This is a genomic window from Shewanella abyssi, from assembly GCF_023284025.1.
GTDB classification, from domain to species: Bacteria; Pseudomonadota; Gammaproteobacteria; order Enterobacterales; family Shewanellaceae; genus Shewanella; species Shewanella abyssi.
In genome coordinates, this window is record NZ_JAKIKR010000004.1 from 1 (window position 1) to 57,671 (window position 57,671).

The 57,671-nt window shown below is 44.7% G+C and carries 50 protein-coding genes (1 of these 50 running past the window's edge); 23 read left to right on the forward strand and 27 right to left on the reverse strand.

Annotated features, from left to right (window positions below; all coding sequences use genetic code 11):
- Nucleotides 1-349: 349 nt before the first annotated feature.
- Complete coding sequence (gene rapA / locus L2755_RS02960) at nucleotides 350-3,256, reverse strand: RNA polymerase-associated protein RapA (RefSeq protein ID WP_248979271.1); 2,907 nt, start codon at nucleotides 3,254-3,256, stop codon at nucleotides 350-352.
- 329 nt (nucleotides 3,257-3,585) lie between these two features.
- Here rapA and L2755_RS02965 point away from each other — a divergent pair, with 329 nt between their 5' ends.
- The 5 genes from L2755_RS02965 to L2755_RS02985 all read left to right on the forward strand — a co-directional run bounded on the left by L2755_RS02965 (nucleotide 3,586) and on the right by L2755_RS02985 (nucleotide 12,502).
- Nucleotides 3,586-4,980 (forward strand): PhoH family protein, encoded by a 1,395-nt coding sequence (locus L2755_RS02965; protein WP_248979272.1) that lies wholly within the window; start codon nucleotides 3,586-3,588, stop codon nucleotides 4,978-4,980.
- A gap of 221 nt (nucleotides 4,981-5,201) precedes the next feature.
- Entirely contained in the window at nucleotides 5,202-8,906 is a 3,705-nt protein-coding gene (locus L2755_RS02970; RefSeq protein WP_248979273.1) for a response regulator, read from the forward strand.
- A gap of 153 nt (nucleotides 8,907-9,059) precedes the next feature.
- Nucleotides 9,060-11,462, forward strand: coding sequence for a zinc-dependent metalloprotease (locus L2755_RS02975; RefSeq protein ID WP_248979274.1), 2,403 nt, complete (start codon nucleotides 9,060-9,062; stop codon nucleotides 11,460-11,462).
- 143 nt (nucleotides 11,463-11,605) lie between these two features.
- Complete coding sequence (locus L2755_RS02980; protein ID WP_248979275.1) at nucleotides 11,606-12,052, forward strand: hypothetical protein; 447 nt, start codon at nucleotides 11,606-11,608, stop codon at nucleotides 12,050-12,052.
- Between the two features lie 135 nt (nucleotides 12,053-12,187).
- Nucleotides 12,188-12,502, forward strand: coding sequence for a hypothetical protein (locus tag L2755_RS02985; RefSeq protein ID WP_248979276.1), 315 nt, complete (start codon nucleotides 12,188-12,190; stop codon nucleotides 12,500-12,502).
- Nucleotides 12,503-12,579: 77 nt separating this feature from the next.
- Here L2755_RS02985 and L2755_RS02990 read toward each other — a convergent pair whose 3' ends face one another.
- From L2755_RS02990 to L2755_RS03005, 4 genes are all read right to left on the reverse strand, one after another.
- Nucleotides 12,580-12,924: a DUF6677 family protein gene (locus L2755_RS02990; RefSeq protein WP_248979277.1), complete on the reverse strand. Its 345-nt coding sequence runs from the start codon at nucleotides 12,922-12,924 to the stop codon at nucleotides 12,580-12,582.
- A 37-nt stretch (nucleotides 12,925-12,961) separates the two neighbouring features.
- Nucleotides 12,962-13,336, reverse strand: coding sequence for a hypothetical protein (locus L2755_RS02995; RefSeq protein WP_248979278.1), 375 nt, complete (start codon nucleotides 13,334-13,336; stop codon nucleotides 12,962-12,964).
- A gap of 218 nt (nucleotides 13,337-13,554) precedes the next feature.
- On the reverse strand, nucleotides 13,555-16,635 hold the full coding sequence (locus L2755_RS03000; protein ID WP_248979279.1) for an efflux RND transporter permease subunit: 3,081 nt from the start codon (nucleotides 16,633-16,635) through the stop codon (nucleotides 13,555-13,557).
- Between the two features lie 147 nt (nucleotides 16,636-16,782).
- Complete coding sequence (locus L2755_RS03005) at nucleotides 16,783-17,865, reverse strand: efflux RND transporter periplasmic adaptor subunit (protein WP_248979280.1); 1,083 nt, start codon at nucleotides 17,863-17,865, stop codon at nucleotides 16,783-16,785.
- Nucleotides 17,866-18,063: 198 nt separating this feature from the next.
- On the opposite strand from L2755_RS03005, the gene L2755_RS03010 reads away from it, so the two are divergent.
- Nucleotides 18,064-19,008, forward strand: a complete 945-nt coding sequence (locus L2755_RS03010; protein WP_248979281.1) for a LysR family transcriptional regulator — start codon at nucleotides 18,064-18,066, stop codon at nucleotides 19,006-19,008.
- 47 nt (nucleotides 19,009-19,055) lie between these two features.
- Here the strand turns inward: L2755_RS03010 and L2755_RS03015 are convergent, their stop codons facing one another.
- On the reverse strand, nucleotides 19,056-19,712 hold the full coding sequence (locus L2755_RS03015; protein ID WP_248979282.1) for a Qnr family pentapeptide repeat protein: 657 nt from the start codon (nucleotides 19,710-19,712) through the stop codon (nucleotides 19,056-19,058).
- Nucleotides 19,713-19,980: 268 nt separating this feature from the next.
- Complete coding sequence (locus L2755_RS03020; protein WP_248979283.1) at nucleotides 19,981-21,327, reverse strand: MATE family efflux transporter; 1,347 nt, start codon at nucleotides 21,325-21,327, stop codon at nucleotides 19,981-19,983.
- Between the two features lie 246 nt (nucleotides 21,328-21,573).
- Here L2755_RS03020 and L2755_RS03025 point away from each other — a divergent pair, with 246 nt between their 5' ends.
- The 3 genes from L2755_RS03025 (at nucleotide 21,574) to L2755_RS03035 (ending at nucleotide 24,843) form a co-directional block, all read left to right on the forward strand.
- A complete protein-coding gene (locus tag L2755_RS03025) occupies nucleotides 21,574-21,864 on the forward strand; it encodes a co-chaperone GroES (protein WP_248979284.1) in 291 nt (96 codons plus the stop codon).
- Nucleotides 21,865-21,928: 64 nt separating this feature from the next.
- On the forward strand, nucleotides 21,929-23,569 hold the full coding sequence (gene groL, locus L2755_RS03030; RefSeq protein WP_248979285.1) for a chaperonin GroEL: 1,641 nt from the start codon (nucleotides 21,929-21,931) through the stop codon (nucleotides 23,567-23,569).
- A gap of 416 nt (nucleotides 23,570-23,985) precedes the next feature.
- A complete protein-coding gene (locus L2755_RS03035) occupies nucleotides 23,986-24,843 on the forward strand; it encodes a hypothetical protein (protein ID WP_248979286.1) in 858 nt (285 codons plus the stop codon).
- A gap of 195 nt (nucleotides 24,844-25,038) precedes the next feature.
- On the opposite strand, the gene L2755_RS03040 is transcribed toward L2755_RS03035, so the two are convergent.
- The gene (locus tag L2755_RS03040; protein WP_248979287.1) at nucleotides 25,039-25,560 is read right to left on the reverse strand and encodes an AidA/PixA family protein; all 522 of its coding nucleotides are present in this window, start codon (nucleotides 25,558-25,560) and stop codon (nucleotides 25,039-25,041) included.
- 315 nt (nucleotides 25,561-25,875) lie between these two features.
- Here L2755_RS03040 and L2755_RS03045 point away from each other — a divergent pair, with 315 nt between their 5' ends.
- Both L2755_RS03045 and L2755_RS03050 read left to right on the forward strand, forming a co-directional pair.
- A complete protein-coding gene (locus L2755_RS03045; protein ID WP_248979288.1) occupies nucleotides 25,876-26,856 on the forward strand; it encodes a transposase in 981 nt (326 codons plus the stop codon).
- A gap of 222 nt (nucleotides 26,857-27,078) precedes the next feature.
- Entirely contained in the window at nucleotides 27,079-28,059 is a 981-nt protein-coding gene (locus L2755_RS03050) for a transposase (protein WP_248979288.1), read from the forward strand.
- A 418-nt stretch (nucleotides 28,060-28,477) separates the two neighbouring features.
- Here L2755_RS03050 and L2755_RS22265 read toward each other — a convergent pair whose 3' ends face one another.
- Nucleotides 28,478-29,707, reverse strand: a complete 1,230-nt coding sequence (locus tag L2755_RS22265) for an NAD/NADP octopine/nopaline dehydrogenase family protein (RefSeq protein ID WP_346348072.1) — start codon at nucleotides 29,705-29,707, stop codon at nucleotides 28,478-28,480.
- 387 nt (nucleotides 29,708-30,094) lie between these two features.
- Between L2755_RS22265 and L2755_RS03060 the strand changes: the two genes are divergently transcribed.
- The gene (locus L2755_RS03060; RefSeq protein WP_248979290.1) at nucleotides 30,095-30,400 is read left to right on the forward strand and encodes a hypothetical protein; all 306 of its coding nucleotides are present in this window, start codon (nucleotides 30,095-30,097) and stop codon (nucleotides 30,398-30,400) included.
- A gap of 54 nt (nucleotides 30,401-30,454) precedes the next feature.
- On the opposite strand, the gene L2755_RS03065 is transcribed toward L2755_RS03060, so the two are convergent.
- Together L2755_RS03065 and L2755_RS03070 are read right to left on the reverse strand one after the other, a co-directional pair.
- Nucleotides 30,455-31,024, reverse strand: a complete 570-nt coding sequence (locus L2755_RS03065; RefSeq protein WP_248979389.1) for an excalibur calcium-binding domain-containing protein — start codon at nucleotides 31,022-31,024, stop codon at nucleotides 30,455-30,457.
- A gap of 19 nt (nucleotides 31,025-31,043) precedes the next feature.
- On the reverse strand, nucleotides 31,044-32,030 hold the full coding sequence (locus L2755_RS03070) for a nuclease-related domain-containing protein (protein ID WP_248979291.1): 987 nt from the start codon (nucleotides 32,028-32,030) through the stop codon (nucleotides 31,044-31,046).
- A gap of 407 nt (nucleotides 32,031-32,437) precedes the next feature.
- Here L2755_RS03070 and L2755_RS03075 point away from each other — a divergent pair, with 407 nt between their 5' ends.
- The 4 genes from L2755_RS03075 to L2755_RS03090 all read left to right on the forward strand — a co-directional run bounded on the left by L2755_RS03075 (nucleotide 32,438) and on the right by L2755_RS03090 (nucleotide 36,360).
- Nucleotides 32,438-33,352, forward strand: coding sequence for a DnaJ C-terminal domain-containing protein (locus L2755_RS03075; RefSeq protein ID WP_248979292.1), 915 nt, complete (start codon nucleotides 32,438-32,440; stop codon nucleotides 33,350-33,352).
- A gap of 365 nt (nucleotides 33,353-33,717) precedes the next feature.
- A complete protein-coding gene (locus L2755_RS03080) occupies nucleotides 33,718-34,122 on the forward strand; it encodes a hypothetical protein (RefSeq protein ID WP_248979293.1) in 405 nt (134 codons plus the stop codon).
- Between the two features lie 313 nt (nucleotides 34,123-34,435).
- The gene (locus L2755_RS03085) at nucleotides 34,436-35,602 is read left to right on the forward strand and encodes a BamA/TamA family outer membrane protein (RefSeq protein WP_248979294.1); all 1,167 of its coding nucleotides are present in this window, start codon (nucleotides 34,436-34,438) and stop codon (nucleotides 35,600-35,602) included.
- A 26-nt stretch (nucleotides 35,603-35,628) separates the two neighbouring features.
- Complete coding sequence (locus L2755_RS03090) at nucleotides 35,629-36,360, forward strand: hypothetical protein (protein WP_248979295.1); 732 nt, start codon at nucleotides 35,629-35,631, stop codon at nucleotides 36,358-36,360.
- Between the two features lie 201 nt (nucleotides 36,361-36,561).
- On the opposite strand, the gene L2755_RS03095 is transcribed toward L2755_RS03090, so the two are convergent.
- Nucleotides 36,562-36,834, reverse strand: a complete 273-nt coding sequence (locus L2755_RS03095) for a DNA polymerase III subunit epsilon (RefSeq protein WP_248979296.1) — start codon at nucleotides 36,832-36,834, stop codon at nucleotides 36,562-36,564.
- Between the two features lie 302 nt (nucleotides 36,835-37,136).
- Here L2755_RS03095 and L2755_RS03100 point away from each other — a divergent pair, with 302 nt between their 5' ends.
- The gene (locus L2755_RS03100) at nucleotides 37,137-37,322 is read left to right on the forward strand and encodes a CCGSCS motif protein (RefSeq protein WP_248979297.1); all 186 of its coding nucleotides are present in this window, start codon (nucleotides 37,137-37,139) and stop codon (nucleotides 37,320-37,322) included.
- Nucleotides 37,323-37,475: 153 nt separating this feature from the next.
- Here the strand turns inward: L2755_RS03100 and L2755_RS03105 are convergent, their stop codons facing one another.
- The 7 genes from L2755_RS03105 to L2755_RS03135 form a co-directional block, all read right to left on the reverse strand.
- Nucleotides 37,476-39,800 (reverse strand): amidohydrolase family protein, encoded by a 2,325-nt coding sequence (locus L2755_RS03105; RefSeq protein WP_248979298.1) that lies wholly within the window; start codon nucleotides 39,798-39,800, stop codon nucleotides 37,476-37,478.
- 171 nt (nucleotides 39,801-39,971) lie between these two features.
- Complete coding sequence (locus tag L2755_RS03110; protein WP_248979299.1) at nucleotides 39,972-41,399, reverse strand: mannan-binding protein; 1,428 nt, start codon at nucleotides 41,397-41,399, stop codon at nucleotides 39,972-39,974.
- A 364-nt stretch (nucleotides 41,400-41,763) separates the two neighbouring features.
- Nucleotides 41,764-42,444, reverse strand: a complete 681-nt coding sequence (locus L2755_RS03115) for a helix-turn-helix transcriptional regulator (protein ID WP_248979300.1) — start codon at nucleotides 42,442-42,444, stop codon at nucleotides 41,764-41,766.
- A gap of 89 nt (nucleotides 42,445-42,533) precedes the next feature.
- Nucleotides 42,534-43,010: a GyrI-like domain-containing protein gene (locus tag L2755_RS03120; RefSeq protein ID WP_248979301.1), complete on the reverse strand. Its 477-nt coding sequence runs from the start codon at nucleotides 43,008-43,010 to the stop codon at nucleotides 42,534-42,536.
- A 44-nt stretch (nucleotides 43,011-43,054) separates the two neighbouring features.
- Nucleotides 43,055-43,438 carry a VOC family protein gene (locus L2755_RS03125; RefSeq protein WP_248979302.1) on the reverse strand — a complete coding sequence of 128 codons (384 nt, stop codon included), beginning with the start codon at nucleotides 43,436-43,438 and terminating at the stop codon, nucleotides 43,055-43,057.
- A 217-nt stretch (nucleotides 43,439-43,655) separates the two neighbouring features.
- Nucleotides 43,656-45,308: an ammonia-forming cytochrome c nitrite reductase subunit c552 gene (locus L2755_RS03130; protein WP_248979303.1), complete on the reverse strand. Its 1,653-nt coding sequence runs from the start codon at nucleotides 45,306-45,308 to the stop codon at nucleotides 43,656-43,658.
- Nucleotides 45,309-46,023: 715 nt separating this feature from the next.
- Nucleotides 46,024-46,704 carry a YoaK family protein gene (locus tag L2755_RS03135; RefSeq protein WP_248979304.1) on the reverse strand — a complete coding sequence of 227 codons (681 nt, stop codon included), beginning with the start codon at nucleotides 46,702-46,704 and terminating at the stop codon, nucleotides 46,024-46,026.
- Between the two features lie 487 nt (nucleotides 46,705-47,191).
- Between L2755_RS03135 and L2755_RS03140 the strand changes: the two genes are divergently transcribed.
- Both L2755_RS03140 and L2755_RS03145 read left to right on the forward strand, forming a co-directional pair.
- On the forward strand, nucleotides 47,192-47,494 hold the full coding sequence (locus tag L2755_RS03140) for a DUF134 domain-containing protein (protein WP_248979305.1): 303 nt from the start codon (nucleotides 47,192-47,194) through the stop codon (nucleotides 47,492-47,494).
- Nucleotides 47,491-47,868 (forward strand): NifB/NifX family molybdenum-iron cluster-binding protein, encoded by a 378-nt coding sequence (locus L2755_RS03145; protein ID WP_428847773.1) that lies wholly within the window; start codon nucleotides 47,491-47,493, stop codon nucleotides 47,866-47,868. The genes L2755_RS03140 and L2755_RS03145 overlap by 4 nt, the downstream gene beginning before the upstream one ends.
- 210 nt (nucleotides 47,869-48,078) lie before the next feature.
- Here the strand turns inward: L2755_RS03145 and L2755_RS03150 are convergent, their stop codons facing one another.
- Complete coding sequence (locus L2755_RS03150) at nucleotides 48,079-48,975, reverse strand: DMT family transporter (protein WP_248979306.1); 897 nt, start codon at nucleotides 48,973-48,975, stop codon at nucleotides 48,079-48,081.
- Between the two features lie 152 nt (nucleotides 48,976-49,127).
- Between L2755_RS03150 and L2755_RS03155 the strand changes: the two genes are divergently transcribed.
- The gene (locus L2755_RS03155) at nucleotides 49,128-49,619 is read left to right on the forward strand and encodes a MarR family winged helix-turn-helix transcriptional regulator (RefSeq protein ID WP_248979307.1); all 492 of its coding nucleotides are present in this window, start codon (nucleotides 49,128-49,130) and stop codon (nucleotides 49,617-49,619) included.
- Nucleotides 49,620-49,672: 53 nt separating this feature from the next.
- On the opposite strand, the gene L2755_RS03160 is transcribed toward L2755_RS03155, so the two are convergent.
- The 4 genes from L2755_RS03160 to L2755_RS03175 form a co-directional block, all read right to left on the reverse strand.
- On the reverse strand, nucleotides 49,673-50,680 hold the full coding sequence (locus L2755_RS03160) for a permease (RefSeq protein ID WP_248979308.1): 1,008 nt from the start codon (nucleotides 50,678-50,680) through the stop codon (nucleotides 49,673-49,675).
- A 72-nt stretch (nucleotides 50,681-50,752) separates the two neighbouring features.
- Nucleotides 50,753-51,001 (reverse strand): thioredoxin family protein, encoded by a 249-nt coding sequence (locus L2755_RS03165; RefSeq protein ID WP_248979309.1) that lies wholly within the window; start codon nucleotides 50,999-51,001, stop codon nucleotides 50,753-50,755.
- Nucleotides 51,002-51,060: 59 nt separating this feature from the next.
- On the reverse strand, nucleotides 51,061-51,387 hold the full coding sequence (locus L2755_RS03170; RefSeq protein WP_248979310.1) for an ArsR/SmtB family transcription factor: 327 nt from the start codon (nucleotides 51,385-51,387) through the stop codon (nucleotides 51,061-51,063).
- Between the two features lie 345 nt (nucleotides 51,388-51,732).
- Nucleotides 51,733-51,984 (reverse strand): DUF2999 family protein, encoded by a 252-nt coding sequence (locus L2755_RS03175; protein ID WP_202286539.1) that lies wholly within the window; start codon nucleotides 51,982-51,984, stop codon nucleotides 51,733-51,735.
- A 459-nt stretch (nucleotides 51,985-52,443) separates the two neighbouring features.
- Here L2755_RS03175 and L2755_RS03180 point away from each other — a divergent pair, with 459 nt between their 5' ends.
- Nucleotides 52,444-52,929: a hypothetical protein gene (locus L2755_RS03180; protein ID WP_248979311.1), complete on the forward strand. Its 486-nt coding sequence runs from the start codon at nucleotides 52,444-52,446 to the stop codon at nucleotides 52,927-52,929.
- A 92-nt stretch (nucleotides 52,930-53,021) separates the two neighbouring features.
- Here the strand turns inward: L2755_RS03180 and L2755_RS03185 are convergent, their stop codons facing one another.
- Complete coding sequence (locus tag L2755_RS03185) at nucleotides 53,022-53,399, reverse strand: hypothetical protein (RefSeq protein WP_248979312.1); 378 nt, start codon at nucleotides 53,397-53,399, stop codon at nucleotides 53,022-53,024.
- Nucleotides 53,399-54,991 (reverse strand): S41 family peptidase, encoded by a 1,593-nt coding sequence (locus tag L2755_RS03190; protein ID WP_248979313.1) that lies wholly within the window; start codon nucleotides 54,989-54,991, stop codon nucleotides 53,399-53,401. The genes L2755_RS03185 and L2755_RS03190 overlap by 1 nt, the downstream gene beginning before the upstream one ends.
- 518 nt (nucleotides 54,992-55,509) lie before the next feature.
- Between L2755_RS03190 and L2755_RS03195 the strand changes: the two genes are divergently transcribed.
- Both L2755_RS03195 and L2755_RS03200 read left to right on the forward strand, forming a co-directional pair.
- Nucleotides 55,510-56,565, forward strand: a complete 1,056-nt coding sequence (locus L2755_RS03195; RefSeq protein ID WP_248979314.1) for a cysteine synthase A — start codon at nucleotides 55,510-55,512, stop codon at nucleotides 56,563-56,565.
- A 104-nt stretch (nucleotides 56,566-56,669) separates the two neighbouring features.
- The gene (locus tag L2755_RS03200; RefSeq protein ID WP_248979315.1) at nucleotides 56,670-57,164 is read left to right on the forward strand and encodes a peptidylprolyl isomerase; all 495 of its coding nucleotides are present in this window, start codon (nucleotides 56,670-56,672) and stop codon (nucleotides 57,162-57,164) included.
- A gap of 38 nt (nucleotides 57,165-57,202) precedes the next feature.
- Here L2755_RS03200 and L2755_RS03205 read toward each other — a convergent pair whose 3' ends face one another.
- Nucleotides 57,203-57,671: the 3' portion of a hypothetical protein gene (locus tag L2755_RS03205; protein WP_248979316.1), read on the reverse strand. 155 nt of this gene lie beyond the right edge of the window; only the last 469 of its 624 coding nucleotides appear in the window; the start codon falls outside the window, past its right edge — the gene reads right to left on this strand; the stop codon is at nucleotides 57,203-57,205.

The window sequence follows — 57,671 nt, forward strand, 5'->3', positions numbered from 1 at the left end:
CTCGCTGGAAAGAATCGAATTATTGCGGCAATGAGGCAATCTAAAGATTCTCAGAAAGAGTACAAAAATAGACAATCGGGTTGGTAGTTGGGGCATTTGCTCAATTTGTGATCCGCTTCACAAATAGCCTATCTATTCGGGTAGGCTTAAATGATGAACCATACGTTAAGACAACCTTAGAGCACAATAGTCGTGGGGATGCTATATAACGGTGTGGCGAAGTATATGGTAAATACTCGCTGCAGTATAAACCGACCCCTTGGTTATATTAATTTTTTAAACAAAAAGCCCCGCTTTTAAAGCAGGGCTTTGCGCATTTTAAAGCTTTTATTCACCCGCTAGCATTCGGCTATGCGTGGCTAACTAACACCAAGCGAACTGCATCTAGCTGTAGCTGGCTACCATCCAAATAACGGTTGAGTTCACTCATTTGTCCACTGAGATGGGTTAACTCTTCCTCACGGATATTCGGGTTAACCGCTTTAAGGGCTTTTAGTCGCTCAAGCTCAGTTGATAGTTGTTGCGTCATCTTCTCACGAGCGCTTTCGGTTAGCGATTTAAGCTCTTTTGCTGCAAAGGCTTCACCTTTGGCAAACAACGGATGCAAAATGACTTGTGACGCGCTGACTAACTTACTGGCTATATGGCGATTAACCGCGCTCAGTTGTCGATCGAAGCTTTCGTAAGTCACTTTTTCAGACAAATTATTACCCGTCTTATCTAGCAAGATACGAATAGGGGTCGGCGGCAAATAACGATAAAGCTGGCTCGATTTTGGTGCCGAAGCATCGGCCATATAGATCAGTTCTAAAAATATAGTGCCAGCGGGTAAGGCTTTGTTCTTTAACACCGCAACACTGGTGGTGCCAGTTTCAGAAGAGGTAATTAAATCTAGCCCGGTCTGCACTAGCGGATGTTCCTGAGTGATTAAGGCTATATCGTCTCGAGACAGTGCAATATCACGGTCGAAGGTGACCGTAATGCCATCTTCTGGTAAACCAGGGTAAGTTGGGAACATCATATGTTCACTTGGACGCAGTACAATGGCATTTTCACCACTGTCTTCTTGCTCAACACCTATGATGTCCCATAGACGAATAACCGAGCCTATTAAGTGAGTATCTTGATCTCTTGCAGCCAGACTTTCGACCAACTTGTTGGCACGTTCGCCGCCATGAGAGTTAATCTCAAGCAGCTTATCGCGCCCTTGCTCCATCGCCACTTTTAGCTCTTGGTAACGCGCTTTGGTGTTATCGAGTAACGCCTCAAGGGTTGAGTCATCGCTGCTAACTAAGCTCTCAAGCAATTCGCCTGCAAATTCACCAAACAGAATGTGACCACTTGGACAAGTGCATTCAAAGGCATTTAGACCTTGGTGATACCACTGCATTAGTCGTTCTTGCGCGGTACCGGCTAAATAAGGTAGATGGATCTCAACATCATTCTTTTGCCCAATACGGTCGAGACGACCAATACGCTGCTCCAGCAGATCTGGATTTAGGGGTAGATCAAATAATACCAAGTTGCTGGCAAACTGGAAGTTACGCCCCTCAGAACCAATCTCACTACAGATCAACGCCTGCGCGCCACCGGTTTCTTGTGCGAAATATGCGCCCGCTTTATCACGCTCGATAATCGACATACCTTCGTGGAATACGGTGGCCTGAATACCTTCACGGGTACGCAACGCCTCCTCTAAACTCAGGGCTGTTTCAGCTTGGCTGGCGATAATAAGCACTTTCTTGCTGCGATTGGCCTTAAGGAACTCAATTAGCCAATCAACACGGGGATCAAACTTCCACCAACTGGCACTGCTGCTGTCAAAATCGTGGTAGATTTTTTCAGGGCTGAGTACTTGTCTCACCTTGGCGTCAGTGTTTAAGTGTTTGTTCATCATTGCGCTAACGCGAGAAGCGGTTACGTACTGCTCTGGCATCGCTTGGGGATGAATATGCAGGTTACGAGTTGGGAAACCTTTTACTGATGCACGACTGTTACGGTATAGCACGCGGCCAGTACCATGACGGTCTAGTAGTTCTTGTAGCATCTCTTCACGGGCCTGATGACGTTTATCATCGTCTGCGCTTTCGTCTTGAATGAGGTTAATGCTGCCACTGATATCTTTTTCCGATAACAGTTCAGTTAGGCTCGCAATAGCCTCACTTGAAAGCGAATCGCCGCTGGCTAGAACATCCGCAGCGGTGGCGACATCTTTATAACCCTCTTCCTCTTTTAAGAAAGCTGGGTAGTCATAAAAGCGGTCAGGATCGAGTAAACGCAGGCGGGCAAAATGACTCTGGTGACCTAATTGGTCGGGGGTTGCAGTCAATAGCAATACACCCGGAACCACTTTACTTAAGGCTTCAACAACTTTATAAGCACGGCTTGGTGCATCTTCAGACCACTCTAAATGATGCGCTTCATCAACGACCATTAAGTCCCAGTCTGCATCTAATGCTTGTTCTAAACGTTTTTTCTTACGTAATAGCTCAAGTGAACAGATAACCAATTGCTCAGTGTAGAAAGGGTTGTCGTTATCAGCATAAGCTTCAACGCAGCGGTCTTCGTCGAAAACAGAGAAGCGCAAGTTAAACCGGCGTAGCATCTCGACCAGCCATTGGTGGCGCAAGGTATCTGGCACAATGACCAAAATACGTTCCGCGCGGCCTGTAAGCAGTTGTTGATGAATGATCAAACCGGCTTCAATGGTTTTACCTAGACCCACTTCATCGGCCAGTAATACCCGCGGCGCAAAACGTTGCCCGACTTCATGAGCAATCCACTGCTGATGGGGGATCAATCCAACTCTTGGCCCTTGTAGTCCAAGTAGATCAGAGGTGGCCAGCTTATTTCTCAATAACTGGCACTGATAGCGCACACCGAAACGATCCATGCGATCTATTTGACCTGCAAATAGACGGTCTTGCGGTTTATTAAAACGAATATTGTGATTCAATAACGTTTCACGCAGGCTAACTTGTTCGCCTGTTTCGTTATGAGTGCCGTGGTAGATAATAAGGTTATCTTTTTCTTCAACTTCAGTGACGGTCAAGCTCCATTCGTCATGGCTCTCTACTTTGTCGCCTGGATTGAAGATAACGCGTGTTAGCGGGGCTTCTGCACGAGAAAATAATCTATTCTCGCCAGTCGCAGAAAAAAGCACAGTGACCATGCGGCCTTCCATAGCGACGACTGTACCCAAACCTAATTCAGATTCGGTATCGCTGATCCAACGTTGACCTAGGGAAAACGGCATTTAAAACTCTCATATACTGGGTGAATCACAAGGGGGGCGTATGTTATAACAATCTCACACATTTTGAAATTGAACCTACTAATATTAGCCTAATTCTGCGGACGATAGATTATAAATCATCCAGTTGAATGTGAGTATTTTTTTGTGTCATCAACTTGTCACGTTATCGCGATAATCATCAAACCTTGGCTTACGATTAAAAACCCTACTAGGTCATTGAAGCTCGGCTATATTGGTGGCAGTATAAAGTTAATGAAATGTAACCAATATCGGTCATAAAGGAGCTTAATTTATCTCGTAATCAAAACTAATGCACCATTGGAGGCGCCATGGAACAAGACGACAGAAAGTTGTTTGTACTGGATACCAACGTATTACTGCATGAACCTTTGGCTATTTATTCATTTAAGGAGCATGACGTAGTCGTACCAATGACAGTTCTAGAAGAACTGGATCTCATTAAGGATAGAAAGAGAGACGTCAGCCGCGATGCAAGGGTCGCGATTAGAGCATTAGAAGATATACTTGGCGGGCAAACGACCCCCGAGCAAATTGTGCAAGGCGTGCCATTGCCTAGGCGAGAAGATCACAGTGATGCCAACGGTACCTTGTCGATTTTCCCCGACCATCAAATCGAATTTACCATTGGCAGTATGCCAGGTGATAGTAACGATAATCGCATTATTAACACTGCATTACATCTACAAAAGACACATCATCCCCGCACCGTCGTTCTTGTGACCAAAGACATCAATATGCGCCTGAAGGCAAAAGGTGCCGGTATAGAACGCGTTGAAGACTACCGCACCGACCAATTAATCGATGACATCCGTTTTTTAACCAAAGGCTTCCATAAATTTGACGGTGACTTTTGGCAACATACCGACGATGTCACCACCGAGAGTAATGGTCGCCATACGGTGCATACGGTGCCAATCGATAAGCTCGGTGACGATATCTTTTACACCAATCAATACTTATTGGATGAGGGTAAGGAGTTCTGTGGTCGCATTATTGAGAAGACCGCGACCGAGCTTAAGTTTTTAGATCTCGGCCAAGAACGATTGATGAACCTCAATGCATGGGGCATTAGGCCGAAGAATATCTACCAAGGCATGGCATTGCAGGCGCTATTGGATCCGGCGATTGATCTGGTGATCCTAACTGGCCCTGCTGGCTGTGGTAAAACCTTACTGGCGATGGCGGCCGCACTGGAGATGGTGGTGGAGCGGGGTAAATATGAAAAAATTATCGTCACTCGAAACACCCCTGAAATTGCCGAGTCAATTGGTTTCTTACCCGGCACAGAAGAGGAGAAGATGACGCCTTGGTTAGCGGCGATTACCGATACACTGGAGGTGCTACATAAAAACGATGTTAACCCCAGTGGTAGCATGAACTACATCATGGACAAGGCCAATATCCAGTTTAAATCTATTAACTTTATGCGCGGTCGTTCTATTCAAAACTCGGTGGTGCTGCTTGATGAGTGTCAAAACTTAACCGCGTCGCAGATCAAAACCATGATCACCCGCATGGGAGAGGGAACGAAGCTGATTTGTAGCGGTAATTTGGCGCAGATAGATTCAAACTATTTAACTGCGGTAACTTCTGGCCTGACATACATTGTTGAGCGCTTTAAAGATTTTGACGGTAGCGCCAATGTCTATTTAAATGGCGTGGTTCGCTCACGTTTAGCGGAGTTTGCCGAAGAAAATCTATAAGCTCAATAAGTCGCTTTAACCTAGAACATCGTAAACTCAAAGGCCTCACTCATATTGCGGCCTTTTCTCCACTTACCCGTTAGATTTTAATCTAATATAGAGTATTCCAATAAGCTATCTTCCTGATAAGATACTATTAGCTAGCATACCAAGATAAGCATCTGCTTAGGCATTGGCACTAATGATCACGCATTGTGATTGAGTATTACCAAGGGTTGTAAATGAAACCGACTGATCCGGCTCCGCAGTTAAAGTCACCGATACAAAAAAACTATAGTAGAGCTGTTTTTTACACTTATATCGGTGTGATTATTATGGCCTTGCTGACAGCAGGGCTCTTTTTTGAAAGACAAAAAACCCAAGTCATGGAGCAGCGTGAAGAGCTCGTCGAGCGTCACGTTATGCAGATTGATTTGCTGCTTGAATCCAGTATTCGAGCGGTTAAAAGCTTGCGGAATGTTGCCATTGACCATCTAAAACTGGGTGAGTTGGTGCGTAAAGACCGCTTACCTCAGTATGAAAAGTTTGATGAAAGTGGCCAGTTTTTTACCCTTGAACCCAACTATGCCCATACCGGCGACCCATTCACCAGTATGGGGCGGATCACTGGAGCGGGCTCTCTCAATGGGCGCAGCGATAAATTTTACCAAGAACTGGAGATGCTATTTGAACTATCGCTGTCGTTTCCCGTCGCAAAAGAAGCCGCGCCAAAAGCATCATCGGTTTACTACATCTCCAAGCGCCGCATCATGTCCTATTATCCGTGGCCATCGGATGAGCAACGTTTTCGTGATGAACTGCTTAATAAGAAACAGTTTCAGCTAGCAACGCCTGCAATGAATCCGCAGCGCAGTATCTTTTGGAGTCCAGCGTATGTAGAGCCGACTAAAAAGGGCTTGCTGACAACATTAGGCGTTCCTATCTACCTAGAAGATGAGTTTATCGGCTCAATCAATTTAGACATGACACTCGCCGAACTGACTAAGCAGATCCGTCTCTATTTTAAAATGCCGGGTACCGTTATCTTGCTAGATCAAGACAACAATATTTTGTCTCACAGCGATATCGATACCTCAGACTTTAGTCGGGTCTACCATATTAGCCAGAAGATCCCTTCCGAGCTGCACTCAATTCCAGAGTCTGAATTGTTTGATGCCCATGAAGGTATCATTCGCAATGGTTACTACATTCACTCGGTCGCTCTCGCTAATCCACCTTGGCGCTTATTGTATCTGCAAGATGTGGATGATCTATTTAAGGACTCTTGGGAAAAACTAGAGCTGTCATTTGTATTAGTGGTGATGGCTTTATCTGTCTTGGTCACCATAGTGCATTGGCAGACCCGTCGCTCATTCGTTAATCCCGCGACGCGATTGTTAACTCATTTGGAAGAGTGCTCGGCTGAGCCGATTAAGCCCCCGGAGAAGATCACTGAGGGCTGGGCCCCCTGGTTCCAGTTGGTGAGTCGGATTTTTGAAGAGAATAAGCAATATACCCGACATCTAGCCGAACAAAATCGGCGACTTGATAAATTGGTTGCCCAGCGCACTGAACGCCTTAAAGACACCACTGAGCGGCGTGAGCAAGAGTATGCTTTGCTGCGTTCGCTACTCGATTCGATCCCCGAAGCCATTGTGTTTAAAGATAAAGATGGTCGTTATTTGGGTTGTAATAAATCAGCAGAGCGCATGCTTGGCTACACCGAGAATGAGCTTATCGGTAAGTACGCTGATGCACTGATACCGAGCGAGCAAGCGGTTCGTATTCGAGCGGAAGATGAAAGAGTCCTCACCAACCGAGTACCACTGCGTTACCAAGAGAAAGTGGAATTGGCGGGTAAGTCAGTACTGCTTGATACCCTGAAAATTCCATTTTATAACCGCCGTGACGAGCTATTAGGTTTGATTGCGGTATGGCGTGATGTCACTCGTGAGTATGAATCTGCAGAGCAGCTACGTTTGTCTGAAGAGCGTTATCATCTGGCAATGGATGCAGTAGAAGATGGTCTGTGGGATTGGTATTTAGATTCAGAGCAAATTATTTGTAATCCAGCTTATTACTCCATGTTGGGTTATAAGAGCAATGAGTTTCCTGCGTTAGTGTCAACAATCGATGAGCTTATTCATCCAGATGATCGTCTGCGAGTAGAGGAGCATCGTAACGAGTATTTGAGCGATCCCGTGGGTACCTACGATGTAGAATTTAGAATGCTGGGTAAAAGTGGCGAGTACCATTGGCTGCTGTCTCGTGGACGAGTGGTTGAGTATACCGCGACCAATCAACCTAAACGTATGGTGGGCACTCATAAAGATATTACTCGCCATAAACGTAACGAAGTCGCCATGCTTGAAGCTAAGCAAGACGCTGAAATGGCAAACCTTTATAAGAGTGAGTTCTTGGCCAATATGAGCCACGAGATCCGCACGCCGATGAACGCGATTATTGGTATGTTACAGCTGGCGCAGCGCACGTCGTTAACGGCGCAGCAAAAAGATTATCTCGAAAAAGCGGGTTTCTCTGCTCATTCATTACTGCGGATTATCAACGACATCCTCGATTTTTCTAAGATTGAAGCCGGTAAACTAGAGCTTGAACGAGTAGCATTTCCCCTCGATAAGGTGCTGGATCATGCACTGAATCTCAATGCCCTCAAAGCGCAAGAGAAGGGGGTTGAGCTACTGCTGTATGCCCCTGTCACTGCAGGGCTTATCCTTGAGGGCGATCCACTGCGTCTTGGGCAAGTGTTAATCAACATGCTCTCTAATGCGGTTAAGTTCACTCAGTCAGGGGAGATAGAACTTGGCTGTGAAGATGTGGGTGAGCGAGATCATCGTATTACCCTTAAATTCTGGGTCCGCGATACGGGTATCGGGATCAGTAAAGAGCAGCAAGCCATTTTGTTTGACGCCTTCGCCCAAGCGGATGGCTCAACCACGCGTAAGTACGGTGGCACCGGCCTTGGGCTGTCTATCAGTAAGCACCTAGTGTCGATGATGGGCGGCACCATGCAAGTTGAAAGTGAGATTGGGGTGGGAAGTAGCTTTAGCTTTACCATTAGCTTTGAGATTGCCGAAGAAGCCGAAGTACTGCCATTAATCGTGCCGGCAACGTTAGGCAACTTAAAGACCTTAGTCATTGACGATAACCCTACCGCACTGCAGATCTACTCTAGTGTGATGCGAGATTTTCACTTCTCGGTTGATACCGCTGCGAGTGGCCCCGAGGGGTTATATAAGCTCAGTAAGAACCCAGTCGATCTGCTACTGCTCGATTGGATGATGCCTGAGATGGATGGTATTGCGGTGATTAAAGAGATCGACGCCATGGTGGCCGCAGGCAAACTGGCTAAGCGTCCAGTGATCATCATGATGACAGCTTACGCGGCAGAGCCGATGCATAAAGATGTAGAAGCCTCCAATGTATTTGCCTTGCTGCAAAAGCCCTTTAAAGCATCATCTCTGTTTGATGAAATTATCTCGGCATTCTCTGATGAACCTAGTTTAAATCAGCTGCCGGAGGTGATTGAAGCTGTGGCAGATAAAGACGCTGGCTACATATTGTTGGTTGAAGATAACTTTATTAACCAGCAGGTTGCGACTGAGCTGCTGAAGAGTGCGGGTTATACGGTCGATGTGGCCGATAACGGTCAAATAGCCTTAGATATGATTGATGTGGCGAATTACGATGCGGTACTCATGGATATTCAGATGCCGGTTATGGATGGTTTAACGGCCACCAGAGAGTTGCGTAAACGTTATCCAGCATCAGAGCTGCCCGTTATTGCGATGACGGCCCACGCCATGTCTGGCGATAGAGAAAAAAGTCTGTCAGCAGGCATGAACGCACATATTACTAAACCTATTGTACTCAACGAGTTATTTGAAACAATCAGTCATTGGATTGATGAATGTGGCAGGAAATCATAATCTGTTAATGTTTTTAAAATAACTATTCATATAGGCTTGCTTTAATGTAAGCCTATTTATTAAGCTAACTGATAATAAAGACTATTGTATCGATACAATAATAAAGACAACTGCATCGGTACGGTAACGAATAATAAGGCTCAAGGAGAGACCATGAAACCCTACAAACTTGCGCTGGCAATCGCCTTGGCGACAGTGCCATTGACCAGTTCGTATGCTGCAACTAACACCACATCTATTATTAAAAAAAGCCAAGCAGCCACCGGTTTCATTAACCTGTTCTACCAGAAATCTTCCGGTGATCTCTACATTGAAGCCAATAAACTCAATCAACCTTTTCTATTGCTTACCAGCTTACCTCACGGGGTCGGTTCCAATGATATTGGTCTCGACCGAGGCCAGCTAGGCCGTACTAGAATGGTACAGTTTGAGCGCCATGGCCCATATCTTATTCTTAAACAGCTTAATACGGCTTACCGCGCCAGTACTGATAATGCCGCCGAACAGCGAGCTGTGAAAGAGGCATTTGCAGAATCTATTTTGTGGCGCGGAAAAGTGGTTACCGGTAAACGAAATATCGTCGCCATCAATGATCTGGTCGTTAACGATTTGCACGGTATTAGTGATGTCCTAGAGCAAACCAAGCAGGGCAGCTATACGCTGGATAAAACTAAGTCGTTGATTTTACCTGAAGGGGTGAAGTCATTTGAGCGTAATAGCGATGTGGATGTACTACTGACCTTTAATAGTGCCAAAGAGGGTAACTATGTCGCCCAGGTAACCCCTGATGCAAAGCACATGTCAGTGCGTTTACGCTACTCGTTTATCGCGTTGCCTGAAGAGCAGTATCAAACCCGCGCATACCACCCAATGAGCGGTTACTTATCCGATGATTATCTCGACTATGGCACTCGTGTCGACCAAGATATTCGCCAACGCTTGCTGTTACGCCACCGATTAGAAAAAGTTACCCCAGGCGCCGCGCCGAGTCAGGTTATCAAACCGATTACTTACTACCTAGATCCGGGTGTGCCCGAGCCTATCCGCTCAGCGCTGCTTGAGGGCGCAAGCTGGTGGGAGGATGCCTTTACCGATGCTGGTTTTATCAATGGCTTTAAAGTCGAGCTATTGCCAGAAGATGCCGACCCACAAGATGTGCGTTATAACGTCATTCAATGGGTACACCGCGCAACACGCGGTTGGTCTTATGGATCTGCGGTGACCGATCCACGCACGGGTGAAATCATTAAAGGTCATGTCACACTGGGCAGTCAACGCGTACGACAGGACCACCTTATAGCTCGCGGTCTCACTGCTGGCTGGGAAGATCGAGCTGCAGCTGACGACGCCGCAATGGCGTTGTCACTGGCGAGAATAAGACAGCTTGCAGCCCATGAAGTTGGCCACACGTTAGGCTTAGATCATAACTTTGCCGCATCGAGCAATAGCAATGCCTCGGTGATGGACTATCCGCACCCCATGATCACCATTAATGGTGGCAAGATTGATATCACTCAGCCTTATGATGAAGGTATTGGCGTTTGGGACAAATATACCGTTGCTTATGGCTACGGTGAGTACTCAGATCAAGAGCAAGAAAAAACAGCACTGACTGATATGCGTGCAGATGTTGAGCGTCAAGGGCTTAGATATATCGGTGAAGCTGACTCAAGAAGTGCTGGGGCAAGTAACGCTTATGCCAGCTTGTGGGATAATGGCAATGATCCGGTTGCGGAATTGAGCCGACTAAGCGCCGTGCGGGCTAAAGCGATAGAAGATTTCTCTGCCGAAGCACTATTAGCTGAGCAACCCAAGGGTGAGCTCAGTGATGCCTTTGTACCTATCTACCTATTAACTCGATTCCAAATCACCGCAGCAGCCAAGTTTATCGGCGGTACCGACTACACCTATGGTGATGGTGTGGATGGTCAGTCGTGGCACTATCTTGCTCCCGCGCTACAGCAGCAAGCGTTGCAGGCAGTATTGGCGACCATAGCGCCGAGTGAGTTGACCATTACTGAGTCACTGCAGCAGAGGCTTGTGCCTAAAGCGGGTAATTATAGTCATACCCGAGAGAGCTTCCACTCAGGACTCGGCGTGGTTGCAGACCCACTGGGAATGGCTGAAGTATTAAGTCGCCATGCGCTAGCGCAAATTTTTGTGCCTGAGCGACTGAATCGCGTTAACCAAGCCTATCTTAATGATAAAGAGCAGTGGTCGGTGTCAAAAGTGACCGATAAAGTCTTAGCTAAAACCGTTTTTGCTGATATGCCGACGGGCGCTGAATTAGGTGTGTGGATGCGCGTCAATGCCGTCACGCTAGATGTGTTGCTACAGGCATATCATAACGACAAGACTCGACCTGAAGTTAAAGCGCAGCTAGCAGAGCGTTTGAACTACACCATTAAGCAATTAAAGCGCAAAGTGAAGCGTGTCAGTGCGTACCAAGCTGCGCACTTTGCTTGGTTACAGCAAGGCATTGAAAAGGGCTTGAACGACGCCAAGGTTAAGCTTATTGCTAAGCCTTTACCTATGCCACCGGGTTCACCTATTTAAGCCCACATTGTCTTTTGCAAGTGACAAGAAAGCGTTTGGTGTAACCAAGCGCTTTTTTATTGGTGACTAAATGAAACTATTCTTACAGGGCCCTGTCTATATTTGAGTAATCACTCTATTTGTGCTGAAATTTAGGAACTCTTTTGCTTAAACGAATAACACATCTGTTTTTAGTCATCTCGTTGCTGGGGCAATTTTTGCTCACGCCGGCGATGGCGTTGCCAGATCTGTTACACACAGTAAGCAAAAATCAATCTGCGACATCGGAGTCATATCCACAGCAATTCTCTTCAGTAAGCGCTGATTCAAACGTGATTGATTTTGTCATCGTGGCTTCTGAAACCGCTGAGTCGCAACAGCAATTAGCTCAATTTGGCGATTTAGACACCAATTACCCACTCGATTGTGAAACATTTTGTCAGCAATTGGCGTCAGGACATTGTACGACCCACGGTGGTTGTGCATCAGGCTTACACCACCTTGTTTCGCTAGCCTTACAATTCAATCTCGAGAGTGAAAGAATTATTGATCCGCTATGGTCAGTTAAAACAGTTACCCTTCATATAGTTAATCCCCCTCCAACAGCATAGGCACTAACATAGTTTTAAACTTTTGTATGTTATATGTATCAAATTGCAAAATTTGTCCCTTTTTTGTTCTCTAAAGCAGGTAGATCACTTAGACTGGTTGTTAACGAAAGTGGGCAAATTAGATTGGAGTTGTATATGAAAATGTTAACCAGCGTAGCCTTATCTGTAGTTATTACCTTAGTTTCGACCTCAGCGATGGCTGAACGACCAGATTTCTCTAAAACAGCAGCAGCACGTGCTGATTACGATTTTTCTAAAAATGCACCTGCTGCAGAGCAGCCAAACAATATTCAGCGGATCTCAAATCGTCATGATTTTTCAAAGACGTTAGCGGCGACTAGCGCTTACGATTTTTCGAAAAATGTAAAGTCAGAAATCCATCAGCATCGTCATCCGACGACCCAACATGATTTCTCTAAAACTGATGCAGCGAAAGAGTCATTCATGTAATCGCTACCGCGGTTGAGCTTTGTTTTAAAAAAAGGGTTACTCAATGAGTAACCCTTTTTATTGATGTTAATGACTGCTTACTCACTATCCTGGCGGCGACCTAAACGGTAAGCATCGGCAATACCAATAATCCAAGTTAATATAAAGCCTGCGGTGGCTAAGTTAATCCAAATCGCTTCATTGCCCACCGGCGCTTGGGTGACTGCGCTGTAGATGGCATCAAGTTGCAAGGGGATCTCACCATTAAGGATCTGCTCTGAGATTAATTGTGCGCGCTGGTAAGCGTGCCAGCACAAGTAGGATAAAGAGGCGATAGCGGTGACTAGAATGAGATTGCCTACCCCTCGCTGCTTTAAATAGAAATGCCCCGCGCCAGGACAAATAAATGCCGATAGCAAGGCTGCTTTTACTGAAGTCTTCATGGTCTGTCCCTGGGTATATGCTGCTGGCTAATCGCGTTTATTCAAGATCGATACGGCGAATGGCTTGCTGTAAAAAACTCACCTGTTGTTCAAGTACTCGGCGACGTTCATCTTGTTGTTTATAGGCTTCAAGTTGGCTATTAACCCCTGCCAACTCCTGCACTAACCAACCTCTTATCATCAGGTAATAACGCGAGTCAGTGCCATATTGGTAGATCAGTTCGAGGGAGTCGGCTTGCGGAGTGGCAATCGCTTTATCGATAGCCTTTACCATGACTCCAATCTCACGCTCTTGCTGCGCAATAGGGGAGCCGCAATCAGCTAACACCGGGAATGACAGTAAGCTGCTACACAATAACGTAGTGGTTAATCTAACTGAAAGGCCGTGATGATTGAATTTGGAGCGTTTCATAAAGCCAACCGTCAATGTAGCGTGTGGTTACATTAACAGCCTCGGATACTGATTACTCATAAAATTTTGTTCATCAAGTGACTGAACGCATTAAACATCAAGTCGATAAAAGTACTCAGGCCCAACACATTAGGGTGTTGGGCCTGAGCTGCCGGGAAGCATTTTTTATAGCACTTACTTTATCGATCTATTGGGTTATTTAATCCGTAGTAACCTCCTTATCTCGCTTGCTTGGGTTGATAAGGAATACGAAATGCCAATGTATAGGTGACGGGCAATATGATTAACGTCAATACAGAGGCGAAGCCTAAACCGAAGATGATGGTAATGGCCATTGAGCCAAAGAAGGCATCCGATAGCAGGGGGATCATCCCTAGCATGGTGGTAATCGCCGCCATTAACACGGGTCTTACTCGGCTCACGGCTGAATCCACAACCGCTTGATAGGCTGCTTTCCCTTGTCGCAGCTCAAGGTTAATTTGATCCACCAGTACAATGCCATTTTTAATGATCATGCCAGTTAAGCTCAGTAGACCCAGCAGCGCCATAAAGCTAAAAGGAGCATCAAATAATAGTAAGCCTGACACCACACCGATTAAGGCCAGTGGCACGGTAAACCAAATGACCAAGGGCTGTCTTACTGAGTTAAACAACAGTACAGTAATTAAAAACATCGCTAGAAAGCCCAGTGGAATAGAGCTAAATACACCCGCTTCAGCCTCAAGTGAGGTTTCATGATCGCCGCCCCATTCCAATTCATAACCACTTGGCAGTTCAATGGCTTCTATACCAGGCCTTACCTTTCTAAAGACGGAGTCCGCCGTTTCACCAATGGCATTTGCCGGCTCTGCCAGTACTGAGATCGCCCGTTTACGATCGCGGCGCATGATCAAAGGATCTTCCCACTCTGTAGTAAAGTCTGATACCACTTGGGTAACAGGTACAAAGGTGTTGTTTTCACTGCTCCAGACTTGCAGCTTCCACATACTCTCGGCATCGAGTCGCTCGCTGGCTGGAGCGCGGGCAATAATCGGCATCAGATGGCTATTTTCACGGTAAGTACCAATCTGTTTGCCGCCGAAGTTAGTCTGTAAGGCGTTATCCAAATTTTGCTTACTAATACCGGTTTCTCTGGCTTGTGCCAAGGCTAATTGAGGTCTCACTAGCATGACTTGATTGCGCCAGTTGTGTCGTATGCTAACGACTGTAGGCTCGGCTTCAAAAACAGCCTCTGCTTGGGCTGCGAGTTGACGCAACACTTGCGGATCTTCACCAAAAAAACGCGCTTCAATTTTAGCGGCCGGCGCGGGGCCATTTTCCATATACTTAATGCGGTATTCCGCTTCTGGATACTTAAGGCTCAGTTCACGCTCAAGTGTGCGCATATAGTCGTTTAGCGTATTGAGATTGCTCATCTCAATCAGTAATTGAGCGTAGGCGCTGTAGCCCTTTTCAGGCACATACGATAGGCCAAATCGCTGCGCGCCTTGGCCGACAACGGTGGTTAAATTGACTAAACCTATGTCGTGTACTGCCTGTTGCTCCAGTAGATCGGTTTCGATACGCTTTAGCAGCCTTTCTGTCGCTTTGATATCAGTGCCTTCGGGCATCCACACATCGACAAAGAACATCGGCGTGTTCGATGCAGGAAAGAAAACGTTCTTCACATGGCCAAAACCGAAAACAGATGCGATCAGCGCGGTAATAACCAAGAGTACGCTGACGGCTCTAAAGCGCATCGCCAGATTGAGAACGTTGCGGTAAAGCACGAACAACCATCCCTTGTAAGGATCATCACCCTGATCTTCATCCACTGCGCCATCTTTAAACATCAAGTTGCAGAAGAAAGGCGTTAGCGTCATCGCTGTGATCCAGCTGATAGACAATGAAATCAACAATACTTGGAATAGTGATGCACAAAACTCGCCGGTGGCATTATCTGATAAACCAATCGGCGCGAAGGCGATAATCGCGATCACCGTGGCACCCAGTAATGGCCACTGGTTTTGATTAATCACTTGTTTAGCGGTCTCCAACCTTGTTTGACCGCGTTTAATCCCAATTAATATCCCCTCGGTAACCACTATCGCGTTATCAACCAGCATACCCAGAGCAATAATTAATGCGCCGAGCGAGATGATTTGCAGCTCAATATTGAACACATTCATCACCACGAAGGTGCCCGAAATAGTCAGCAACAGTACCAGCCCCATCAGTAGGCCTGAGCGCACACCCATAAAGACAAGCAGCACGCCAATCACAATGGCTATCGATTCGGCTAAGTTGATTAAAAAGCCATTAACAGTATCATCCACCATCTTGCTTTGATCGTAAACGGTATCAAGTGTCATGCCGATAGGCAGCTCACTATAAAGCTCAATCATGCGTGCATTAACGGCTGCGCCAACATCGACCACGTTAACACCGCGGGAGAACGAAATTCCAATTGATAGGGCATTCTTACCCCCCGCATGGTAGATACTTGATGGCGTCTCTTGGCTATCTTTATAGACCTTAGCTATATCGCCTAAGTAGATAAGTTTTGCGCTGCCAGGTGGGCTAATCAATAAGCGCTCCATTTGCTGCAGGTTCTCAAATTCCCCCGTGGGATGAATACGGATACGGTTATCACCCACTAACATACTACCGGCATTAGAGACCACGTTCTGGCCGTTGATAAGGCCATAGATATAGTCTTGGTCTAGCCCCAGCGCGCTAAGCTTTTGTTGCGAGATCTCCACCACCACTTGCTCGCTAATAATCCCAGCGATGGTGACTTTTTTAATCCCCTCAACCAAGACCAGTTCTCGTCTTAAAAAGTCAGCGTAATTTTGCAGCTCGCGGCTGCTGTATCCTTCACCGCTCACATTGAGCAAAATGCCGTAAACATCGCCAAAGTCATCGATCACTTTAGGTGCCATGGCGCCCTGGGGTAACAACATTGCTTTGTCGTTTATTTTACGGCGCACTTCATCCCATATCTGCGGCAGCTCATCGACGCCGTAGTTCTCCTTCATTTCAATCTCGATTTGCGACAAGCCAGCACTGTTGATCGAAGTAATGTGCTTAATGCCGTCGAGTTGTTGCAAGGCATCTTCAAGCGGCAGTGTCACCTCCTCTTCTACTTGCTGCGGCGATGCGCCAGGGTAGCTCGTCACTACCAATGCGTTTTTAAGCGTAAACTCTGGGAATTCCAGTTGACCTAAACTGAAAAAAGAGATGCTGCCACCCACAAGTAACAGCAAGGCAAACATCCAGCTGATCACTTTGTGAGTAATGGAGTATTCGGCAAAATTCATCGAGATAACCTCTTGTAAAACATGTTCGACATCTCTGCCGCAATCACTTGCACCGCGCCAGCTTTTAGCGCTGTCGCTGCAGTCATTGGGGCGACAAAAATGTCGTTATTCGAATGGGATAATAAGGGGGTGTAGGACTAACTCGGCTTATACGCCGCGCTGCCAGCGCAGAGGTTTTACCGTTAGGCCTTCTGAAAGGTACTGCACACCGGTAACAACAACCTGATCGCCCACGTTTATGCCGTTAGTAATTTCTATTCCATTAGTGGTGATCCTCCCGAGAGTGACTACGTGCTGAGTCACCTTGCCTTGGGTTTCGTCATAGGCCCACACCACATGTTGGCCATCTTGGTCACGCTTCGCAATGGCGCTGGCAGGCAATACCGCTTTAACCGTTACCGCCATCTGTGGTGATATATCTAAGGTCAACTCGGCGCTCATTCCGGGTAAGACTGTCATATCGCGAGGGTGTGGCAGAGTAAACACCGCTTCGTAACTTTGCGTGCCAGGTGTTACTTGAGTGGCGTGTTCTTTGAGACGCACCGGGTAAGCAACAGCCGGATTATTGGCGAAACGTACCGCAGGTTGAGACGCGGCATTAGGGTTGAATTGAGTGATTTGTCCAGCAAGCGATTCAGGCACTTGAATGACGATGTCGATATAGCGGTCTTTTTGCAGCACTAATATTGACTGGTTTGCTTGTACCATCTGGTAGTTATCGATCGCTATTTTGGCGATAGTACCAGCATAGGGGGCTTTAAGTTCGGTATAGCTAAGTTGGTCTTGCGCGTTGGCTAAGTTAGCCTGCGAAGATTTTAGCAGCGCTTTGGCGGTGTCATAGTCAGCTTGTGAGATAAGCTCGCGACGTAACAGTTCACCTTTACGCTCAAAGTCGGCAGCTGCAAGTTCATGGTCGGCTTCGCGGTTAAGCAAGGTATTGCGTGCATCACGGCTGTCGAGGCGGGCGAGCACCGCGCCTTTTTTAACGGTATCGCCTTCATAAAGCGAAAATTCCACCAAGTGGCCGGACAGTCTAAAGGCCAGCTCCGCCTGATTGGTGGCGGCGACTTTAGCGGGAAAAACACGCACTGAGCTGGCGTTAGCATCTGCGATCTCAAGCAGCTTTACTGGCCGTATCGATAATGGGGCAATTTCTGTGGACTCAGCGCTGCAACCCGATAATAAAGTAGAGAGAACGATAAGTGAAAGGGCTGTTTTCAGGTGTTTCATAAACTGAGTTCCATATTTTGTGACAGGATGTATTACTAAGGTTGCTAAGATAACAGCCATTTTGGTTGAGTAAAATGGAATTGTATGGAACTATGGGTTCCATATAGTGGAACTATTTTGGCTTGATCTGCGCTATTTTTTGTGTGCAAACTGAAAATGGCGAATAGAAGGTGGGTTAATTTTTTTTAAGGTGTTTTGATGAAAACCGAAGATATAGCGCTGTTTCACCGTATTGTTGAAACCGGCAGTTTGGTCGAAGCGGCTGATATACTTAATCTGCCGAAATCGACCTTAAGCCGTCGATTACAAGCATTAGAGAATGAACTGAATGTTAAGCTGTTTCATCGCCAGAGTCGCGCGATGACGCTCACCGCTTCTGGTAGTCATTTTTACGATAAAACCACCTCTATGTTGGCAAGCTTAGAGCAAACGATGTCAGAGTTAACCGGCAAAGAGTCAGAAGTGTCAGGGCACTTGCGGATAATGATTTACCCGATCCCCGAGCTTATTCGTATCACCCATATTATCTTTGATTTTATGGATCAGCACCCAGATCTCACCGTCGAGGTTATTGTCAGCAGTGAGCCGCAGGACATGATCCGCAATAACATCGATTTGGCTTTTATGCTGGAAGATGCCTTTAATGAAAGTGAAATGGTGGCAAGGCATATTTTTAGTGAAAAAATACATTTTTTTGCCAGCCCTGAATACATCAAAAACTCGGTTATTCCGCTGACGCCTGAAGAGATCCCGAATCATAACTCGATTCTATTTCGTTACCCCAACGGTCGTATTTTTAATGAAGTCCCTTTTGGGCAAAATAGATTTTTGTCAGTCAATGGTAACTTGTGTGCTAATAACCTGGTGACTTGTTTAGAGGCGACGCTTATGGGACGGGGAATTTCGTTGATGCCACTGCCTTTTGCTCAAGAGCATGTTGAAAGTGGCGCACTTGAGATACTGTTCAAAGAGATGGAACCCTATGAAGGTAAGTGCTTCCTCGTCTATCCGTCAAGACGATTTATTAGCTTGGCCAGCCAGCGCTTTATCGACTTTATGATGAATGCCATAGACGATCGTGTCGCTAACGGCGACAGTGGTCCTAGCGCGAGTATTCGAGGCTCAATTAAAGCGATGATTTAATCTGCTATCGCTATCAATGAGTGCTGAGCCGTACACAAAAGTACGCCTTAGTCGGCCGTCACAATAATGCCCAATGGGGTTAATAATTGTTCTTGCTGCCACTGGTTGATGATCACCCCTTCAAGTGGCACTCTGCGCAGATCTAAGCCTTCTAATTCAACACGGGTAAGGTTGCAACCTTTAAGCTCAAAAGCGCCCCATTGCTCCTGGGAGAACTCGCCGCCACTTAAATCGCTACCCTTCATTGAGGCACCGTTCAAGTTAGCACCGCGCCAGCGGTTATCGAACAGTTCACACTCTTCAAGTAGCGCGCTATGTAAGTCGGCATAGGCTAGGTTACAGGCGGTAATATAAGCCGAACAAAAATAGCTTTTAGCGGTAATGTAGTTGGCAAAACTGGCGCGGCTAAAGTCACAACCTTGTAGGTTACACTCGCGCATCTCGATGCCGTAACAGCGAGCGCCCTTAAACAGGCTCATGCTCAAATTACAGTGCTTAAAACTGGCACTGACTAAGGTGGCGTAACTAAAGTCGCAGCCCTCATCTTCACCCTGCACCACAAACTTACAATGGCTGAAACTGGCATCGGTTAAGTCTGCATGGTTAAAGCTGCAGTGGCGGAACTCGCAATGGTCAAAGTGGGCGTCTTGCAGATCTTGCTCGCTAAAGTCTTCATGGGTAAAAATCTGTTTCGAGGCTTGCATCGAGCATCCTTTAATATGGGGTGGTGTGACGGTAAAAGTGCAAAATCGCAGCAACGCTGCAAACCGTTAAAGTTGCAATCGGCTTGTATTTCAGCACGGCGCAAAGGTAACAGCTAATACCGCGAGTTTAAATGCATTTATGTGGGAGTATAAGTTCCATTTAATGGGACTATATCCAGTTGAATTTGGTCAATGTTTGTGAGCATAGTATCTGCTAGGTTACATAGTGAAAGCGGCCTGCTGCGACTTATTCTCGTCGCTGAGGTCTTTAGGGTGTTGGCGTCAAGGGTTCAGAAATACGCCGTGCCAGAATATAGCAAGCCAGCCCCATTAACGCATTGGTGACAGGCAGTGCCAGCAGCAAGCCTTTTACGCCGCCCAAGTATGAGCCCAATGCCGCCAGTGGCAACATAATCAAAAACAGTCGACAGATGTTTAAGATTAACGAGCTCATCGGGCGGTGATATGCATTCAATGAGGTGGCAACTAAGATCACGATACCCAGCGGGCCATAGGCCACAGGTAATACCAAAATATAAAAACTTAACCACTCAACCACTTGTGGATCGCGACTAAATAGCTGCGCTAATGGCTCGGCTAAAAAGAGTAGTGGCACATACAGTAGCGTTTGAAACAGCAAGACAAACTTGAGAGACAGCAGCAATGCATCTCGGGCGCGAGCCGTTTGCCCTGCACCTAAGTTCTGCGCCACAAACGGCACTAGGCTGGATGACAGCGCCATGACGACAATCAACAGCACCGACTCTAAACGCGTCCCCGCACCAAAGGCAGCAACCGCGCTATGGTCGATACGCGCCAGCATCGCCATTATCATCGCATTTGCCACTGGGTTTAATAGGTTCATTAAGGTGGCAGGCTGAGCAATATGCGCCAGTTGCTTCCAATTGCACTTCAGTCTGGCGAGATTAAACTCGGCAAACTCGACTAAGTGACGCTTAAAAATCAGCAGATGGGTCGACAATGATAACGCCACTACCCAAGAGATCACGCTGGCAATGGCCGCCCCTTGGATCTCCAAACGTGGAAAAGGCCCAATGCCAAAGATAAGCAGTGGGTCTAAAATCAGGTTTATCAGCGCCGCCAACATCATGATCTTGGCCGGTGAGCGGGTGTCTCCCGTGGCACGCAGACCTTGATTACCCACCATCAATAGCACCAATAGTGGTGCGCCGACGTACCAGGTAAACATATAGTCTTGGATCAGCGGCAAGCTACTTTGGTTGGCGCCGAGTAAGCTAAATAACGGGTTAATGCACAAGCTACCAAGCAGCGAGATCAACACGGTGATAAAGAAGGTTAACAGCAGAGCATCATGCAAAAACACCTTGGCTTTGTCGGCGTGACCGCTGCCGATAAGGCGGCCCAAATTGGTGGACACGCCCGCGCCAATGCCGATAGCGATGCTGGAGATGATGAGAGTCACAGGAAAGGTAAAGCTGATTGCCGCTAACGATTCGGTGCCTAATTGGCTGATAAAAAAAGTGTCAACCAGACTAAACCCGAGAATGGTTAGAATACCAATCAGGTTGGGGAGGCTCATCTTTAGCAGTACACGACCAATTGGCTGTGTTAGCAGCCCGTGTCTGTCTTTCATAGGGAAGTCTTGTCTAGTCTGTGCTCGGACGGCGAATTCTATCAGGCTTGTGGCAATTTTTATAAAACAGAGTTAAAAAAAACGGAAATATTTTGTAAATGGGCTTGGAACTGACGACCTTTACCCCCATATCTCGAACATCAAGCGGCATTTTAGTTTTCACCCAGGTGAAAACCGCCAAAGTCGTTACTATCTTTAATAGCCAGCAATAAACGTTGGCGGCAAAAATAATAGGAGCATCCATCGATGAATATTCGTCCTTTACATGATCGCGTCATTGTTAAACGTTCAGAAGTTGAATTAAAATCTGCTGGTGGCATCGTACTTACAGGTAGTGCTGCTGAGCAATCTACTCGCGGTGAAGTATTGGCTGTAGGCAATGGACGCATCCTTGAGAATGGTTCTGTTCAGCCACTAGACGTAAAAGTGGGTGACATAGTGATCTTTAATGAAGGTTACGGCGTGAAGAAAGAGAAGATTGATGGTGAAGAAGTGCTGATCCTTTCAGAATCTGACCTTATGGCTGTAGTGAGCTAAGCACTTGCTAAGAACTCATTAAGTTTCAGCATCCCATTCAAACAAATTTTAAAGGATAAAGAACATGGCAGCTAAAGAAGTAATATTTGGAAATGACGCACGGGTAAAAATGCTTGCCGGCGTTAACATTCTCGCAAACGCAGTTAAAGTCACTTTAGGCCCTAAGGGTCGTAACGTGGTACTCGACAAGAGCTTCGGCGCGCCACTGATCACCAAAGATGGTGTCACAGTCGCTAAAGATATCGAACTTGAAGACAAGATCGAGAACATGGGCGCGCAGATGGTTAAAGAAGTTGCTTCTAAAGCCAACGACGAAGCCGGTGACGGCACCACTACCGCTACCGTTCTTGCTCAATCTATCGTTAACGAAGGCCTTAAAGCCGTCGCAGCTGGCATGAACCCAATGGATCTTAAGCGCGGTATCGACAAAGCTGTTATTGCAGCCGTTGCCGAGCTTAAAAACCTATCTCAAGAGTGTAGCGATACTCAAGCAATCACTCAGGTTGGTACTATCTCAGCTAACTCTGACGAGACTATCGGCAAAATCATCGCAACCGCGATGGACCGTGTAGGTAAAGAAGGCGTTATCACAGTTGAAGAAGGTCAGGCTCTGGAAAACGAGCTAGACGTAGTAGAAGGCATGCAATTCGATCGCGGTTACCTGTCTCCATACTTCATCAACAAGCCAGAAATGGGAAGCGTTGAGCTAGAAAGCCCATATATTCTGCTTGTAGACAAAAAAGTATCTAACATTCGTGAGCTACTGCCTATCCTTGAAGGTCTGGCTAAGACTGGTAAGCCACTGCTTATCGTCGCCGAAGACGTTGAAGGTGAAGCCTTAGCGACACTAGTCGTCAACAACATGCGCGGTATCGTGAAAGTTGCTGCTGTTAAGGCGCCAGGTTTCGGTGACCGTCGTAAGGCTATGCTACAAGATATCGCTATCTTGACCGGCGGCACAGTTATCGCTGAAGAGATTGGTCTAGAGCTTGAGAAAGCGACTCTGGAAGATCTTGGTACGGCTAAGCGCGTTATCATCACTAAAGATGACACCACCATTATCGACGGCGCTGGTGAAGAGAGCCAAATTAAGGCTCGCGTTGCACAAATCAAGATCCAGGCTGAAGAATCAACATCAGACTACGACAAAGAGAAGCTACAAGAGCGCATGGCTAAGCTAGCCGGCGGTGTTGCAGTGATCAAGGTCGGTGCAGCTACCGAAATTGAGATGAAAGAGAAGAAGGCACGTGTAGAAGATGCACTTCACGCGACTCGCGCAGCAGTCGAAGAGGGTGTTGTTGCCGGTGGTGGTGTTGCTCTGGTACGTGTTGCCAGCAAGATTGCTAACATTGAAGTCCTTAACGAAGATCAGAAGCACGGTGTGGTTATCGCAATTCGCGCCATGGAAGCTCCACTTCGTCAAATCGCGATTAACGCGGGTGAAGAAGGTTCAGTTGTTGCTAACAACGTTAAGAACGGCACTGGTAACTACGGTTACAACGCAGGTAACGACACTTACGGTGACATGCTTGAGATGGGTATCCTAGATCCAACTAAAGTGACTCGTAGCGCGCTACAGTTCGCAGCATCTATTGCAGGCCTGATGATCACCACCGAATGTATGATTGCCGAAGTTCCACAAGATGCTTCTGCACCAGATATGGGCGGAATGGGTGGTATGGGCGGTATGGGCGGCATGATGTAATCATCCCCCTGCGGTCGATGACCTAAGCTTCGGCTTAGGTTGACACCTCATTAAGAAAGCCTCAGCTTAGTCTGGGGCTTTTTTGTGCCTGCTGATTTGTTTAAAGCTGCGGCCTTGCGGCCGAGGTGGGTCGTGGCGCTTCGCCCACACCAGAGCCAAGGGGTAAAGCGCTTGTACCCCTTGGCAATCCCTCAGCGCCCCGGCGAAATTGTCTGAGAAGCGAAAATTTCCAACGGGGGAGATTGGATTCTGCGAGTGACAAAGCTTGGATTAGAGTTGGTGTTTAATAGATATTTGAGAGAAGAGAGATAAAGGATAAAGTTTATCCTGATCTTGATTAGGTAGTTATTTTGATCTTTATCTTCAAATCGTATGTTAAAGTTAAACAGCTGAAATTTAACTTGGAATTATTGTTCATGCCATCAGTTACACTTGAAAGTCTACATGAACTTTTTACTAAGGCTTCTTTAAATCAACAAGAGATCATAGTTAAAACCTCAACATCAGGTGAAGGTATTTTTAGTTATAACAGAGAGGGGAATACGCCTAGGACTTATTTGCAATGGGCAAAAGAAGATCTAGTTGGTCGTAGTAATCGTGGGTGTGTAAATGGGATTGGTAATGCAAAAAAATCAATAGCATTGTTAATTGACCAAACTCTAGATTCTCTAAATGTATCTGTTGATAGTAAAATAAATATTAGAAAGTTTATCTCTCAATGTTCTGATTCTTTTTTAGAGGGTGGCAATACAAAAACTAAGCTAATTGCATCATTGGGGGTCGCACCGTCAGTATTAATATCAGATATTTGGATGCAAAGAAACGAAATTGAGCATGGATATAGTAATCTAGAACCTAAGCAAGTTAAACAAGCTATAGAGGTCGCAGAACTCTTGATTTTGAGTGTTGATAGTAGAGAACAGACGGCTCATAAAATTGAATTTTTGGATATAGAAATTTACAATCGTTTCAAAAATCATAAAGACCCATTTGCATCTAAACCAAGAGGAATAGTGTTCGATTGGCTTTATGAAAATGAGAAAGCTACGTTTAGTTTGTCTTATGAAGACAAGAAAAATGTAAAATATTCTTATAACTTCCAGGGTGACGAGTATGAATTTTTACTACTAATTAAAGCGGCTTTCTGCAATACAACTTATGACAGAGTCATTTTTGAACACACTGTGACAGAGTTTTTAACTGCAGCTCTAGGTGATAATTTTAGTGTACGTGAATTTGATTTAAAAATAGTTAAAGCTGACTATTTTGAATGACAACAGCGACAACTAAGACACCCACAATTGTATAGGTAGATATCCTCTACTAGGCTTTAGTTAAGGCTGAAGAGCGGAGTTTGTTATGCCAACGCTAAGAAAAGCACTAGTAAGCTTGGAGGATACACTTTTTTTCAAAATTGGGGCCAAAGTAAAAGTTCTACTATGACCCACATTATGTTGCTAGCTTATTTATTAATATTCAATATTAATAAAGGGATCCCACGTACCGTACCCGATCAGTTCGCCACTGCCGCTGTCGTTGACTTGGAATAAGAATTGATAGGTTATCGTACCGTGTGCTTCTAGGGTGGATTCCACATAATTGTAAGGCGTTGCCACTAGCTCTGAAGACAATGGTAGCGGACCTTGGATTGGCGTCATGATTCTAGTCGTTAACGGATTGCCATTTTTAACGCCACCATGAAGTTCTGGAGTCGATATTTCTCCTCCCTGGCTGGATTGTGACCTAAAGTCGTACAGTACAACTGACTTTTCGAAGTTTCCGCTCAATGATGTTGATCGCCATCTAACGTTGTCGCCAACAGAGCCTTTGATCCTAAGTTCTGCACCACCCTGTCCAGTTACCCCATTAGCATCTTTAACTCTGAGGAAGATCAAATTATTCAGCCCCTGTGTAGGTTGCGCTTTATCTTTGCTTAACGGTGGCATACTTGCTAGATCCATCTCAACTAAAACATCGATTACTTCAGACATAATATTTCTCCTTTTATAATATGTAAGATTATCGTTTAGATACGCTAGACCAGTATCTGCCCTTACTTTAGCTAGAGCCCCCCCTTTCAGCCTTCTGGGAAGCTTCTTTTTTAGGACGCTGTTTTTGCAGCTGTTTACTTTAGCTGTATGTTAAAAGAAGGGAGCAGACAACTGAGACACCAGACAACAACAGACAACAACAGACCAGACAACAACAGACCAGACAACAACAGACCAGACAACTAAGACACCCAAAATTGTATAGGTAGATATCCTCTACTAGGCTTTAGTTAAGGCTGAAGAGAGGGGTTTGTTATGCCAACGCCAAGAAAAGCATTAGTAAGCTTGGAGGATACACCTTATTATCATTGCGTAAGCCGCTGTGTTAGAAAAGCTTTTTTGTGTGGGATTGATAATCACACTGGGCAATCCTATGAGCATAGGAGGGACTGGGTCGAAAGTCGACTGTTGCAGCTGGCTGAAGTGTTCGCAATCGATATTTGTGCTTTTGTTGTGATGAGTAATCATCTGCATCTTGTATTGCGGGTAGATGCTGAGTTAGTTAAAAGCTGGTCAGATATTGAGGTTGTTTCCCAATGGCAAAAGCTGTTCAAAGGCGATAGCCTTAATCACGACTTTGTTAAAGCTGAAGCTCTTGAATCTTATCAACAAACCATCATCAATAAGCGGCTGAAAGAGTATCGCTCGCGACTGATGGATATCTCCTGGTTTATGCGGGCGCTTAATGAACCGATTGCTAGAAAGGCCAATGCGGAAGATAAGTGTAAGGGGCGGTTTTGGGAAGGGCGCTTTAAGTCCCAAGCTCTGCTTGATGATGCTGCAGTACTGGCTTGTATGGCCTATGTTGACCTGAACCCAATTCGAGCAAAGATTGCTACATCGCCTGCCACCTCAGATTTCACCAGTATCCAAATGCGAATTAAAGCCGCTGTTAAAGGCGAACAACCTAAATCACTACTCCCTTTTGCGGGTGATGAGCATCAAGATACACCTAAAGGACTAATGTTTAACGCAAAAGATTATCTACAACTCGTAGATGATACGGGTCGAATTCAGCGCCATGATAAACGAGGTGCTATCAGTCAATCATCACTGCAACTGCTGCAGCGCTTAAATATTCCTGCAGAAAACTGGCTCAAGATGACAGCAGAGTTTACGACCATTTTTAAAGGTCCTGTTGGAAACACTCAAGAGCTATCGGCTTATTGTGAGCATCTTGAACGTAAACGAAGGCAAGGTGCCGCCAATTGCCACCGATGGCTAGATTGCACTTAGTTACCAATAAACTGAGCTATCTTTAGCACTTTTTTACCCCACTACCAAACAGATGTTTGGGATTTCTACTGTTTGATTTTTAAGTAAATGGGTGACATTACACTTGCATCTAAGTAAAAGCTCTTTACTGTGCGCATATGTGGCGACAACTAAGACACCCAGAATTGTATAGGTAGATATCCTCTACTAGGCTTTAGTTAAGGCTGAAGAGAGGAGTTTGTTATGCCAACGCCAAGAAAAGCATTAGTAAGCTTGGAGGATACACCTTATTATCATTGCGTAAGCCGCTGTGTTAGAAAAGCTTTTTTGTGTGGGATTGATAATCACACTGGGCAATCCTATGAGCATAGGAGGGACTGGGTCGAAAGTCGACTGTTGCAGCTGGCTGAAGTGTTCGCAATCGATATTTGTGCTTTTGTTGTGATGAGTAATCATCTGCATCTTGTATTGCGGGTAGATGCTGAGTTAGTTAAAAGCTGGTCAGATATTGAGGTTGTTTCCCAATGGCAAAAGCTGTTCAAAGGCGATAGCCTTAATCACGACTTTGTTAAAGCTGAAGCTCTTGAATCTTATCAACAAACCATCATCAATAAGCGGCTGAAAGAGTATCGCTCGCGACTGATGGATATCTCCTGGTTTATGCGGGCGCTTAATGAACCGATTGCTAGAAAGGCCAATGCGGAAGATAAGTGTAAGGGGCGGTTTTGGGAAGGGCGCTTTAAGTCCCAAGCTCTGCTTGATGATGCTGCAGTACTGGCTTGTATGGCCTATGTTGACCTGAACCCAATTCGAGCAAAGATTGCTACATCGCCTGCCACCTCAGATTTCACCAGTATCCAAATGCGAATTAAAGCCGCTGTTAAAGGCGAACAACCTAAATCACTACTCCCTTTTGCGGGTGATGAGCATCAAGATACACCTAAAGGACTAATGTTTAACGCAAAAGATTATCTACAACTCGTAGATGATACGGGTCGAATTCAGCGCCATGATAAACGAGGTGCTATCAGTCAATCATCACTGCAACTGCTGCAGCGCTTAAATATTCCTGCAGAAAACTGGCTCAAGATGACAGCAGAGTTTACGACCATTTTTAAAGGTCCTGTTGGAAACACTCAAGAGCTATCGGCTTATTGTGAGCATCTTGAACGTAAACGAAGGCAAGGTGCCGCCAATTGCCACCGATGGCTAGATTGCACTTAGTTACCAATAAACTGAGCTATCTTTAGCACTTTTTTACCCCACTACCAAACAGATGTTTGGGATTTCTACTGTTTGATTTTTAAGTAAATGGGTGACATTACACTTGCATCTAAGTAAAAGCTCTTTACTGTGCGCATATGTGGTAAATCTAGCCTGAAAATGAGTAGATTTATTTCCCATACGATACTGATTGAAGGGATCATCGCTATTGAAAATTATTTTGGATGTCTTGGTTTTCGATAGCGATTGAAAATTATTTTGGGTGTCTTGGTTTTCTTCTTAACGGCTGGCTAGTGGGTATTTGCGAAGAATGGGCTCAAAGTCTACGGTTTTCTCCGAGCCCATTTTTTCATGTCAAAGCACTAGATTTACAGTTCTGCACTCTCATTCGAAAGGTTAGAGTCGTGGTTCACGGCTTTTACATGTTTACTGAATGCAATAACTCCTCTCTGGTTAGATCACCTAAGCCTAAAGAGGCTAAGGTTCTACCTTCTTTATAAAAATCTCTTGATAAAATACCGCCACACATCTCAATCAAACGATTACATTCAGGCATGTTAATGCCTAATTTGTCACCTAATGAAGATAATAACACCAGCCCCATAGGAACATCTTCAGTGATGTATCTATTGTCGAAACTATATGGGCCAGGAGGTGATGAAATTTTATAGCTTTCAAAAACCTCTCTAGGATCTTGGTTAAGATCTTCCTCATTTCTAAACAAGCATGCTTCTAGGTAAGGGATCGGTTCACATCCAAGGGCTGATAACACCGCCATTTTTTCAGCGTCCAATTTATCTATCATTAGCCATGCCATGTCAGTTGAAAGGGCATCTCTGTACATATATGGCACTTCGTCGGGGTGATGCTTTGCGCAGTACTCAAGCATCGGATACATGACATACTGGCCAATCGTGTGAACAATAATGTTGGGATTATGTAGCGCTGATTCGAATATATTTTTTCTAACTTTGGTCTTTGCTATGTCGTAGGCAGGAAACAAGCGGGATGCGATTGCCATTCCTTCTGCTGTTTTGCTGGCGGGGAAAAATGCTAGCGAATTTCGAGCATTTTTAAATAAAACTTTTACTGTACCGGGCTCAACCACTCTGGCGTCATTAGGGGTTGATTCACCTTCTGCAAATATCGGATTGTTATCGCAGAATTTATTATAGAAAATACTACCAGCGTACCCAGGGACTAAGATAACAAGTTGGTCATCGGTGAAGTATTTTGCAATTCTTTCAGCTAAAGCAGGATGGTATGTGGTTTGAATAAATATCATGATTACATCCGCCCCCTCAATCGCTGCTTCAGGGTCTCGCGTAATCATTTCTAATGGTTGAAAGGTTTTTTCGGCATCATCAGCGCTATCTGTAAAATGCCCATTTTTTGTGTTGTCGATACAGTATATTCCCTTATTTTTGACCATAGCCTCAAAATGGTCATCATGGGTAATACGGTTCGAAGTCTTCAGTAATCTTACTTTATGTCCTGCCTCTGCAGCCATAAACGCACAAGCAGAACCAGCATTGCCAGCTCCAATTATGGTGATTTTCATTTTTCCTTCCCGTGGAATTTTATTATTATTCAAGGTGTTATCTTGTTTGAGCCCCTTGAAGATGTAAGCTCGTGGAAATATGAAAATGTAGAATCTTAGAGATGTGGAAACTTAGAGATGTGAAGCATAGGAGATTGAACTGTACTAAAATGCTGCTGGATTCAAGTTGAATATGATTTTAATCACTTTAGTAATCCGCAGTAGCTCCGTTGTCAGTGTCTATTTTTCAGCCATTATAACCCATGCAGAGGCTGGCGTCATAAAGCATTAAAAATACAGACATTCATTGAAGTTGGAGGGGAATTGGAACCACCTTTTGCTACCTGCATGACATCTTGCCAAATTGCTTAAGAGGAGAAAATACCAACGAAGGATATTAGATTTTCTGAGTTAGTTTAAATTGTGACATTCATCGAGTTTTACTCTGTGTAAATAACATACGATTCAAAACTTATTTATTCTGAGAATTATAAGATGAAAGCACTAAGTATATGTTTGTTAATTATAATAACGATGTTTTCTACTCTGGTGCTAGGCTCTACAGTTGAAAATCAGTCAGGTAGCCAAAGCGTCACTGTTGAATGTCATAAAGCTGATTTCCTGCCTGATAATACGTCCAAAACTAGTAATCTAGCTAATGAACTATCCTATAGCAAAGCAGATATTTCATTTGCTAAATATTGCTGTAAAACATGTAGAAAAGGCAAAGCTTGTGGTGATACTTGTATCAGTAAAACTAAAGCATGCTATAAGCCTGAAGGTTGTGCTTGTAATGGTTAGTTGAAATAAATGGAGCCAGTGCAAATATGAATCTGACCCTGACCCATCTGGATGTTAGTAACCACAGTGCTGCCTTTCACATGGAATACCGTCGCCATCGCCGTCCATCTTGGTGTTGGGACAGTACTTGTTGTAATAGGTCGCTTCATCGCATGAGCGCATTTGGCTGCAGTGGGTTTTGCCTGCTTCACAGCGAAAGTTCTGCACTGGGTTAAACTTCATCTGCTCGACGTCTTTGTTGGTGAGTATCGGCGTTGCGGTCATCTCTTCGTACTTTTTAAAGCCGAATATGCCGAGGCCGAGCAGTACCAAAAGTGGAATGAGTAATCCTCTTGATGACTTAGGTTTCCGCTGACTATTGTGTTTGTGATGAGGGCTGTCATGGCGGCCGTTTTGCTTGGCGGCGATAACGGCTACGCCTTCGATATTGGCTTTTATCGCTTTGATCTTGCCGTCGCTCTGACACTCTGAGAAATAATTGATTTGGTCGCCGACAGCTGGCTTTCTTGCCATCTGCTTTAATGCTGATATGTGGATAAACACATCTCTGGCATTGGCAGCATCAGGCTTAATAAAGCCAAAGCCTTTGTCATCGTTCCAACGAACAAGCTTGCCTTTTTCCATACTCTTCAAGTTCTATTCCTTAGACTATCTGTTGGCCAAAGCTGCACTCTTGGCAGTTGAGACTATAGGTTTCTTGTCGTTTTTGTACTTTGGTATTCTTGCTTTGGCACTTTGGGCAGGCCTGTTTCATCGGCGTGTTCTTCGTGCACTGATTACATTTTATGTAATAGCCAAACTTGCCATACATTGGGGTGATGTTGTTTGATTCTCCACAATGCTTGCAGCATAAAGCTGACTGAATATTGGTTGTGGTTACAGTGGAAATACCTGCTTGAACAAGAGACTGTGGTGTTGTCACTGAAGCAGGTATTGGTTGGATAGGGCTTGAGACTGCTGCTAGTTTGGTCGTCGCTTTAGTATCTATATGCTGGCTGACTAAGAATGAACCTATTGAATCTAGTTCCGCTTGATTAAAGTCAGGGCGAGTATCGTTAAAGTTAACCGCTCTCATGAACTTATTTTTGATGTTCATGATTCTATTTAATTTCTCTACCAAAAATTCAGATTTTACCAGCTTGTCAGATATCGAAGTTGGCATGGACTCTCTATCGATAACGGCGTTGCTAGATATGGCACAAAGATGATCCCATCTACGTAGGTTGAACCCTTGCTGCTTTATGCCTAGTAACTTACCAATGATCTCACTGCGATGATGTTTCAACAGCTCTTTAAGGAGAGCTTGTTGTAACTCAACTTGTTTGATGGGCGAGGGCATGCCTGACCACTGCTTGTTATAGCTGCGAGTCCACTCTTGTTGCTTGTTTACTTTCACATGGCCTTTAATACTTTTAGATTCAATCAGTACAAAGCCATAGGGGTAAATGATCAAATGGTCTATTTGTGCGGTTTCATCATTAAAGCTGAACTTAAAATCATTAATGACCAGTACTTCTGGGTGATCTTTAAAGGCGCGGCGAAGAAAAAAGGCGACATTTTGCTCTTGCTTGAGGCCTGCAACTGCTTGTGGCGATTGGGCGTTTTGAGGTGACTTAGTCTTAAGAATCATTTATCAGTAGTATCCATTCTCTGCTTTTGGCTAAGCAGTTTGATAAAAATCAGCTTTATAATACATAGTCTTAGTATAAAAAAGCTACTGTAAAAGAGGGCGTAGAGTTAACTTTATGCTATGAAACGCTAGCATATGTTGCTTGTACCTGAGAGCGCGGAGTCAGAAAAATAGGCCTGCCACAAGAATGGCTTGATCTTTTGAGCCATGAATTACAGTGGCTGGCGATAAATATCTTCGAGAGAATGCTGTAGATGACGAGTTTAATGAGTGGAATAGCATTACAATGGCTAAACAAGACAAGATTGGACTAAATAGTCACTTGTGCACATAAGCTTGTTAATTTTTAGGGCATAGATAAAACTCATGGCCCTTTTTTTTGAGATATACATTAGTGAGGGTTTAGCATGTCTAAACAAGATTATTACCGCGTGCTAGGTGTTTCAAAGGCCTCCTCAAATCAAGAGATAAAAAAAGCCTATAAAAAGCTGGCGATGAAGTACCATCCCGATAAAAATCCTGATGATGCAGTGTCAGAAACCAAGTTCAAAAATGCTAAAGAAGCCTATGAAGTACTGACTGATACTGACAAGCGCCAGCAATATGATGATTTTGGTCATGATTCGTTTGTAAACAATGGTCAGGATGGACATCGTTATAGCCAAGGCGGGTTTAACGATATGTTTGGTGCAGGGTTTCGTCAGCGTGAACGTGGATTTGGTGGTCAAAGCTTTGATGCCAATGATTTTGAAAGTATGTTTTCTCAAGCAAGGGGGGGGCGAAATCGAACTCAAAAAGGGCAAGATAAAGAGTTTGTGTTCACTGTAGACTTTGTTGATGCGGTGCAAGGTGCTGAAAAAGTTGTTGAATTACCGGTTAATGGCGAAACTAAAAAAATAAAGGTTAAGATCCCTGCTGGTATTAAAGACGGTGAGAAAATACGCTTCACCGGCAAGGGTGGTGCAGGAGTGCATGGTGGGGCTGCAGGTGATCTATTGTTAACGATCGCTACCCGCAAACATGAGTTTCTTGAACGCGAAGAAAACGATCTGATTTACACCACTGTTGTCGATATGGTGACGGTGGCGCTGGGTGGCGAGATAGAAGTCAACGTATTGGATAAGCGCTTTAAGCTTAAAGTGCCAGCAGGGACTCAACATGGACGTAAGTTCAAGATAAAGGGTAAAGGTGTTACGGATCGTAAAGGAGTGACTGGTGATTTGTTTGTTCAAATTAAGGTAGAAATTCCGCAGGATCTATCTGAACAACAACGTTCATTACTCGAACAGTTCAAAGCTTTAAAGGAAATTAGTACACTTTAAACTGCGTGGAAGATCAGGCCTGAAGCATTGACCTCAACTATATTCTGCAATTTTTCTCTGATCACGTTTATCGTGAGCCTAGCTCATCCATGTGCGTGATGAGCTAGGCAGACAATATCACTAAGCTATTAGGATGCGGTGTCGGTCGTTTTTCCCCTGCACTTTCCTCTGGCAATAGGAACTAGGTTTCTTAAATCTTCCACTAAGTCACTGTCGGCCCGTAAGCTGGCCTGAGTATGATGACTGCAATTTAAGATGGTTCTAATCAAAATGTCTTTGGCATTTTTAATACACGTTTCAGTTATGTTTATTACAATTGATTGCTTTGTCATGTATTTCAACCGTTAAAAGAGAGAATCGTTAGCATGGATACACAAAATTCAAACTCGACTCGCCGCAAGCCTTTGATTGCACTCGGTGTTATCGCATCTATAGTGATGTTTTTTTTGCTGTTGTTAATGGTGATGCCTAAAGGTTTTAAAGCAACCCACGAACAGATTGGTAGCGGAGTTCCTGTGTTGGTGTTTGTCTATGATCCCAACATTACCGTGAGTAACAGCCAGACGGAACAGATGAATGAAGCCCGTGCTCATCTAGGCGACAATGTGCTGTTTCTCCTTGCCAGAGTGGATACCCCCGAGGGAGACCAACTGATTGCTAAATACCGCGCAGGCTCTGCTGAACTTTTACTCTTTGATCCAGCGGGTAAGCTCATTAAAAGGCAGTTTGCGGTGAAAAGTGCTAACGAGTTAATTCAGTGGGTACGCTAGAGGAGTCGTACTGTAGACCAAGGTCAAAGTGCCTTAATTAGCCTTACCTCGTTGGCTGCTCATGCAGCCACTGTATTTGTTCCCGTGCCACAATACGATGCCAAAGATCTGCATTAGATTAATCCTTAAGTTCAAAAAGTAATTGTTGAAAATCCCTGTAGTGTTAAAATGCGCTCGGCAAGTCCAAGGACTGCTTTTAAGCGAGTTGTGTGGTTGAAAAGTTCGGGTGCTAAATGACTTTGCTTAACCCTTTTTCAAGCAACATATCGCCTCCCTTTTGGCCCATTCTTCATTATTATTTAATAGAGCGTTTATGAAACGGATTTTATTATTAACCTTATTTGCTTTTTCCAATGCCGCTGTTGCTGTTGAACCTCTGTTTGAAACCCCTGAGAATATGGAACCGACCTGGGTCGATGACATCTTGTCAGTGTTTGGTGCTGACGGTGAGTTTGATGAAAGCAAAGCCATTGATATGAGTTATCTGCCGACGGCGTATTACACCCCAGAGAAGAAGTTTGGTGTGGGTCTGTTGATGGTGGGCTTATATAAAACTGACGGTGCATCGAGTGAAGAGCAGCCGTCATCGTTAGTGTTGAATTCGTTCGTTTCGATGAATAACTCTTATGGTGTTGAAGTTGAAAACATGACTTTTTTCAACGGTGGCAAGCAGCGATTATTGCTGGGGCTAGAGTTATATAATGAAGCTGCTGTGTATTATGGTCAGGGTATCGAACAAGGCAATATCGATACGAATCATCATGAGTTTGAAGAGCAACTATACAGTTTCAAACCTCGTTGGATGACTGAAGTTGCTGATAATTACTTCCTCGGTGTGGGCGCTAATTTGACCTACGCCAGTGCTGATAAGTTAGAGGTGGTGGAAACGGGCGTACCAGTAGATGCGGACACTGTTTTACCCAGCAACTTTAGTTCAGGTATCGTTGTTACCAGTATCTATGATTCGCGAGATTACCGCTTAAATGCGACTAAGGGCTGGTTGTTTCAAATCGACGCTGGTCTATATCAAAACAGCGAGTACTCGACGTTTTCCACTTATAACCTTGAGCTAGCAAACTACATCGATTTGAGTTCAACATCACTACTGAGCTCTGCGCCAGGACTTATTGCATGGCAAGTGCAAGGACAGTTCACCGATGGCGATGTGCCTTGGAACATGTTGCCGGACTTAGGCGGTTCCAGTGCAATGCGTGGTTATATCAAAGGCCGCTACCGCGACAAGCAGATGATGATGGGTCAAGTTGAATATCGTTTACCGATTTTTCAGCGTTATGGCATGGTCTTTTGGGGGGGAGTTGGTAGCGTAGCATCAAAGGTGAGTGATTTGAGCGAGGAGCTAATGACCTCTTATGGCACTGGTTTCCGTTTTAAAATCAAAGACAATATCAATTTACGTCTTGATGTTGGCGTCGGTGAAAATGAAACCAACTTCTACCTTAATGTGAATGAAGTATTTTGATCTTAGCTAGAGTATTTACATTGACGATGAACACTTGTTTTTTAGGGCTAGCGTTAACGCTTGCCCTAGCGAATAACGTGTTCGCTAGCCAGTCAAAGACGGATCTACAAGCGGCGGTAAAAGAGCAGTGTAGCCGCAGTTCAAATTACGATATTTATCTCAGCGGTATACATACTGGTACCATGGCCCGAACCGAGACTTGGACGGGTAAAACCGCGGTGGTGACCTCAAAAAGTGAAGCCAGTATTTTAGGCATCGGCACTCAATATCAGCAACGAGCTGAATTGTCTTGGTCGAATAAAACTAATGAGTGGATAACCGATAAGTTTCACCAAAAAGTGACTGGGTTTAGGGCGAGAGACATGCAGGTTTCTTTTAGCCATAATGGCCGTCAATCTCGGGTCAATATTGATGGTGACATCAGCAATTATAGCTCTGCTCATATCCCGCTGCGGGATGTGGATACTCTAGCCATTCAAATTCGTCAGTACCTGCTGCAAGGCCGCACGCAGTTTGCCTTAATCAGGCAAGCCTCTGATGCTATAGAGCCTTATCAACTCTATGTTCAAGCGCCGCAGACAGCCAACATCGCACCTTGGGGCGAGTTAACCTTGATCCCAGTTAAGCAATCAGGTGCCGAAGAGGTGACTTACTACTTTGCGCCTGCTATGGATTATCAATTAATTAGAGCCCGCTATCACGGCATCATACTCCGAGGACTTATCGAACTTAATCACTACAGTTCATCCTGCGAATAGCGCTTGGGTTTGAGTGTACTTGGTGAATTGGTGGTCATTAAACCTGTAGGCACTGGAGATAAAATTATCGCTGGGGGCTATTTAAAATGGGAGCAATAACAGTGGGATTAATCACAAAGAGAGCTGAGGCTTTTTGTTGACGCAGTGACATTGAGAAGACACAGCCATAATCATTAACTCATTATGGCTGTTGATGCTGTTTTACTTTTCAGTAAATTCCGCTTGAATCCTTTCTAGCTCTTCCTGTTCTTTAAGCTTAAGTCGTTGTTGCGCCTTAATAGTCGCTTCTTCCTGAAGCGTTGCTTGTCTTTCCTTAAAGCTGAATTTCTCTTCTTTAGTCAGAAACTTAAAGGCTTTATTATTGGCAAGTACGTAAGCAACGACATCTTCGCCCTTTACTCTGCGCTCATCCACACGTTGTGAAAAACGTTCGTTATCTCGGGCTTTACGCTGTTCAGCATTTAACTTGCTCATATCTTGTATCCTCATTGGTTAATCAAAGTAGCGTTTCACTACGCTCAGTCAAACAAATGAGTTGTGTTGCACATTCATAAAGCTGACAGGGCAATTTTAGCATAATATGCGATCCGAGCCCCATGGATAGATAACTATTTGTGCCTGACTGGCTGATTTATGGACCTAGGTGTTGCGGCTAGTATTCTGATGACAGACCTCCATCACAACTTACAGCATAGAGTGTGATTAATAGTTGACTAAATTACTCGGGAATTATAACATGCATTAAAAATACGCTTTTAGAGAGTTATGGAGTTTATATGTCAGTATCATTCAAAAAAATATTTGGTTTGAATAAATCAGAGAGCCAGGCTTCAGTACTAACACCAACCAAGGTTGTCGACAAAGCTGAAAAAGTTGCTGCAACTAATGCTGCGGTAAAGGCTGACAATGCCAAGCCTAAACATGGTGACAGCGGTGTGTGTTGCGGTTCTTGCTCTAATTAATTTTTAAGTTCCAGGGCGTTTCCGGCTGCCAAATATTGGCTGCATGCTGTCGTTATAGCAGAGTAAAAGGTAAGTTGCCCGATCAAGGTATCAAGCGGATTCTGCAATCCGCTTTGATGCTTAGTTTACGATTGCTAATCGCTCTGGTGCTATTTAGTCTGCATACACTGGGCTATTTATTGCTACATCGACTTCCACATTTATGTCCACATCGACTTTCGTATTGTCTTTTCCCTTAATGCTCTCGTGTGAAAACACCTTTTCACCGCCTATCCATGTTTCAAGCACATTATCAGTATCACGCATTCTTAAGAACGGATCTTTCATTGTCACCGGATCAATTTTGAGGATCACAAAGTCGGCAAACTTTCCTATTTCGAGTGAGCCCACCCATGCGTCGGCATGACATTGCCACGCGGCATTGTATGTTGCGGCGGCTAATGCCTGTGAACCAGTTAAGCGTTCCGCTACATTCAATGTATTTTCGTCTCTAACATGGCTGCTTATGGCTCTTATGCTGTTATTTTGTCTGAAGACTTTGGTGTACTCTTTTATCGCGGGGCTAGCTTCAGTTACCCGAGTCATCGACTGTTCCATCAAGCGTAACGTCCCAATGGGGGATACCGGGAAGTCACTGTGAAGGGTGATTTTTGCCCCCGCAGCGATTGATGATTGGCATAAGTCTAAACTTTTTTTAGCCTGCTCTTTAAAAATCACTTGTTCAAATGCATAGCCCCAATAACCGACATGACCAATTAAAAAACTGGGAGACAGCGCAAATTCTTTCATGCTGGCAATTCTGTCGGCATCGAGCAGTGAGCAGTGTTCAATTCTATGGCGCATATCGGCCCAATCCGAAGCATTATTTTCATATTGGTTATAGGCTATTTGATAAACTCTGATGGTATCGTTAATGGCATGATCACCATTAGCATGGATCATTAGTGGCCAGCCCTTGTTGTTAATGGCGGTACTTACCATCGCCGGAAAGGATAAGTTATTGGCCATTTCGTCTTGAGCGGTATTTAACGCCATGTTGAAGTTGGATATCCCCTTAGATTGCTCCTTGTACACGTCTTCTGGTAATGGTGGGTAGCAATAGTAAGATTGATACTGGTATCCGGTTAAGCCTTGATTGGATCCGTCAGCGACTAACTTTAGATTACCGGTAAAGGCATATTGATACTCGGATGTTTTCGGGCAGTCACCGGCTTGCTGTATACCTTTTAGATCGGCATATTCTAGCGCTCCACCAATGCGAACTGGCGGTAAATCAGCATTTTGCTCTTGTCGCAACCAAGTTTGTTGCTGGGTGCTAAATGCAGCGTCATATAAAAAGGTCATCCCTTTTCCGAGCGCCTCTGATAGTAGGGCCTGTAGAGATCGTTTTACAGCTTGTGGGTTTATATAGAGCGCTAGCTGTTCATATGGAATGGCACACAAGGCCCATAGTATCTGCTCCATCTCTTGCAGTTGGCCATTATATTGTTTAACAAATTGATTTTTAGCATCGGGGCCCGGTAGGCATAGTTTATCCTTAATGCTTAAATACGTTGTATGCCTTGCTGACGCTAACCATGCTTTTAGTGAGTCAATTTTTGCTGGCGGCGAATAACTACCATCGTCATATTTTGTCCAGAATTCCCAGGTAGCCTCTGAGGCATTAGTGTTGACATACAATGTATGGGCAGAAGCACTGAGGATGGCCAGTGGGTACTGCTTATTTTCCTTTGTAGGCTTGCTGAGCAGATCTAGGGTTTTTAGGTTGAGAGTGGTTAATAGCTCTCCATCAAAAGGCATGAATGAGGGATCGATATCCTTTCCCAGTATCCAGGTATCAGCAGTTATTGATGTTGGGATAATGTTTTTGGATTGCAGGCTGTTTTTACTTGCTTCAGTGTCTTTATCAGCTTCACCGCTAATACCTATATTGAGCGTTTTTTTAATATAGTTTAAGTCGTAATCATGCCTCATCATTTGTTCATCGACTCCAGAAAAGGAGATAAAGTTGCTTATTAGCGCATCACCGCAAATGTGAACATGGGGGTCAATTAATCCGGGCAGCAGGGTTTGGCCAGTGCTCAGTTTTTGGTGAATAACCGTTAGCTCGTTAATCCTTTCTTGGCGCACTTGTTGACTAAGGTCTTTGCCTATTTGTAGCTGCTTTTGCTTTACCGCAAGTTCAACGGCTTTTTTCACATGTTGAAGTGTACCCACTGCGATAATGTTTCCGCCAAGTACACCAATTGCATCAACGGTGATATCGGCATTACCTTGTGTTACGGGGCGTATGGTACCGCCACTAATAATGAGTGGTTTGCCGCTATACTGTTGAGCTGGCTTGGGCTGTTGCGGTGTCTGTAGAGAAACCTCAACATTAACATCAGCCTCTACTACTATTGCATTCAGTAAGCCCTTACCAAACGGGTCATTACAGCCACAATGGGTACAGGTATGGTCGTGAGTATGTGTTGTCATGAATAATCATCCTTTACTATTGCATGTGTTCTAATCATTAGTGGCTTCGGGATATAAATTAACCCTCGGAGCCGTTATTTATGGCATTTCAAAAAGTGCTATCCCATGTGCTTGGGCAATCAGCTTTAGCTTGCGGCTGATTGTTAATGACGTTAGCTGCTTACAGCTTAATCATTGCTTGGAACCCGCTGCGATATCATCAAAAATATGACTTAGACTGTTGGACTTGGTGTTGCTAATACCGCTTTGTTTACCTTGGTAATTATGGCAACCGAAACAATTGGAGACGAACCCCGCTGAAGGTGAATGTGTAGGATCACCGCTTTCGGCGGTGAGATGTATTGCTGCGGTGTTAACCTCTTGATATTCAGTTTCAGCAACGGTATTAGCAAGTCGTAACGAGCCTCTTTGGTTGCTTATTTGCGTTGTTGGTTGGCCATCTGTCGGTGTTGTATATGAGCCTTGTTGGATATCACTTACCCACAATGCACCGACATTGAAGTAGTTTTTAAGCACCTTAAAATTGTCGGTTAAATGGGGCTGAACATTTGCATTGAGTGTCTTAATTGATTGGGTGTTTTCAACAAACTGCGGATCTATTTTAGCAGAGCCATAAGGATACATACGGCATATCTGCGAGGGTTCTCCGGTGATCTCAGTGCCTTTAGTGGGGTTATTAAATTGGCACATGGGCTGGTTATCTTTTAGACCAGTAGCACAGGCCTGACTGGCAAAAGACCAACCGGCAGTTGTCTGTGGCAAAGTACAATCTGGTGCATTTACCTTATGTTCAAAGGTGGCCCAGATAAACTCAGGGTGATCTGGAGTGGCAACGGCGACATGAAACCCTATCATTCCCAACTTGGTAGTTTTGGCATTTTTCTGCGCTGACTTTGTTGGCGTTATATTGGCATCCATGGTGATGTATTTGCTTGAGTCATCACTTGCATCCAGTACCTTCCAAGCGGTTTTTATCTCAGTGGTCCCACCCGGGAAGTTCTGTTGCTGCTGGATTTTTTTCACATCGCACATGTTTTTACTGAAGCGAATATCGTAATAGACGACATTGCCATTTTGATCATAAATGGTTGCGCTGCCGCCAGCCTGGCCAATACGCTCAGGGATTATAATTGTGGTGTCATTTTCTTCATGTTTTGCGGTGCGTATAAATAGTACTTGTGAGTCATGAATGTCATCACAGGAGTTGGCAGGCGTGCCATCAGGCTTTACCTCTAACTCGTTAAACAGTGTGTCATCTTGAAAGTTGAGTACGCTGGAGTCCGTTGTAGAAGTCGCCATTAAGTAAGCGAATGTTTGCCATGAAAATTGATAGAAATCACAGAATGAGCTGTCTCCTGGGCCATTGCTTTGGGCAACCTCTGCAGGCAGACTCGGTGAGGTAAACCAGCTGGCCTTAGCGCTGCAATTATAAGCAGTAGGGGAAGAGCTGATACTCGTTACCGTCTCTGTCTGCAGCACTAATTCACTCTCTTGGTATATCTCTGCAGATGGCGTGGCCTGCGCTATGCTGCTAGCCAATATACACAAAACTAGCGTAGTGACTAAGGTGCTTACATTCCTTGTAGGGGACGTATTCATACTATATTCCTTTATTCAAATTGTTTGATATCGACTTTGGAGCAAAGCCAGCTCCGCATTGATAACGCGATGCTAGTAATGACAACAAGTTCGAATGATGAATATAACTAAGAAATTCACAATCCACTCTTCTGATAATATTCTTTATAAAAATCAGAGGCTAAATCGATTGAGTATCGATGTTCTTCACATCTGTGGCTGTGGACTAAAGGCAGAAATTCAGTAGGTTTGTACACTTTACTAGCGATTTTTTGATTCGTTAGGTTGAATCTTTCGCTGTTTACTTAGCGAAGATGAGGATTACAGTGGTTACACACTTGTGAGAAGGGGCTTTATCAAGCGATGTGCAGATATTCTTCGCAGCTTAACCATGCTCGGCTTCCATTAAGGCAATATAGTCTTGCATCTCTTTGCCTGGGGTTATGGCAAAATGCTTTGCTAAGCCAGCCAAGTTAATAATTCTATCGACACGGAAATTACGAAAGTCATTTCGTAGCTCACACCATGCGAGTAAGGTCCAAGTGCCTTTCCAGAAATAGATGGCCAGTGGGCGCACTTCTCTGTGACTGATATCCTCTTTCGCATCGCGGTAATCCATCAATAGATATTCTCTTAATCGTGAAGCTTTTCTTAACGGGTCGAGAAACTGAAACTCATCGCTATCGATGTAAAAATCAGGTGCGAACATCAATGATTGATACTCTTTGAGCCTTGCGGGTAGCACGGCTTCGACTTTTATCATCGCTTGTTTTGCGGCGCTCGACAGCTCTTTTCCACCCCAAGCTTGTACCATGCGCATACCGACTTGAATCGCCTCTAGTTCAGCTTCATTGAACATCAGTGGCGGCACATTAACCTCTTGTCGTAGCAGATATCCCACGCCCGCTTCACCCTCAATAGGAATACCATTTAAGCAGAGATCTTGTACGTCACGGTAGACGGTACGCGTCGATACCTCTAACCTTTCGGCCAGCTCTTTAGCCGTGGTTAAGCGGCGATGACGCAATATTTGAACTAGCTGAAATAATCTATCGGCGCGGCGCATGTTATACCTTACTGAAAGTCTGAATGATGCTGACAAACAATAGAGCCAAATTCAACCTGAAGTTAAACTCGGCTCTCAATATTTGGCAGTTAGGTTAAGGGCTTAATGCCAATATAGATCTCAACACGATGACTATCTAGATAAACCTCATAATCGGTGAGGTAACAGCGTTGATACTCACATTTGGGTGAGGCGAAATAGCGCCATACTTGCTGCCAAAGGTTTATCACACATTGGGGCATCTCCCCTTGAGCGCTAAACTTAAGGTAGTCACCAGCAATTAAGGTAAGATCACATGCTTGTGCTTCGGTGGCCGTCGTTCCCGCTAATAGCGAGAACTCACCGTCCATATCCGATTGATAATCATAATAGACGCCATACATTAGCTGACCATCGCGGTGGGTTTGGACTCGCTCGGCAAAGTAACGTTGCCAAAGAGGCGCTATTTTTTGCGTGGCTGTATGTTGCTCAGCAAGATTGCTGGTCCTGATCATTAAGCCTGCAAGTTGAACCGCTGTTTGCGTAACTCTCTCAGGTGAAACGACATCCATTTTTATATCACTCATGTTCTCTCCATTGAATACAGCTTGTAACTCTGGGGCTGCTAAGGTTACTTTTCCTTGGACCAAAGGCCGACAGTATTGCCTTCGCAGTCTTGAAATAACGCGATAAAGCCGCATTCACCGTCCTTTATCGGCATCACTGGCAATAGTACTTTTACCCCTGCTTGGGTTATTTTATTCACCAGCCCTGAGAGCTGTTCACTTAGGTGAAGGTAAAGCACACTACCATGGGCTGATGGCTGCATCATCTCATGTTTAACTAAGCCGATGCTGGCAGCGTCCTTATCTGCTGTTTCTAGCACCGCCATCTCCATATCATTCATGACTTCACGTCTGAAACTGACGCCAAAATGTTGCGTGTAAAATGCGACGGCTCTATCCATATCTGTAACGGGGATCTCGCCCCAAACTAAGGCTGCATTATGTAACATGATTAACTCCTTGGATGAGCTGAGTGAACATTCGATATGAAGGCTTACCACTCAGCGACACAGCAAGGATAAAGCAGGGCTACTGACAGCCTGGTGTCAGTAGAGATTGGCTTGCAGCAGGTAATTGTTGATAAATCGCGCAGATAAAAAAATGCCAGTCGGTGGGATGACTGGCATTCTGTTTTGGAGATGGTGGTTTAATAAATTACCTTAGTGATTAACGTAATTCAGCTGGCCACTCTTTCTTAACGCGCTCTTCAACGAACTCGTCTTTGGCTGCTTTCATTGCGTCTAAGTCAAGACCCGCAAGCGGTTGTACTTTTGCTTTAGTATCATACTTAGCTGCGTCGTACACATATTCAGCTGCATACTTAGCGAGTAAGGCATCAGCTTCGATGAGTGCCGCATCCAAAATAGTATTGGCCTTAGTTAGCAAGCGTTTAGCTTCATCTGGATTATGCGCCGCGATACCGTGTGAAGCGGTTGCGCTGTCCCAGAACCACTGCGCGTTACGCACTTGACCTAACAGGCTGTTCATCTCAGTAGCAAGTTCGTTTCCAGCAGTAAGTGCGCCTTCATAGGCCGCTTTAGCTTCGCCAATCGTTTTGCCTGCCTCTAGACCTTCGATACCATTTGCCGCCCAAATTGCTTGTGCTTTAAAGTGGACTTCGGTTAGGCGAGGGTCGGTACCCTTGGCTGTAAAACGTAGGGTGTTGATTTCAGCTTTACGCTCAGCCACTATCGTTTCTAGTCGTTCAGCACTATGACAAGTTTTACAGTCAGCCGGTAGCTTGGCTGCATCAAATGTGACTTTATGGTTTGAGTACTCTTGGCCTTCAGAGTTAGTCGATTTAGGCATATGACATGTATTACAGCTAAACTCTAAATGGCTGCTCATTACATGGGTAGTTCGGTCTGACATGTTTTCAAACTCAGGGTGCTGCGCTTTTAGCGACGGCGAACCAGAGATAGCGTTAGTCCAATCTTTAAAGTTAATGTTGTCGTAGAAAGCTAACTGAGCTTCTGCTGCGAAACCTTTATATAGATTGTCAGTTCCTTTGTAGTCAACAACGCTTGCGTAATCGGTGTCAACACCTGGTACCCAATGATCCCACGGGTAGCGTACTTTCTTAGAGTCTCCGCCATCGAAGTAGTATTCTACGTGACACTGAGCGCAAGTTTGACCTGCTTGAGTAGTGTGGTCTTGAGCCGCGAAAGTTAGCGCAACTTTATCCATTGCGCGCTCTGTATATGGACGGCTTAGGCGTAGTGTATTTTCGCCCAATTCATGACAGTCGGCGCAGCCAATGACGTTAGACATCTCTTCGCCCCAAACGGACCAGCCGTTGTCAGCAAATGTTCCTTCGCCAACTTCGTCATACATACGAGCTACGTCAGGAGACTTACAAGACCAGCAACTCGCTTTCATTGCTTCACCGACAACAACACCGTCATGACCTACAAGAGGGGCACCGGTACGAAGCGTTTTGATAATGTCGGTTAATGCAAACTGATGACCGCGAGCACGGTTGTAATCTTTAGCAAAACCGTAACCAGCCCACGCACTCACTAGGTTTGGATTTGTTTCCAATAAGTCAGTCGGTACGCCTGTGTCAGGGTTAGTGTCTGCAGTTTCAAGCCAAGTAGTATGTTGGTCAGGGAAGGTTTCTTTCCAGTTATCACTGTTGTAAAAGTCAGGCTCAACGGGATCTACAGGATCAACTGGATCTACAGGTTCAGCGACACAAGTATTGGTGCTTGGATCTAAAATAGTGCCATCACTACATATTTTAGTTGAATCATCATCGCTATTACAACCCGATAATGCGGTCATTACGGCTACAGCGATAGCAAGTTTTTGTAATCTCATCATTACTCCTTTAAATAACTACATTGGTCATCTTGATTTTAATTTTAATTTTTTGCTTATTTAGATTTTACTTATTTTGGTTTGGTGTTTTTTTACAATATTCATATGTTGCGAAATATATTATAAACATCAATCAAACTCATCAGATTTAATTGATGTTGAACGAGGGTATTATTAACATGATGGTTGTTGTGGCCATACTTTTTATTAACGACAACGTGAGTGTGATCAATGATTTTACAAAAGTGAGTTATTAATAAAATAAGAAAAATCTAACAAATACCTAGTTAGAGGTACTCTTAAATAGGTATTAGAGTGTAGTGTCTATCAGGTTTTTACTTGTAAGCCATTGTTCTAATTTAGCAGATGGCATTTGCTAGCGGGACGGTATATTTTGTTTTTCGTAGCTTAATTGTTGCGTTGTGGTTGTTATAGCCGGCTATAAAGAAGGGTTTACAAATAACATATATCTTAATGATTTATTTTTACACTATTAGTTATTCTTGAATAGTATTTTTATCGTGTTACTTTTTCAAGGTGGATAACTCGGTCTTTTTATATTTAATGCATTACTTTTATTTTCTGGCTTTGATAGTTGTTGCTTTATATTTATTTATGGATTGGTGGCTAGCGTTTTAAACTTCAGGTGCGTTGTGAATTAGTGACTAAGTTTTATTTGTCATTTCTAATATATGACACCTTAAAATAGATTGTATTAAAGTACTTTTAGCGTAACTATAGCCGTTTTTATTTTATATAATCGATAACTTACGGCTAAAACAACGCAGATCCCTGCGGGAGCGCTGAGAGCATAGAATTGAAACTGGTTGAATAACAGCGCACCTATGGTGCCACCACTGATAAAGCCAGCGATAATAAGTAAAAACAGCACAGCTTTTCGTTTATCAAAAGCCTCGCCTTTGAACCATCCCCCCAGCATTATCCCAAGATCTGTAAATATCCCAGTGACATGTGTTGTTCTGACGATGGCCCCACTATAAGTTGTGGCTAATGCATTCTGAAGTCCACAGGCGGCAGATGCCATATAGTGACCAAAGTAGGTTCCGCCCTGCAGAAAGTAGATACTGCAAAGCAACAGTAAGGCTTCGATAATAAGCAAGGTGTCGTAATGACGGCCGAGTTTAACTGAACTACCAGAAAGCAGTGCACCAGATAATGCAGCACCGAGCATAAAACTGATAAGGAGCCCGAGCAGGTGGAGTAACACCTTAGGTGACGAGTTCAATAACTGCGTGCCGACAAGTGTGGCTGTGCCAGATAGGTGGGATACCGATTGATGCTCAAACCCCATTAACCCAATCGCATTGATACAGCCTGCTGTCAGCGCAAGAATAAAGGCGCCATATTCGACCCATTTGGGTAATTTTGATATCAAATGAACTCCAGATTCGAGCACGGTAAGTCGATGATTTTTTTTGCTGAGAGCGTAATGGCCAGTGTATATAGCGTAGATACTAATAGTGCCATGTCGCAATGTGTGAAGGTTGATTTAAACATCAAAGCGGTTTGTTTTCGCAGTGAGTATTTTACCGCCTATCGAGGGGTTCAACTGTTTAGTCGATCGCAAACCCGCAGTTATTCGTCGCTAACTTATCGCTAGGGCTAATAAGGGTGTGAATATTCACCTAGCCCCAGCCCAATATCTGAATCGTTTAGTCGCCTGTTTTATGGCGAGCAATCGCGGCATTGATAAATTCATATTCTCCGATAAGGTTAAGCGAATGTGAATGTTGGCCAGTGTGAACTAAGCCACAGTTTGTTGTTGGGTGATTGCAATACCATCTAGTTATTGGCGTAGGCCAATAACTAGGGCAGCGATGAACAATGGCTGTTTCATATATATCCGTTGATTAGGCTGATTTATGTCCAGACCAAAAAAATGTCGACACTTATCCTGTTGCGCACCCTATAGCCTGTTTAAACCTAATGGTGTTCCGTCCGTCGAACTGGAAAAAATTCAGCTCGACGCGGATGAGTTTGAGGCATTGAGTTTGGGTGACGTGAAGAAGATGAGCCAACTCGACGCCGCGGCATCGATGGGGATCTCACGGCAAACATTTGGTTATTTACTCGCGAGTGCACGGCAAAAAGTGGCAACGGCTATCACTCAAGGTCACGGGCTGGTGTTGCCGCAATCGACAAATACCAATAAAGAGGTTTTATGATTATTGCAATACCAATGAGTCGAGGTCGACTCGCAGGCCACTTTACTAAAGCACAGCGTATTGGCTTTTTTAATGAATATCATCATCTGGTGACGAGTTTTGACAACCCGGCACTCGCCGGCAGTTGTAGTGCTAAAAAAGCGATGTTGACGCTAATCAAAGAGCAAAAAGTCGATATTGTGATGGTGCAAAATATTGGCGAACGCATGCTGGGTAAATTACTCGATGCTGGAATAAGCGTGAGTCAAGGTGATAGCGCTTTAGGGATTGAGCAGCTATTAACAAGCTGTAGCGATATTAACCTTCGACTGGTTAATGCATCAGAGGGCAGAGCCTCGCTTAATCATCTAAAAAAGGGGTTGTTGCAGTGGTAGCACCGGAGGATGCGGTTGTGGTAGCCATACCGAGCCACGACATATTTTGAGCCAAGACAGTAAACTGGCTGCAGGGTCAGAAGGCGCGAAGCTCAATTACGCTGGCTTTAGAGTGATAAATTAACTGTCGATATTGCCTGTTGAAATAACAAATTACATCAGTCTTTAACGTTGGCAGTGGCGAACAATAGGCACTGCCACAGCTCACTATCACCTTTCTGGTGCAGAGGTATTCGTCATCTTTTTGCGCAGTATTTGGATTAACGTTGGCGCGATTGACGCTAGGATCATGCTGGCCATCAATAAGTACTGATGCGGGGTAAATGATTCACCAAGTAACACCATGCCGCTAACAATGCCTGCGATAGGGTTGGCAATACCACCAAAGGTGAAGTCAACCACCGTCATGCGCTGTAATAACCACACATACATGATGTAACCAAGCACGGTATTAAGCAGAATTATCCAGCTTAAGCCAAAGCCATTAGTCATACTAAACTGCTGTATGGCTGTGACGTATTGTTCTGGAGCGAACTGTGCGTGAATTGCAGCAGCAATTAACAGCAAGGTGCCGCCAATAATGAGTTGCCAAGTGAGTACCGTCCACCAATGTATGCGTGTGCCGAGTGCTTTAATGATGGTGCTACCGACGACAATACAGCTAATAGCAGCAAGCATAGCCAGCAATCCCACTGGGTTTAAACTGATCGCGCTGGGGTCAAATAGCATCCAAGCCAATATGATCAATATGGCGCCAAATATTGCTTGCAAAGAGCTCGGGCGCTTCTTGTTGATCGCCCAATGAAATAGCATGGCAAACACCGGCACCGAAATCATTCCCACACCGGAAATCGCTGAGGGTAACGTTAGCGCCATGATAAAAATTAGACTAAAGAACAGGGCGATATTGATAGCACCGAGCTTAATCAATACTGGCCAATCTGCTTTTTTGGGGAGACTCGGCTTGATAGCCAATAGCACAAGGCCCGCAGGAAGAGCACGCAGCGCACCGAGTAGTAAGGGTGGCCAGTCGGGTAATGAAAACTGGGTCATCGCATAAGTTGTCCCCCAGAAAAAGGCGGGGATCATGGCCAGAAAAATATTCATAGACTACCTTTGTGTTAAGTATCTTTACGTGAAGATATATAGCAATTGTGAACCTGTAATTTATTTTTGTAAAGTATCTTTTTATAAAGTATCTTTACGTTAAGTTTTATTGGCCTGCATTTAGCCGGTTAAAGAATAGAGTATGGTGTGATATGGATGATATCGATAAAGTTGCCGCACAATGGGCTGAAGAAAAGCCACATCTAGCAACGCTACCAATGGAGATTTTTGGACGCATTATGCGTTTACAAAAACATATCGAGGCAGAAATCACGGCTTGCCATAAACAATATGGCTTAACATTGGGGGAGTTTGATGTGCTCGCGACACTGCGTCGCAGCGGCGAACCGTTTAATTTAACCCCTTCAGCCCTGTTGTCGTCGATGATGCTGACTTCAGGTGCTATGACAAATCGCTTAGATAGACTTGAATCTAAGGGCTTTATTGAACGTATGCACTGCACTGAAGATCGCCGTAGTGTTTCGGTGGGATTAACGGCAAAAGGGTTAAGTACCATAGATGAAGCGATTGAAGAACATGTACGTATTCAGCATAAACTCGTAGAGCAGCTTTCAGATGCAGAAAAACCACAATTAAATCAATTACTCAAAATCTGGTTAGCCGCTTTTGAAGGCGTGCAGTAGCAGCTCGCCCTCTGTTTAAAAAGAGGGCGGGAGTTAACCTTTGTGGCCGCAAGCTAAACGAGATTTAGCACCCACCCCATAAGGGTAAATGAGACGAGTAACAGTACAAATAAAATCGCCAATAAGCGCCATTGCATCACTTGCTTTAACATCACAAATTCAGGGAAACTGACGGCAACGGTGCTCATACAAAATGCCAATGTGGTTCCTAATGGCACGCCTTGTCGTAATAAGCTTTCCAATATGGGAATGACCCCAGTCGCGTTGGCATACAGTGGGATCCCCATTAATACCGCAACAGGAACTGACCACCATTGGCCATCACCTAAATTGGCTTCTAACCAGCCAGCAGGTACAAAGCCATGCAGCGCCGCACCTATGCCTACGCCGATAATGACCCACTTCCAAACTCGGCCAAAAATCTCAACCGTTTCAGACTTAGCAAATTGATGGCGTTGTTGCCAGCTTATGGCAGTTGACTTAGCTGGTGATCCCGACGTCGATAAGCTTATGCTGCTGTCGTTGCTAGAGTGTTGCTGTCCCATGGCATAGGCTTTGGCTGCTAAAGGTTGCAACCAACGTTCGGCTTTCAATAAGTCCAGCAGCGCGCCGCCGAACATGCCAATCGCCACGCCAGTGAGCAGGTAAATTAAGGTGACCTTTAGCCCTAACAGACTAAACAGTAATAAAATGGCCACTTCATTAATCAGCGGCGATGTCAGTAAGAACGCCATGGTGATGCCGATGGGAATACCAGCAGAGGTAAAGCCAAGAAACACTGGAATACTGGAACAGGAGCAAAAAGGGGTGATAGCCCCAAAACCAGAACCTAAACCATAACCGATAATTTTAGGTTTTCCGGCTAAGTAGCCACGCACTCGCTCGACATTGAGTGAGGCGCGTAGCCAGCCAATGGCGTAAATCATCACGATAAGCAGGGCAAATATCTTGCTGGTGTCTTCAACAAAAAAATGTACAGCCTGGCCAAGCTGGGTTTGGCTGGATAAACCTAGCAGATCATAAACCAGCCAATCGGCAAGTACTGAAAACCAAATCAACATGGTTTACCTCGCTAAAGGGGTGAGATAAAGCCAGCAATAGTCACTAGCTTAAAGATGGTTATCTATAGACGATTACTGAGCGTTGTTAGCTTGATTTATCAGCTGCTCAATTTCAATATGCGATGGCACGCTGCCAGCGCTGACGACGGTGCCATCAATCACGATTGCAGGCGTCGACATAACAGCATAATCCATAATGGCTGCCATTTCGGTGACTTTTTCAAGCTCAAAATCTACCGCAAGGCGCTGGGCAACTTGCTCAACATCGGCGGCTAAATTGGTACATTTTTTACAACCACTTCCTAGAATTTCGATTTTCATAGCGTGACCTTATTTTTAATGAACTTAATTGGATAAATGCTTGGCAAATTGAGAACTGTTTAACAGGGCTTAAGCAATGCAGCTTGGGCTTTGGCATTCTTTTCCAATACCGCCTCAACACAGGCAAACATTTTTAACAGGCAGGGGGTTTCGAGGCGATAGAAGATCTGTTTTCCATCGCGGCGGCTACTGACAATTCCAGCCTGCTTTAATACTGATAAATGTTTAGATACCGTTGAAATATCGGCGTTAACGCCATCAGTGAGACCGCAAACGCAATGCTCTTGCTGTTGCAATTGTTCTAACAGCCATAGACGTGTTGGATGTGCCATAGCTTTGAGCACTGCTGCACGGGCATTGAGCCGCAGTAGTTCTTGTGCTGTCATACAATGTCCAGATTAAACCCGAAAGGTCTGTGAGTTACTTGAGTTTGTCATTTGGCGAAATAACCAAGTGACTTGATGGCAGTAGTCTATTTAATCATTCTTTTGAATGTCGTGACGGAGGTAACACTTTAACAGTGGTTTTTAAGCGATATGGAGTGTAGTCATTGATTTTGTGTGGGTTATCTTATTTTAACGCCAATATGCTAATAAGACTTAGAAAGGGTAGCGCCTGGCGTGTGGGGTGGAGAGCTAAATGGCTGACTCTCTACCCACAAACAAGCTTCCCTCGTTAGGCTGACTCATATTGAGTGACATATTGAGTGGCCATCGGGGATGAGTTGTTGGTTATTGCTGCAACTGCGCTTTGGCCGCTTCAACTTTAGAGAAGTCTAAACCAAGCTCGGTAACGGCTTCTTTGATTAGGGTCGGAGTTTGCATAACCAAGCCCATCATCTGCTGCAGCTTCTCTGCAGGGATACCTAACTGGCCAACGGTCGCCATCGCCATCATTGGGTTTTCAGTCAGTGTCTGGAACAATTCACTGATTTGTGTGTCACTGATATTGTGTTCTTTTAAGATCGCAAGAATCGGATTCATTGAACTACCTTATAGGTTAATTTATGTAAAATAGGGGTGGATACTACCACACTCCTAACGCTTAAGTTGCTCGGAATAATTGATTGAAATTATATTCAGTACATCATCCTAAAATGCTGAAAAACTTCCAAACTTATGCTGCTTTTTTACTCTTTAAAGAGCGTTAGCAGAAGTGATAAATGTTGTAAAAATGGTTTGATATCAATTGACTCCATAGATGGAGGCTACTTAATAATTAGAAACAAAGGACTGGCTCGATGTCTTTTTCGGAACAAAACAGCTTACTAGCGCACAGGGGTGACCTTTTCTCTGCAGCCATCATGGAGCCTTTGGAGTGATTCTGTTTATGCGGCACTGTTAAATTGGCAATTTAAAGAGGAAGCCGTTGCTGGGCGATTGACTATAATTAGCGCAATTATAATCAAAACCACCTTTTAGCAAGGGTATAGGTAGCCGCAGATGAAAATGAATATAGAAAAGTTACAGATGCTGTATAGCTTGGAGAAAAGCTTATTAAAGGCCGAAATAAAACAGCAAAGAAAAGCGGCGTTACTGCTCGCAATCTCTATAGCCTTTTTTGCACTGACAGTGTTAGCCATTAATGTGGCTATCTATTTAAACATTGCCGAGCTGGGGATCTATGCGCAAAAAGCGTGGTGGTTAGTGGTGTTGAATGGCATTTTGACTTTGATCCCAGCCACCATGTTACTGCTTCATTCTAAAAATGATTCAGGCAACGAGACTGCTATAGAAATTAGAGATGCATTAGCAGATGCACTTAAGACTGACTTAGAAGCTTCGGCGATGGATGTCGCGGTGACGATTGAGCGGATGCATAAAATAGGTAAAGATATTAAAACCTTTAGTGAAGGTGGCATAGGGGCACTGGTGCCGATTGTAAAATTGGCGACTGAAATCGTCGCCGCCAAAAAAGCGGAGTCTTGACCGCAGGCGAGATACTGCAAAGTTGTTGTTAAGCTATTTTGGGAACATAAAAAACGCCGCATAATGCGGCGTTTGTATTGTTAATAAATGGCTTATTCAGCTTTACATTTTAGCTTGGGTAATGCGCGCTCTTCATCACTGTTTTGCAGCCTCAAAATGCATAGATCCCCTTGAATAAACAGCTGTACCATTTGTGGCATCTCATAGTTTCGCCCCATAATTAACTGACCGCTTGGATCTTTATGGGACTTCCACTCAACGGCCAGTAAACTGCTTTGAGTAAATGCAGTTGGGCTTATTGTTATCTCGTTTGCCTTGAGTAAATAGGACATGGCCTCAGCAAGTTGGCGAGTACTATAACTATCAGGTGATAGCAGCAGCGCAGGCACTGCTTTTGTGTCATTTTCAGCAGATGCACTGCACCCCATTAAGCCAATTGTTAGGGCAGTGCCTAATGCTAGTTTAAGCATTACAAAGCTCCCTTAATATCGGTGATGATACGGTTATTCTGCCACAGCGTTTGATTTCGCTCATCTTTTAACATAAAGCCTTCATCAACGAACTCGCTTGCTGCTGAAGAGCGTGCAGTGCTTGTTGCAATCGTAGGGCAGCGCTCATTATCTCGATAATAAAGTGCGGCGCTTAATAGGCGCTCATCTGTATCGCCCAGAGCATGGCCTAAATCATCATCAAGCATACAACCTTGAACTTCACTGGCGAGTGTTGGGCTTGTCGATGGCACAAAACCGTCAGAGTATTCGCCAAAGCCTTTGTCGTTCACACCTTTAAATTGAATAGTAAAGTAGGTAGTTTCGCAGTTGGGAGTTGGGTAAAAACCATAAGGTTTACCGCAGGTTGTGCCGCCAATTTGAATGACTTCAATATCCACACCACGCAAGCCGTTCATTAGCGCTTCACTGGCAGAACACGTCCCCGCCGTTGTTAAAACATACACACGTTTAAGGTCCAATGTCGGTAGTGGACTGCCGGCTGCAAGCAGGCCTGTATTAAAGCCAAGGGATTCGTCTATAAATGGCATTGGCGATAAAGACTGATTAGTTACTGGGTTAACGTTAGGATATTTGTCGTTAAAGTTGGTTTTTTCAAAAGTGCGTTCGGCAGTCGCCTCTTCACCGGCAATCATGTACCCCAGCTGGCTTGCCATCGCCAGCAATCCGCCGCCGTTATATCTAAGATCGATGACCAGATCATCCACACCCGCTTGGCTTAATATGGTTAGTGCATCAAAGAGTCCACGCTCTGCAGTAGCGATGTGAGCGTTAAACTGCAGGTAACCGACTTTACCGCTAGTGGTTTGAATGGTTTTAGTATTCTGCACTGGGGTCGAGACAATCGTTTGTGCCGTTAGTGTTACTGTACGGTCGAGTGCTGCGCCAAGATCTCTAATGGTAAACGTGGTTTGCTTACCATTCTGGCTTGGAAATAGGCCTGCATTTAATATGTCGATACTGGCGCTATCATTGGCATCTTGTACACTAACGCCATCAATTTCGACAATCACCGCGCCGCGCGTCACATTGTTTTCGCTTGCGGGAGAGTCTGGTTCATTATAAGTGACTGTTACTTTGCGGGCAGCGCTTTGGGAGCCGTTAGTGAGTTCGAAGTTGATACCGTAACCTACTGAGGCGCCTGATTGATTCAGCGCATTCCATTCATCGGTAGACATCGAGAAGTGGAAATTGTCTTTTCTACTGCCGGAATCCGATAACTCGTCTGTTAGCAAAAGATCAAAATACTCTGCAACTGAATATGGGGCGGGATCGCGGTCGATAATCTCACTATACCAAAGGTAAGTATCATCACTCCAGGAGCGGAGCCAAAGCTTTTCTGTCAAAGTGTTACCGGTTTGGTTAGCACTGCATTGGTTAGCTAAACTTGCGTCACTAGCGAACTGACCTTGCACCCAAGTTGGGGTAACAGAGCCACCTGTTGCTGGTGGTTCTATTGAGTCGCTTCCAGTAGAACCTCCTCCGCCACAGGCGGACAAACCAAGACTTGCGGCAATAACCAACGGCAGTAGCTTTGTAGAGTACAGCATCATAAATAATCCTTCATTTATCTAATATAGTTAACAAGATAGAGTACGGTGCGATATTTATTTCAACTGTATTACAAGTTGGCTTATTTGTAATCTAAAATCGTTTTAATGTTAGGGAAATGTATTTAAGTGTCCGGCTAAGAGTATCCTTGGCTGGAGCGACAAATAGCGGCAGGGGAATTGCGTCGAGTGGTTTAGATGCCGGCATTAAATCAGTGGCTAAGCTAAAAAGGGTGAGCGTCTTCCATGACACTCAAATAAGGTTATAAACGTTTGGGTTGATGGATTTTTTATTGTAGTGTTTAGCCATATGGTAACCAGTGTCGATCACTTTAGGCTTCGCACGGCGGTTTATATCCCGCAAGGGTGTGAGGGGTGACTCAAGAGCCCTTACATCAAACGTTGAAGCTGATAATACTCCACTGTGTGTACACGTGTCTAGTTGGTGTTAGTTCAATCGCTGATAAATTGTACGTATGCCGTTTCACGATAGCTATAACGAGTAACAGATAAGGCAATCTATGGAATATCCTTCATTATCGAGCAATATTATCCAGCTTATCGGTCATACCGATCTACTGCGGATCGGCAGTTTATCGACCCTCAGCGGCTGTGAAATTCTAATCAAATGTGAGCAGCAAAATCCCGGTGGTTCGATTAAAGATCGCGCTGCACTGCAGTTGGTCACAGATGCTATAGAGAGCGGCAAACTCAAACCCGGAATGACGATAGTGGAAGGCACTGCGGGTAACACGGGTATCGGTTTGGCGCTGGTGGCTAAAGCGCTGGGGTTTAACATGCTGGTGGTGATGCCTAAGGGGCAAGCGCCTGAGAAAGAGCAGATGATCACGCTCTATGGCGCCAAGTTGATGTTGGTTGATGCTTGTCCATTTGCCAACCCTGACCATTTTTATCATACCGCCAAGCGACTTGCTGAGGGCAATGACGATTATTGGTGGGCTGATCAATTTGAAAATACCAGTAATGCTAAAGCGCATTATCTACATACTGGGCCTGAAATTTGGCAACAAACCAATGGTCACGTCGACGCATTGGTCTCAGTTGCAGGCACCGGCGGCACTATTGCCGGTAACTCTCGTTATCTATCCGAGCAAAACCCGGCACTGCAAACATGGTTGGTTGACCCTGACGGTTCGGGCATATATGCCTACCTTAAAACGGGTCAATATGCAGCAAGTGGCAGTTCGTTTACCGAAGGGATTGGAATAATGCGCTTGGTTGAAAACTTCAGACAAGCAAAAATCGATAAAGCGATAACCTTGCCTGATCTCGACCTTATTGCCATCGCACATCACGTGCAAGAGCAAGACGGTATCGTGCTTGGTAGTAGTTCTGCCCTCAATATCGCTGGGGCACTCTACGCCGCGGCTAAAATGGGCAAAGGCAATACCATTGTGACTTTCTATTGCGACGTGGCCGAGCGATCGTCATCTAAACTGTATAGTGAGCAGTACCTTGCAAGCAAAGGCTTTAACCAGCCGATAGAGTCGCTCGAGGATATGTTTCGGCGTTATAAAAACCAACCGAATGCAGCGGTGGTGAAGGTGGCCCATTAAAACCCATCGCGCCGCGTGTTTTTGGGGATAAACAACAAGCTGGTATCGATGTTAGCGACACAAGGTATACTTAGGCCAATATTTTGTGGCTTGTGTGAGTTGATATGATTATTTTCACCACTAATTTTGGCGATATTGAGATAGAACTTAATTTTGAAAAGGCGCCAGTAAGCGCGAAAAACTTTATTAAGTATTGTGAAGATGGCTTTTACGAGGGCACTATTTTCCATCGGGTGATTAAAGGCTTTATGGCGCAAGGCGGTGGCTTTACTGCCGAAATGGAAGAAAAGCCAACTCGGGCAGCCATTGTCAATGAAGCCAACAGAGGACTTAAAAACCTTAGAGGCACTATCGCGATGGCGCGTACTGATGCGCCGCATTCAGCCACAGGGCAGTTTTTTATTAATCTAGGCGACAATGCATTTCTTGATTATACCGCCACCACCAATGTCGGCTGGGGATATGCTGTATTTGGTAAGGTAACAGCGGGCATGGATGTTGTGACTAAGATGGGTAGAGCGAAAACGGCTTCGCAAGCGGGTCATGATGATGTGCCTAGAGAGCAGATCATTATCGAAAAAGTCACCCTTAAAGATTGATCACAGTTCCTCAATCAATTGCTAATTAGAGCGCTATATCAATAGCGCTTTTTTGATGTTGCAAGCTTAGTTAACGACATCGCCTTGCCAAACATCACTCCTACAACGCTGCTTATAACCAGGCTGATAACGGCTTGCTGAAAGCTCAAATCTGATGCTCTGCTTTGTATAAACAACATAAACAGAAATATCAGTACCGCAAAAGCTTGTGCCGTTTTTATGAAGGATTGATCTTTATTCACGGTGGGGAGCTTAGCTTTCATCGACGTTACCCGTCGATAGCTTATTGCTAGCCAGCGTTTCTTCAGGCCTTTTTGAAGCAATAACCAAACTGGCGCACTGAGTGTGAGTAGCAATAAACTGCTGAGGTTCCATAAACAGGGGATGATGCCGCTGCACTCTGGGCAAACGTAGCCAAACCAATGGCCAAAAGCGTTGCCATTGCTCCACAAGCTGCCTGGGTTCATTGCGTTGCAATGTGGGCAGGGAACCACTTGTCTGGATAAC

Excerpts from the sequence above, each read along its gene's own strand:
- L2755_RS02970 (WP_248979273.1), top strand. The coding sequence starts at position 5,202 with ATGAAACCGACTGATCCGGCTCCGCAGTTAAAGTCACCGATACAAAAA.
- L2755_RS03145 (WP_428847773.1), top strand. The coding sequence starts at position 47,491 with ATGATTATTGCAATACCAATGAGTCGAGGTCGACTCGCAGGCCACTTT.
- L2755_RS03105 (WP_248979298.1), bottom strand. The coding sequence starts at position 39,800 with ATGACAACACATACTCACGACCATACCTGTACCCATTGTGGCTGTAAT.
- L2755_RS03080 (WP_248979293.1), top strand. The coding sequence starts at position 33,718 with ATGGATACACAAAATTCAAACTCGACTCGCCGCAAGCCTTTGATTGCA.
- L2755_RS03180 (WP_248979311.1), top strand. The coding sequence starts at position 52,444 with ATGAAAATGAATATAGAAAAGTTACAGATGCTGTATAGCTTGGAGAAA.
- L2755_RS03015 (WP_248979282.1), bottom strand. The coding sequence starts at position 19,712 with ATGCAAGCCTCGAAACAGATTTTTACCCATGAAGACTTTAGCGAGCAA.
- L2755_RS03115 (WP_248979300.1), bottom strand. The coding sequence starts at position 42,444 with ATGCGCCGCGCCGATAGATTATTTCAGCTAGTTCAAATATTGCGTCAT.
- L2755_RS03100 (WP_248979297.1), top strand. The coding sequence starts at position 37,137 with ATGTCAGTATCATTCAAAAAAATATTTGGTTTGAATAAATCAGAGAGC.
- L2755_RS03025 (WP_248979284.1), top strand. The coding sequence starts at position 21,574 with ATGAATATTCGTCCTTTACATGATCGCGTCATTGTTAAACGTTCAGAA.
- groL (WP_248979285.1), top strand. The coding sequence starts at position 21,929 with ATGGCAGCTAAAGAAGTAATATTTGGAAATGACGCACGGGTAAAAATG.
- L2755_RS03010 (WP_248979281.1), top strand. The coding sequence starts at position 18,064 with ATGAAAACCGAAGATATAGCGCTGTTTCACCGTATTGTTGAAACCGGC.
- L2755_RS03120 (WP_248979301.1), bottom strand. The coding sequence starts at position 43,010 with ATGAGTGATATAAAAATGGATGTCGTTTCACCTGAGAGAGTTACGCAA.
- L2755_RS03005 (WP_248979280.1), bottom strand. The coding sequence starts at position 17,865 with ATGAAACACCTGAAAACAGCCCTTTCACTTATCGTTCTCTCTACTTTA.
- L2755_RS03170 (WP_248979310.1), bottom strand. The coding sequence starts at position 51,387 with ATGACAGCACAAGAACTACTGCGGCTCAATGCCCGTGCAGCAGTGCTC.
- L2755_RS02965 (WP_248979272.1), top strand. The coding sequence starts at position 3,586 with ATGGAACAAGACGACAGAAAGTTGTTTGTACTGGATACCAACGTATTA.
- L2755_RS03155 (WP_248979307.1), top strand. The coding sequence starts at position 49,128 with ATGGATGATATCGATAAAGTTGCCGCACAATGGGCTGAAGAAAAGCCA.
- L2755_RS03090 (WP_248979295.1), top strand. The coding sequence starts at position 35,629 with ATGAACACTTGTTTTTTAGGGCTAGCGTTAACGCTTGCCCTAGCGAAT.
- L2755_RS03065 (WP_248979389.1), bottom strand. The coding sequence starts at position 31,024 with ATGGAAAAAGGCAAGCTTGTTCGTTGGAACGATGACAAAGGCTTTGGC.
- L2755_RS03035 (WP_248979286.1), top strand. The coding sequence starts at position 23,986 with ATGCCATCAGTTACACTTGAAAGTCTACATGAACTTTTTACTAAGGCT.
- L2755_RS02985 (WP_248979276.1), top strand. The coding sequence starts at position 12,188 with ATGAAAATGTTAACCAGCGTAGCCTTATCTGTAGTTATTACCTTAGTT.
- L2755_RS03140 (WP_248979305.1), top strand. The coding sequence starts at position 47,192 with ATGTCCAGACCAAAAAAATGTCGACACTTATCCTGTTGCGCACCCTAT.
- L2755_RS03190 (WP_248979313.1), bottom strand. The coding sequence starts at position 54,991 with ATGATGCTGTACTCTACAAAGCTACTGCCGTTGGTTATTGCCGCAAGT.
- L2755_RS03060 (WP_248979290.1), top strand. The coding sequence starts at position 30,095 with ATGAAAGCACTAAGTATATGTTTGTTAATTATAATAACGATGTTTTCT.
- L2755_RS03110 (WP_248979299.1), bottom strand. The coding sequence starts at position 41,399 with ATGAATACGTCCCCTACAAGGAATGTAAGCACCTTAGTCACTACGCTA.
- L2755_RS02975 (WP_248979274.1), top strand. The coding sequence starts at position 9,060 with ATGAAACCCTACAAACTTGCGCTGGCAATCGCCTTGGCGACAGTGCCA.
- L2755_RS03185 (WP_248979312.1), bottom strand. The coding sequence starts at position 53,399 with ATGCTTAAACTAGCATTAGGCACTGCCCTAACAATTGGCTTAATGGGG.
- L2755_RS02990 (WP_248979277.1), bottom strand. The coding sequence starts at position 12,924 with ATGAAGACTTCAGTAAAAGCAGCCTTGCTATCGGCATTTATTTGTCCT.
- L2755_RS03070 (WP_248979291.1), bottom strand. The coding sequence starts at position 32,030 with ATGATTCTTAAGACTAAGTCACCTCAAAACGCCCAATCGCCACAAGCA.
- rapA (WP_248979271.1), bottom strand. The coding sequence starts at position 3,256 with ATGCCGTTTTCCCTAGGTCAACGTTGGATCAGCGATACCGAATCTGAA.
- L2755_RS03020 (WP_248979283.1), bottom strand. The coding sequence starts at position 21,327 with ATGAAAGACAGACACGGGCTGCTAACACAGCCAATTGGTCGTGTACTG.
- L2755_RS03045 (WP_248979288.1), top strand. The coding sequence starts at position 25,876 with ATGCCAACGCCAAGAAAAGCATTAGTAAGCTTGGAGGATACACCTTAT.
- L2755_RS02995 (WP_248979278.1), bottom strand. The coding sequence starts at position 13,336 with ATGAAACGCTCCAAATTCAATCATCACGGCCTTTCAGTTAGATTAACC.
- L2755_RS03195 (WP_248979314.1), top strand. The coding sequence starts at position 55,510 with ATGGAATATCCTTCATTATCGAGCAATATTATCCAGCTTATCGGTCAT.
- L2755_RS03095 (WP_248979296.1), bottom strand. The coding sequence starts at position 36,834 with ATGAGCAAGTTAAATGCTGAACAGCGTAAAGCCCGAGATAACGAACGT.
- L2755_RS03040 (WP_248979287.1), bottom strand. The coding sequence starts at position 25,560 with ATGTCTGAAGTAATCGATGTTTTAGTTGAGATGGATCTAGCAAGTATG.
- L2755_RS03075 (WP_248979292.1), top strand. The coding sequence starts at position 32,438 with ATGTCTAAACAAGATTATTACCGCGTGCTAGGTGTTTCAAAGGCCTCC.
- L2755_RS03165 (WP_248979309.1), bottom strand. The coding sequence starts at position 51,001 with ATGAAAATCGAAATTCTAGGAAGTGGTTGTAAAAAATGTACCAATTTA.
- L2755_RS03130 (WP_248979303.1), bottom strand. The coding sequence starts at position 45,308 with ATGAGATTACAAAAACTTGCTATCGCTGTAGCCGTAATGACCGCATTA.
- L2755_RS03000 (WP_248979279.1), bottom strand. The coding sequence starts at position 16,635 with ATGAATTTTGCCGAATACTCCATTACTCACAAAGTGATCAGCTGGATG.
- L2755_RS03085 (WP_248979294.1), top strand. The coding sequence starts at position 34,436 with ATGAAACGGATTTTATTATTAACCTTATTTGCTTTTTCCAATGCCGCT.
- L2755_RS03050 (WP_248979288.1), top strand. The coding sequence starts at position 27,079 with ATGCCAACGCCAAGAAAAGCATTAGTAAGCTTGGAGGATACACCTTAT.
- L2755_RS03200 (WP_248979315.1), top strand. The coding sequence starts at position 56,670 with ATGATTATTTTCACCACTAATTTTGGCGATATTGAGATAGAACTTAAT.
- L2755_RS03125 (WP_248979302.1), bottom strand. The coding sequence starts at position 43,438 with ATGTTACATAATGCAGCCTTAGTTTGGGGCGAGATCCCCGTTACAGAT.
- L2755_RS03175 (WP_202286539.1), bottom strand. The coding sequence starts at position 51,984 with ATGAATCCGATTCTTGCGATCTTAAAAGAACACAATATCAGTGACACA.
- L2755_RS03160 (WP_248979308.1), bottom strand. The coding sequence starts at position 50,680 with ATGTTGATTTGGTTTTCAGTACTTGCCGATTGGCTGGTTTATGATCTG.
- L2755_RS03150 (WP_248979306.1), bottom strand. The coding sequence starts at position 48,975 with ATGAATATTTTTCTGGCCATGATCCCCGCCTTTTTCTGGGGGACAACT.